Annotated in this window: 56 protein-coding genes (2 of these 56 cut by a window edge); 24 read left to right on the top strand and 32 right to left on the bottom strand. The window is 68.2% G+C overall.

Going from position 1 to position 56,860, the window contains the following annotated elements:
• Together I1A62_RS19830 and aztB are read right to left on the bottom strand one after the other, a co-directional pair.
• Positions 1–1,191, bottom strand: partial view of an ABC transporter gene (locus I1A62_RS19830; protein ID WP_219459513.1) — the 5' portion only. 66 nt of this gene lie to the left of the window's left edge; only the first 1,191 of its 1,257 coding nucleotides appear in the window; its start codon is at positions 1,189–1,191; the stop codon falls past the left edge of the window.
• A 12-nt stretch (positions 1,192–1,203) separates the two neighbouring features.
• Positions 1,204–2,058: a zinc ABC transporter permease AztB gene (gene aztB / locus I1A62_RS19825; protein WP_219459512.1), complete on the bottom strand. Its 855-nt coding sequence runs from the start codon at positions 2,056–2,058 to the stop codon at positions 1,204–1,206.
• Between the two features lie 18 nt (positions 2,059–2,076).
• On the opposite strand from aztB, the gene aztA reads away from it, so the two are divergent.
• A complete protein-coding gene (aztA, locus tag I1A62_RS19820) occupies positions 2,077–2,712 on the top strand; it encodes a zinc ABC transporter ATP-binding protein AztA (RefSeq protein ID WP_219459511.1) in 636 nt (211 codons plus the stop codon).
• On the opposite strand, the gene I1A62_RS19815 is transcribed toward aztA, so the two are convergent.
• From I1A62_RS19815 to I1A62_RS19805, 3 genes are all read right to left on the bottom strand, one after another.
• The gene (locus tag I1A62_RS19815; protein ID WP_124393879.1) at positions 2,693–3,085 is read right to left on the bottom strand and encodes a VOC family protein; all 393 of its coding nucleotides are present in this window, start codon (positions 3,083–3,085) and stop codon (positions 2,693–2,695) included. The genes aztA and I1A62_RS19815 overlap by 20 nt on opposite strands.
• Positions 3,086–3,111: 26 nt before the next feature.
• The gene (locus I1A62_RS19810) at positions 3,112–3,585 is read right to left on the bottom strand and encodes a VOC family protein (RefSeq protein ID WP_124393880.1); all 474 of its coding nucleotides are present in this window, start codon (positions 3,583–3,585) and stop codon (positions 3,112–3,114) included.
• A 90-nt stretch (positions 3,586–3,675) separates the two neighbouring features.
• The gene (locus tag I1A62_RS19805) at positions 3,676–4,953 is read right to left on the bottom strand and encodes an aromatic acid/H+ symport family MFS transporter (protein WP_072948011.1); all 1,278 of its coding nucleotides are present in this window, start codon (positions 4,951–4,953) and stop codon (positions 3,676–3,678) included.
• Positions 4,954–5,182: 229 nt separating this feature from the next.
• Here I1A62_RS19805 and I1A62_RS19800 point away from each other — a divergent pair, with 229 nt between their 5' ends.
• The 3 genes from I1A62_RS19800 to I1A62_RS19790 all read left to right on the top strand — a co-directional run bounded on the left by I1A62_RS19800 (position 5,183) and on the right by I1A62_RS19790 (position 9,273).
• The gene (locus I1A62_RS19800; protein ID WP_124393881.1) at positions 5,183–7,249 is read left to right on the top strand and encodes an acyltransferase family protein; all 2,067 of its coding nucleotides are present in this window, start codon (positions 5,183–5,185) and stop codon (positions 7,247–7,249) included.
• Between the two features lie 16 nt (positions 7,250–7,265).
• On the top strand, positions 7,266–8,003 hold the full coding sequence (locus tag I1A62_RS19795) for an IclR family transcriptional regulator (protein WP_124393882.1): 738 nt from the start codon (positions 7,266–7,268) through the stop codon (positions 8,001–8,003).
• A gap of 91 nt (positions 8,004–8,094) precedes the next feature.
• Complete coding sequence (locus I1A62_RS19790; protein ID WP_124393883.1) at positions 8,095–9,273, top strand: 4-hydroxybenzoate 3-monooxygenase; 1,179 nt, start codon at positions 8,095–8,097, stop codon at positions 9,271–9,273.
• A gap of 50 nt (positions 9,274–9,323) precedes the next feature.
• Here I1A62_RS19790 and I1A62_RS19785 read toward each other — a convergent pair whose 3' ends face one another.
• From I1A62_RS19785 to I1A62_RS19740, 10 genes are all read right to left on the bottom strand, one after another.
• Positions 9,324–9,728, bottom strand: a complete 405-nt coding sequence (locus I1A62_RS19785) for an integrase core domain-containing protein (protein WP_219459510.1) — start codon at positions 9,726–9,728, stop codon at positions 9,324–9,326.
• Positions 9,710–10,366 (bottom strand): DDE-type integrase/transposase/recombinase, encoded by a 657-nt coding sequence (locus I1A62_RS19780; RefSeq protein ID WP_219459509.1) that lies wholly within the window; start codon positions 10,364–10,366, stop codon positions 9,710–9,712. Before I1A62_RS19780 ends, I1A62_RS19785 begins: the two co-directional genes overlap by 19 nt.
• Positions 10,339–10,803: a hypothetical protein gene (locus I1A62_RS19775; RefSeq protein WP_307720204.1), complete on the bottom strand. Its 465-nt coding sequence runs from the start codon at positions 10,801–10,803 to the stop codon at positions 10,339–10,341. Before I1A62_RS19775 ends, I1A62_RS19780 begins: the two co-directional genes overlap by 28 nt.
• A gap of 78 nt (positions 10,804–10,881) precedes the next feature.
• On the bottom strand, positions 10,882–11,496 hold the full coding sequence (locus I1A62_RS19770) for a TetR family transcriptional regulator (RefSeq protein WP_124393884.1): 615 nt from the start codon (positions 11,494–11,496) through the stop codon (positions 10,882–10,884).
• A gap of 10 nt (positions 11,497–11,506) precedes the next feature.
• Positions 11,507–12,769, bottom strand: coding sequence for an NAD(P)/FAD-dependent oxidoreductase (locus tag I1A62_RS19765; RefSeq protein WP_124393885.1), 1,263 nt, complete (start codon positions 12,767–12,769; stop codon positions 11,507–11,509).
• Positions 12,766–12,951, bottom strand: a complete 186-nt coding sequence (locus I1A62_RS19760; RefSeq protein ID WP_012689462.1) for a rubredoxin — start codon at positions 12,949–12,951, stop codon at positions 12,766–12,768. The genes I1A62_RS19765 and I1A62_RS19760 overlap by 4 nt, the downstream gene beginning before the upstream one ends.
• Before the next feature lies 1 nt (position 12,952).
• Entirely contained in the window at positions 12,953–13,120 is a 168-nt protein-coding gene (locus tag I1A62_RS19755) for a rubredoxin (RefSeq protein ID WP_087558809.1), read from the bottom strand.
• Positions 13,120–14,352 (bottom strand): alkane 1-monooxygenase, encoded by a 1,233-nt coding sequence (locus I1A62_RS19750; RefSeq protein ID WP_124393886.1) that lies wholly within the window; start codon positions 14,350–14,352, stop codon positions 13,120–13,122. Before I1A62_RS19750 ends, I1A62_RS19755 begins: the two co-directional genes overlap by 1 nt.
• 268 nt (positions 14,353–14,620) lie before the next feature.
• Entirely contained in the window at positions 14,621–14,971 is a 351-nt protein-coding gene (locus tag I1A62_RS19745) for a YrdB family protein (protein ID WP_124393887.1), read from the bottom strand.
• 89 nt (positions 14,972–15,060) lie between these two features.
• A complete protein-coding gene (locus I1A62_RS19740; RefSeq protein WP_192581981.1) occupies positions 15,061–15,945 on the bottom strand; it encodes an aminoglycoside phosphotransferase family protein in 885 nt (294 codons plus the stop codon).
• Positions 15,946–16,052: 107 nt separating this feature from the next.
• Between I1A62_RS19740 and I1A62_RS19735 the strand changes: the two genes are divergently transcribed.
• Complete coding sequence (locus I1A62_RS19735) at positions 16,053–17,135, top strand: diacylglycerol kinase (protein WP_124393889.1); 1,083 nt, start codon at positions 16,053–16,055, stop codon at positions 17,133–17,135.
• A gap of 32 nt (positions 17,136–17,167) precedes the next feature.
• Here the strand turns inward: I1A62_RS19735 and I1A62_RS19730 are convergent, their stop codons facing one another.
• The 5 genes from I1A62_RS19730 to I1A62_RS19710 form a co-directional block, all read right to left on the bottom strand.
• Positions 17,168–17,866: an HAD family hydrolase gene (locus I1A62_RS19730; protein ID WP_219459508.1), complete on the bottom strand. Its 699-nt coding sequence runs from the start codon at positions 17,864–17,866 to the stop codon at positions 17,168–17,170.
• A 53-nt stretch (positions 17,867–17,919) separates the two neighbouring features.
• Entirely contained in the window at positions 17,920–18,243 is a 324-nt protein-coding gene (locus tag I1A62_RS19725) for a putative quinol monooxygenase (protein ID WP_124393891.1), read from the bottom strand.
• 117 nt (positions 18,244–18,360) lie between these two features.
• Positions 18,361–19,965, bottom strand: coding sequence for a cation acetate symporter (locus tag I1A62_RS19720; protein WP_219459507.1), 1,605 nt, complete (start codon positions 19,963–19,965; stop codon positions 18,361–18,363).
• The gene (locus I1A62_RS19715) at positions 19,962–20,309 is read right to left on the bottom strand and encodes a DUF485 domain-containing protein (protein WP_219459506.1); all 348 of its coding nucleotides are present in this window, start codon (positions 20,307–20,309) and stop codon (positions 19,962–19,964) included. The genes I1A62_RS19720 and I1A62_RS19715 overlap by 4 nt, the downstream gene beginning before the upstream one ends.
• On the bottom strand, positions 20,306–20,785 hold the full coding sequence (locus tag I1A62_RS19710) for a nuclear transport factor 2 family protein (RefSeq protein WP_219459505.1): 480 nt from the start codon (positions 20,783–20,785) through the stop codon (positions 20,306–20,308). The genes I1A62_RS19715 and I1A62_RS19710 overlap by 4 nt, the downstream gene beginning before the upstream one ends.
• 203 nt (positions 20,786–20,988) lie before the next feature.
• Between I1A62_RS19710 and I1A62_RS19705 the strand changes: the two genes are divergently transcribed.
• From I1A62_RS19705 to I1A62_RS19680, 6 genes are all read left to right on the top strand, one after another.
• A complete protein-coding gene (locus tag I1A62_RS19705) occupies positions 20,989–21,594 on the top strand; it encodes a TetR/AcrR family transcriptional regulator (RefSeq protein WP_072948050.1) in 606 nt (201 codons plus the stop codon).
• Between the two features lie 131 nt (positions 21,595–21,725).
• Positions 21,726–22,919: an acyl-CoA dehydrogenase family protein gene (locus I1A62_RS19700; RefSeq protein WP_219459504.1), complete on the top strand. Its 1,194-nt coding sequence runs from the start codon at positions 21,726–21,728 to the stop codon at positions 22,917–22,919.
• On the top strand, positions 22,916–23,707 hold the full coding sequence (locus I1A62_RS19695; protein ID WP_219459503.1) for a hypothetical protein: 792 nt from the start codon (positions 22,916–22,918) through the stop codon (positions 23,705–23,707). The genes I1A62_RS19700 and I1A62_RS19695 overlap by 4 nt, the downstream gene beginning before the upstream one ends.
• Positions 23,704–24,552, top strand: coding sequence for an alpha/beta fold hydrolase (locus I1A62_RS19690; RefSeq protein ID WP_219459502.1), 849 nt, complete (start codon positions 23,704–23,706; stop codon positions 24,550–24,552). Before I1A62_RS19695 ends, I1A62_RS19690 begins: the two co-directional genes overlap by 4 nt.
• Positions 24,549–26,255, top strand: a complete 1,707-nt coding sequence (locus I1A62_RS19685) for an AMP-binding protein (RefSeq protein ID WP_219459501.1) — start codon at positions 24,549–24,551, stop codon at positions 26,253–26,255. The genes I1A62_RS19690 and I1A62_RS19685 overlap by 4 nt, the downstream gene beginning before the upstream one ends.
• The gene (locus I1A62_RS19680) at positions 26,248–27,483 is read left to right on the top strand and encodes an acetyl-CoA C-acetyltransferase (protein WP_219459500.1); all 1,236 of its coding nucleotides are present in this window, start codon (positions 26,248–26,250) and stop codon (positions 27,481–27,483) included. Before I1A62_RS19685 ends, I1A62_RS19680 begins: the two co-directional genes overlap by 8 nt.
• 4 nt (positions 27,484–27,487) lie before the next feature.
• Here I1A62_RS19680 and I1A62_RS19675 read toward each other — a convergent pair whose 3' ends face one another.
• From I1A62_RS19675 to I1A62_RS19660, 4 genes are all read right to left on the bottom strand, one after another.
• Positions 27,488–28,282, bottom strand: a complete 795-nt coding sequence (locus I1A62_RS19675) for an alpha/beta fold hydrolase (RefSeq protein ID WP_219459499.1) — start codon at positions 28,280–28,282, stop codon at positions 27,488–27,490.
• Between the two features lie 73 nt (positions 28,283–28,355).
• Positions 28,356–29,204, bottom strand: a complete 849-nt coding sequence (gene catA, locus I1A62_RS19670) for a catechol 1,2-dioxygenase (RefSeq protein WP_219459498.1) — start codon at positions 29,202–29,204, stop codon at positions 28,356–28,358.
• A gap of 22 nt (positions 29,205–29,226) precedes the next feature.
• Entirely contained in the window at positions 29,227–30,843 is a 1,617-nt protein-coding gene (locus I1A62_RS19665) for a 4-hydroxyphenylacetate 3-hydroxylase family protein (RefSeq protein ID WP_219459497.1), read from the bottom strand.
• Positions 30,844–30,863: 20 nt separating this feature from the next.
• Complete coding sequence (locus I1A62_RS19660) at positions 30,864–31,436, bottom strand: flavin reductase family protein (RefSeq protein WP_219459496.1); 573 nt, start codon at positions 31,434–31,436, stop codon at positions 30,864–30,866.
• A gap of 239 nt (positions 31,437–31,675) precedes the next feature.
• On the opposite strand from I1A62_RS19660, the gene I1A62_RS19655 reads away from it, so the two are divergent.
• Positions 31,676–32,623, top strand: coding sequence for an AraC family transcriptional regulator (locus I1A62_RS19655; protein ID WP_219459495.1), 948 nt, complete (start codon positions 31,676–31,678; stop codon positions 32,621–32,623).
• Positions 32,624–32,655: 32 nt separating this feature from the next.
• Complete coding sequence (locus I1A62_RS19650) at positions 32,656–34,197, top strand: HNH endonuclease signature motif containing protein (RefSeq protein ID WP_219459494.1); 1,542 nt, start codon at positions 32,656–32,658, stop codon at positions 34,195–34,197.
• On the opposite strand, the gene I1A62_RS19645 is transcribed toward I1A62_RS19650, so the two are convergent.
• The 3 genes from I1A62_RS19645 to I1A62_RS19635 are packed head-to-tail and all read right to left on the bottom strand — an operon-like array spanning position 34,094 to position 36,892.
• Positions 34,094–35,305, bottom strand: a complete 1,212-nt coding sequence (locus I1A62_RS19645; RefSeq protein WP_219459493.1) for a cytochrome P450 — start codon at positions 35,303–35,305, stop codon at positions 34,094–34,096. The genes I1A62_RS19650 and I1A62_RS19645 overlap by 104 nt on opposite strands.
• A gap of 14 nt (positions 35,306–35,319) precedes the next feature.
• Positions 35,320–36,684 carry an NAD(P)/FAD-dependent oxidoreductase gene (locus I1A62_RS19640; RefSeq protein WP_219459492.1) on the bottom strand — a complete coding sequence of 455 codons (1,365 nt, stop codon included), beginning with the start codon at positions 36,682–36,684 and terminating at the stop codon, positions 35,320–35,322.
• Positions 36,674–36,892, bottom strand: a complete 219-nt coding sequence (locus I1A62_RS19635; RefSeq protein WP_219459491.1) for a ferredoxin — start codon at positions 36,890–36,892, stop codon at positions 36,674–36,676. Before I1A62_RS19635 ends, I1A62_RS19640 begins: the two co-directional genes overlap by 11 nt.
• Positions 36,893–37,251: 359 nt before the next feature.
• Here I1A62_RS19635 and I1A62_RS19630 point away from each other — a divergent pair, with 359 nt between their 5' ends.
• Complete coding sequence (locus tag I1A62_RS19630; RefSeq protein WP_072948135.1) at positions 37,252–37,524, top strand: ANTAR domain-containing protein; 273 nt, start codon at positions 37,252–37,254, stop codon at positions 37,522–37,524.
• Here the strand turns inward: I1A62_RS19630 and I1A62_RS19625 are convergent.
• A complete protein-coding gene (locus I1A62_RS19625) occupies positions 37,521–37,862 on the bottom strand; it encodes a TraR/DksA C4-type zinc finger protein (RefSeq protein ID WP_219459490.1) in 342 nt (113 codons plus the stop codon). The genes I1A62_RS19630 and I1A62_RS19625 overlap by 4 nt on opposite strands.
• Positions 37,863–37,946: 84 nt before the next feature.
• Here I1A62_RS19625 and I1A62_RS19620 point away from each other — a divergent pair, with 84 nt between their 5' ends.
• Complete coding sequence (locus I1A62_RS19620) at positions 37,947–38,708, top strand: class I SAM-dependent methyltransferase (protein ID WP_219459489.1); 762 nt, start codon at positions 37,947–37,949, stop codon at positions 38,706–38,708.
• Position 38,709: 1 nt separating this feature from the next.
• Here the strand turns inward: I1A62_RS19620 and I1A62_RS19615 are convergent, their stop codons facing one another.
• Together I1A62_RS19615 and I1A62_RS19610 are read right to left on the bottom strand one after the other, a co-directional pair.
• A complete protein-coding gene (locus I1A62_RS19615; protein ID WP_219459488.1) occupies positions 38,710–39,249 on the bottom strand; it encodes a DinB family protein in 540 nt (179 codons plus the stop codon).
• Between the two features lie 42 nt (positions 39,250–39,291).
• The gene (locus I1A62_RS19610; RefSeq protein WP_219459487.1) at positions 39,292–40,311 is read right to left on the bottom strand and encodes an Lrp/AsnC family transcriptional regulator; all 1,020 of its coding nucleotides are present in this window, start codon (positions 40,309–40,311) and stop codon (positions 39,292–39,294) included.
• 128 nt (positions 40,312–40,439) lie between these two features.
• Here I1A62_RS19610 and I1A62_RS19605 point away from each other — a divergent pair, with 128 nt between their 5' ends.
• From I1A62_RS19605 to I1A62_RS19580, 6 genes are all read left to right on the top strand, one after another.
• Positions 40,440–41,672 carry a M20 family metallopeptidase gene (locus tag I1A62_RS19605; RefSeq protein ID WP_219459486.1) on the top strand — a complete coding sequence of 411 codons (1,233 nt, stop codon included), beginning with the start codon at positions 40,440–40,442 and terminating at the stop codon, positions 41,670–41,672.
• Positions 41,669–42,997: an MFS transporter gene (locus I1A62_RS19600; protein WP_219459485.1), complete on the top strand. Its 1,329-nt coding sequence runs from the start codon at positions 41,669–41,671 to the stop codon at positions 42,995–42,997. The genes I1A62_RS19605 and I1A62_RS19600 overlap by 4 nt, the downstream gene beginning before the upstream one ends.
• Before the next feature lie 84 nt (positions 42,998–43,081).
• Entirely contained in the window at positions 43,082–44,224 is a 1,143-nt protein-coding gene (locus tag I1A62_RS19595) for a S9 family peptidase (protein ID WP_219459484.1), read from the top strand.
• A gap of 175 nt (positions 44,225–44,399) precedes the next feature.
• Positions 44,400–46,037, top strand: a complete 1,638-nt coding sequence (locus tag I1A62_RS19590) for a sigma-54-dependent Fis family transcriptional regulator (RefSeq protein ID WP_219461278.1) — start codon at positions 44,400–44,402, stop codon at positions 46,035–46,037.
• A 116-nt stretch (positions 46,038–46,153) separates the two neighbouring features.
• The gene (locus I1A62_RS19585; RefSeq protein ID WP_124393916.1) at positions 46,154–47,662 is read left to right on the top strand and encodes an aldehyde dehydrogenase family protein; all 1,509 of its coding nucleotides are present in this window, start codon (positions 46,154–46,156) and stop codon (positions 47,660–47,662) included.
• 23 nt (positions 47,663–47,685) lie between these two features.
• Positions 47,686–48,795 (top strand): NDMA-dependent alcohol dehydrogenase, encoded by a 1,110-nt coding sequence (locus I1A62_RS19580; RefSeq protein ID WP_219459483.1) that lies wholly within the window; start codon positions 47,686–47,688, stop codon positions 48,793–48,795.
• Between the two features lie 43 nt (positions 48,796–48,838).
• Here the strand turns inward: I1A62_RS19580 and I1A62_RS19575 are convergent, their stop codons facing one another.
• Entirely contained in the window at positions 48,839–49,834 is a 996-nt protein-coding gene (locus I1A62_RS19575; protein ID WP_219459482.1) for an LLM class flavin-dependent oxidoreductase, read from the bottom strand.
• 98 nt (positions 49,835–49,932) lie between these two features.
• Complete coding sequence (locus I1A62_RS19570) at positions 49,933–50,916, bottom strand: LLM class F420-dependent oxidoreductase (protein ID WP_124393918.1); 984 nt, start codon at positions 50,914–50,916, stop codon at positions 49,933–49,935.
• 198 nt (positions 50,917–51,114) lie between these two features.
• Here I1A62_RS19570 and I1A62_RS19565 point away from each other — a divergent pair, with 198 nt between their 5' ends.
• The 3 genes from I1A62_RS19565 to I1A62_RS19555 all read left to right on the top strand — a co-directional run.
• Positions 51,115–55,653 (top strand): non-ribosomal peptide synthetase, encoded by a 4,539-nt coding sequence (locus tag I1A62_RS19565; protein ID WP_219459481.1) that lies wholly within the window; start codon positions 51,115–51,117, stop codon positions 55,651–55,653.
• Positions 55,654–55,682: 29 nt separating this feature from the next.
• Positions 55,683–56,465 (top strand): RsiV family protein, encoded by a 783-nt coding sequence (locus I1A62_RS19560; RefSeq protein ID WP_219459480.1) that lies wholly within the window; start codon positions 55,683–55,685, stop codon positions 56,463–56,465.
• Positions 56,466–56,621: 156 nt separating this feature from the next.
• Positions 56,622–56,860 carry the beginning of an NAD(P)/FAD-dependent oxidoreductase gene (locus I1A62_RS19555; protein ID WP_192581983.1) on the top strand. It continues 1,384 nt past the right edge of the window, so the window shows 239 of its 1,623 coding nt (coding positions 1–239); it begins with the start codon at positions 56,622–56,624; the stop codon falls past the right edge of the window.

The raw sequence follows: 56,860 nt of genomic DNA, 5'->3' as shown, positions 1-56,860 counted from the left end.
ATTGTCCCGGAAGTCGATCTCGGCCACAGTCTTCGACGCGGGATCCGACACGTATGCGCGGGTGCCACCGACGACCATCACCGGTGGGGTCGCGGCCGCCTCGCTCGGGTCGTAGGGGTGTGCCAGGACGCGGGACGACGCGGTCTCCGCGCCGGACTGCGCGTCGTACACGCGGAAGGTGCCGTCGGCGAGGACGGCGAACACCGAGCGTCCGTCGCCCGCGAGCGCGACGTCCAGCGCCCGGTCCGGGGTCCGGACGTGCGCCCACGCGCGGGTGCGCGCATCGAAGACCAGCAGTCCGTCGTTGGTGGCGGCGGGCCCCGCGGTGGCGACGTGAAGCGGCAGTTCGGGGTGTCCGCGGAGCGCGGTGGGACGGGTGGCGGCGCCGATGCCCGCCGGGTACGCAACCTTCTCCGACGTCCAGTTGCCGTCGCCGGCGGTCGCGAGGAACAGTCCGTCCTCGCACGCGCCCAGCACATGCGTGTCGGATACGGCCGCGCCGTTCAGGTTCGGGCAGGCGGTGTCGAAGCGCTGCGGGACCGCACCGTCCGCGGTGTGGAGTTCGAGCGTGCCGGTCGCGGCCGAGTGCGAGACCACGAATCCGTCGTCGATCGGCAGGGCGACGCCGTGGTGCGGGGCGTCGGCCTGCACGACCGTGTCGACGTCGATGCTGTCCTTGCGGAGCGCGGCGAAGTCGATCACGCGGGCGGCACCCTCGCCGTCGAAGAACGTCGCGACCTTGTCGTCGCCCTCGATCACGCGCCCGGGGCCGTCGCCCTCGAGAACACCGAGTTCGACCGGGTCCTTGGTGTACGAGTGGGTGTGGTCACCGTGGTCGATGGTCCAGGTGCCGGCGTCCACGACGTGCACGGCGCCGCCGGTGCCGTCGACGGCGAACGCGTAGCGGTCCTTCACCGTCGTCACCTGTGCCGGGTTGTCGAACTCGAACGAACGGAGGGTCTCGCCGGTCGTGAGGTCGAGGACGTTCACGCGGCCGGAGTCGGCGTCCGACACGACGAGCCGGGGTTCGGGCCCCTCCACCTCGGTGGATCCGGCCTCGGCGGCGAGGTCGCTACCCGGCTGGCTCCGGCCGCCGGGGGAGGCCGCCTCCTCCGGTGGGGACGCGCAGGCGCCGACGGTCAGCGCGGCGACTGCGGCAATCGCTGCGCGGGCGAGGGTCGTGTTCGGCATTCGGGGCTCCATCTATCGAACGGCTATCGGGTTGGGTGACAAGGCAGGTCGGAGTCGTCGCGATGCCGACCGGATGACGCCGGCGACGAAGAATTGGAGGACTGCGAGCCCGGCGATCGTCGCGCCCGCGGCGGTGTCGGCGTTCCACGACACGATCAGTCCCGTGAGTGTCGCGGACCAGCCGAGTAGTACGGCAATGGCCATCGTGGCGCCGATCGACCTGCCGAACAGCGCCGCGGTGGCCGACGGCGCGACGAGCAGTCCGAACACGAGCAGGGTGCCGACGATGCGGAACGACGCCACCACCGCGAGGACCACCAGCGCGAGCAGGGCGAGGTGCGCCCACCGCGGCCGCAGCCCCAGGGTGTGGGCCTTGCGTTCGTCGAAGACGAGGGCGACGAACGGGCGGTACGCGATCACCGAGACGATCCCCGCGACCGCGGCCGCCGCGGCGAGCCAGGCCAGGTCGCCGACTGTCGCGGACAGGACGTCACCGAAGAGGAAGGCGGTGAGATCGACTGCGAACGATCGTGCGCGCGAGACGATCACGACGCCCAGCGCGAGCATGCCGACGAACAGCAGGCCGATCCCGGTGTCCTCGGACAGCCGCGAGTTCTTGGACACCCACGCGACGCCGAGGATCATGACGACCGCGCTTGCGGCCGCGCCGACGAGGAGATTGGCGCCCGCGAGATAGGCGACGGCCACGCCGGGCAGCATGCCGTGCGAGATGGCCTCGCTCATGAAGGCCATGCCCCGCAACACGACCCACGTGCCGACGAGTCCGCAGAGGACGGACACCAGCATGCCCGCGAACAGGGCGCGCTGGACGAAGGACACCGTCAGGGGGTCGAGTAGCCATTCCACTCTGCTAATCTAACGATAATGATTGTCGTAAGCGAAATCGCGGTCCGATACGGTGCGACCCCGGCGTTGAACGGTGTGAGTGTGTGTCTCACGCCGGGCACCGTCACGGCCGTGGTGGGGCACAACGGTTCGGGGAAGTCGACGCTCCTGCAGTGCCTCGCCGGCATCGCGCGTGTCACGTCGGGGCGGATCGACGGCAGGGACGGGCTGCGGACGGCGTATGTGCCGCAACGACATGCGGTGAGCGAACAGCTACCGCTGACCGTGCGTGGGGTGGTGGCGATGGGCGCCTGGCAACGGCGCGGATTGTGGCGGCGGCTCACCCCCGGCGACCGCGACACCGTCGACGCGGCACTGTCCAGGCTGGGTCTCGCGGATCTCGGCGCGCGGCCGATCGGCGCGCTCTCGGGCGGGCAGCGTCAACGCGCCCTGCTCGCGCAGGCACTCGTGCAACGCGGCGACCTGCTGCTCCTCGACGAGCCGACCACCGGACTCGACGCGCACGCCCGCGCGGTGATCGGCGACGTCGTCGGCGAAGAGGCCGCGCGGGGTGCGATCGTCGTGACGGCCACGCACGACTCCGGCGACGCGGAACGCGCCGATCAGGTGCTGACCCTGTCGGCGGGGATGCCGCTCACCCCACTTCGACGATGACGAGTTTGTTGCCGTCCGGATCGCGGAAGTAGAACATGGGCGGCACGTAGTCGCCCATCCGCAGGACCTCCGCATCCACGTCGACGCCGCTCGCCGACAGGGTGGCATGGTCGGCGTCGGCGTCCGACGTGGTGAGCCGGATGCCCGTCTCGACGCCCGCCGGGACACCGTCGCGGGTCGGCACGAGCGCGATCGACGTCGCCGAACCCGGCGGCGCGACCTCCACCCAGCGCTGGCCGGGGCTGAACTCCGCATCCATGCGACGCTCGAAACCGAGTGTGCCCACATAGAATTCGAGCGACCGATCCTGATCGGTCACGGGAACCGCGACCGTGTGCACCCCGTTGATGTGGGTCTTGCCGTCTTCGGTCATGCCGTCCACCTCCCCGTCGGCAGGCGTCACGCCTGCTCGGCTGCCTTCTCGAGTTCGGCGACGTCGAGTTTGCGCATCTTCAGCATCGCCTGCATGGCACGCTGCGCCTTCGCGTCGTCGGGGTCGCGCATGAGTTCGTACAGCCGCTCCGGGACCACCTGCCAGGACACCCCGAAACGGTCCTTGACCCAACCGCATTGGCTTTCCTCGCCGCCGTCGGTGAAGGCGTCCCAGTACCTGTCCACCTCTTCCTGGTCGGCACACAGGATCTCGAAGGAGATGGCCTCGTCGAACGTGAACTGCGGACCGCCGTTGAGCGCGATGAACGGTTGTCCGTTGATCTCGAAGGACACCGTCAGCACCTGACCCTCCGGGCCGGGGGTGTTCGGACCGTAGTGCGTGACCTCCGTGATCCGCGAGTTCGGGAACAGGGAGGTATAGAACTTCGCGGCCTCTTCGCCTCGAGTGTCGAACCAGAGACAGGGGGTGATGGGTTTCATGGCGCATTCCTCTCGCGGGTCCTCGTCGGTTCATCCTCGCCGATATAGACCGCGCCTGCGCCCGAAACTCATCGGACCGCTGTCAGGAGTTCAGTGCACCGTCCGGGTGGACGAGATGGCGATCGCTCCGAGCAGTCCGACCAGGGCGAAGGCGTAGAACCCCCACGGGACCGCGTAGCCGGCGCCGAGCAGGACGCCGCCGAGGATGGGGCCGCAGATCGCGCCCACGCGGCCGACACCCGCCGACCAGCCGAGGGCGGTCGCGCGGATCTGCGGCGGGTGGTTGGCGCTCGTGAAGGCGTAGACGAGAACCTGTGCGCTGAACACGAAGCAACCCGCGAGGAACACCAGGGCGTAGATCCCGAACGACACCTTGACGCTGAGCAGGGCGAGGAACACCGCGGCGCCCGCGAACCAGATGATGGCCGCGGTGCGCGGGCCGATCTTGTTGGCGACGCCGCCCGCGATCAGCAGTCCGACCACCGCGCCGGCGTTGAGGATCAGCAGGAACGTCAGCGACGCGCCGAGGTCGTATCCCGCCTCGCGCATGATCGTCGGCAGCCACGTGTTGAGGCCGTAGACGAGCAGAAGTCCCATGAACGAGGTGACCCAGATGGCGATGCTGTTGCGCAGGAACGGCCGTGAGAACAGGGCGCGCACCGGGTTGGCGGACGCGGCGACTGGTGCGTCGGCGGCGGGGGCCGCTTCCAGTTCCAGGCCGTACTGCTTCGCGATGGCCTCGGCCTCGGCACGCTTGCCGTGCGACAGCAGGTACGAGGGCGACTCGGGGAGGTGGCGCAGCATCAGCGGAATCAGGACCACCGCGGGCAGGGCGCCGACGACGAACATCGAACGCCAGCCGAATGGTTCGATCAGCACGATCGCCAGCGCCGCCGTCGCGACGGCACCCACGTGGTATCCGGTCATCAGCAGCGTCGACGCGGATCCGCCGCCCTGCTTCTTCGAGAATTCGTTGACGAGGGCGAGCGCGGTCGGCAGTGCGCCGCCGAGGCCGACACCGGCGAGGAAGCGGAACAGTCCGAACAGGAACGGGTTGGGCGCGACCGCGCAGAGGAGAGTGAGGATCGAGAACGCCGCCACCGCGTACAGCAGGGCGCGCCGGCGTCCGATGACGTCGGTGAGCGTGCCGATGACGAGTGCGCCGATTGTCATGCCGACCAGGCCGAACGTCGAGATGAACGTGATCGCGCCCGTCGACAGATTCCAGTCGCTGTATTCGCGGAGCGAGGGGATGACGGCACCGAGGACGACCAGGTCGAAACCGTCGAGCAGCACGGCCACCCAGCAGAGGGGCGCGACCCAGAGGGCGGTGGAGGCGCGGGCGGCGCTTCGTTGGGAAGTGGTCATGATGTCCTCGACTCGAGCGGTGTGCGCAAGGTGTTCGCGATACGAACCCCGGTTCTATAGGCGCACTCATTGTGTGGCGCGCCATAGTTGCCTGTCAAACATGGCCACTCCACATGTGGGCGGTCCGCCGACCCTGGGCGTGCGCCCAATGCCGCCACGGGTTGGTCAAGGCTTGGTAAACCCGTGTGGATAATCGACCGGGTACCGAGTCGATGAGCCAGGACGGACTGTGAGAACCAACCACCAGGTGGCTACCAGCCGTCCGCGCGGCGCCGCGTCACCGTCGCCGGCGGGCGCCTACCGGTACGACCTCGACGGACTGCGCGGCATCGCGATCGCCCTGGTCGTCGTCTATCACGTGTGGTTCGGGCGGGTGTCCGGCGGCGTCGACATCTTCCTGGTGCTCTCCGGGTTCTTCTTCACCGGCATGCTCGTGCGCCGCGTGGGTGCGAATTCCGGTCCGTCGATCTCGGCCGTCCTGCGGCGCACCGCCCGGCGACTGCTGCCCGCACTGGTGGTGGTGACGGCCGCGACGGCTGTCGTCACCGTCGTGCAGCGGCCCTTCACGCAGTGGTCCGGGATCGCCGATCAACTCCTCGCGTCGCTGCTGTACGTGCAGAACTGGCAACTGGCCCGGACGGCCTCCGACTACGCCGCCGCCGACGCCTCGGTCAGTCCGCTGCAGCATCTGTGGTCGATGTCCGTGCAGGGGCAGTTCTACGTGCTCGCGCTCGTGGTGGTCGCGGGGGTGGCCTGGACGTGCCGGCGCCGGATCGGTCTCGTGCGCCCCCTGCTCGGCGGCGTCCTCGGTGCGGGGTTCCTGGTGTCGTTCGGCTACGCCGCGGCGCTGTCGCAGGACCGCCAGTCGTGGGCGTACTTCGACACGTTTGCACGACTGTGGGAGTTGCTCGCGGGCGCACTGCTCGCGCTCGTCGTGCACCGGGTCGACCTGCCCCGCGGGTGGCGGGTGACTCTCGCGGTGTCGGGGTTCGCTGTCGTGCTCGGGTGCGGATTCCTCGTCGACGGCGCCGCGCTGTTCCCCGGACCGGCCGCCCTGATCCCGGTGGGCGCGGCGGTCGCGCTGATCCTCGCCGGAACCGGCCCGTCCGACCAGCCGGGGGTCGTGACGATGCTGGCGTCCCGGCCGTTCGTCGAACTCGGTGGCCTGGCCTATTCGCTGTACCTGTGGCACTGGCCGATCCTCATCTTCTACCTCACCTGGCGGGAGCGACCCGCGGTCGGAGCGCTCGGCGGGCTCGCGGTCATCCTCGTGTCGCTGGTGCTGGCGTGGCTCACCCAGCGGCTGATCGAAGCGCGCTTCCAGACGGGGTCGGCCCGTCCGGGTCGGGCGCTCACCGCGCTGGTCGCGCTGCTCGGCGTCGCAGTGGTCGGCTCGGCGTCCGGGTGGCACGCGTACCTCGTCCGCAATCCCGAGACGACCGCCCGGGTCGGCGAGCTGGACCCGTGGCTGTATCCCGGCGCGGCGTCGCTGACGGACGGTCTGTTCGCGCCGCGCGCCGACATGCGGCCCACCCTGCTCGAGGCGCCAGGTGACCTGCCGCAGCCGACCCTCGACGGCTGTATCTCCGATCTGAGCACCCGCGACGTCGTGACCTGCGTGTACGGCGACGTCACCGCCGATCGGACGATCGCCGTGGTGGGTAGTTCCCACGCCGAACACTGGGTGCCCGCGCTCGACCGCATCGGGCAACAGCGCGGCGTCCGCGTCGAGACGTACCTGAAGATGGGGTGTCCGCTGACCGTCGCGGACGTCCCGTTGCTCGCCGGTGAGCCGTATCCCGACTGCGGCGACTGGTCCCGCGACGTCCTCGACCGGCTGCGTGATCACCGGCCGGACTGGGTGTTCTCGACGTCCTCGAGGCCCAACGACGAGGGGGCCGGCGACGTCACCCCCGACGACTACGTGGGGCTGTGGGAGCGGCTCGCCGATTTCGGGCTCCCGTTCCTGGGCATCCGCGACACCCCGTGGCTGCACCACGACGGTGTCCCGTATTCGGCGGTCGACTGCCTGGCCGACGGCGGCGACGCCGACAGTTGCGGACTGCCCCGCGACGACGTGCTGGCCCCGGACAATCCGACGGTCGAGGCGGCCCGCGACCTGCCGTCGGTGCATCCGCTCGACCTCACCGACGCCGTCTGTGACGTGGCGATCTGCCGTGCGGTGCAGGGAAACATCCTCGTCTACCACGATTCGCACCACCTGTCGGCGACGTACGTCCGGAGCCTCGCCCCCGAACTCGACCGGCAGGTCGGCATGGCCACCCGCTGGTGGTGACCGGGATACTGACGGCATGTCCGAAGACGACCGCAGCATGCTGGGACGGGCCTTCCTGGTGCTGGGGTCGTTCACGTCGGAACGTCCGCGGCTGTCGCAGTCGGAGCTGAGCCGTCGCACCAGGCTGCCGCTGCCCACCGTGCACCGGCTGTGCCGTCAGCTGGTCGCGAACGGTGCGCTCGAACGCGTCGACGACGGGCACTACGAGATCGGGGTGCGGCTGTGGGAGCTGGGTGCGCTCGCGCCCCGCGCCCACGGACTGCGGCAGGTGGCGTTGCCGTACCTCGAGGACCTGTACGAGGCGACCCGGGAGAACGTGCAACTCGTGGTCCGGGAGGATCTCGAGGCGCTGTACATCGAACGGCTCTCGGCGCGCGGGGCCGTGACCGTCGTCGGCAGGGCAGGCGGCCGGCTGCCGCTGCACGCGTCGAGCGGCGGACTCGTGTTGTTGGCGTTCGGCGGCAAGGACCTGCTCGACGAGGTCCTCGCGGCAGGCCTCGAACGCTTCACCCCGTCGACCATCACCACCGAACATCGGCTGCGCAGCACCCTCGACGACATCCGCCGGACCGGGTGGGTCACGTGCCGCGAACACCTCAACATCGGGACACTGGCCGTGGCCGCGCCGGTGTCGCGATCGACGGGTGAGGTGGTGGCCGCGGTGTCCGTCGTGGTTCCGGCGGAGAAGGATCCCGCGCCGCTGATCCCGGCCGTGCGGGCGGCGGCGCGGGGCATTTCCCGTGGCGTCGCGTAGCTCGTCTTTCACTCAGTGAAAGTGGGGGTGTTGCGGGCCGTTTCTTCGAACGACAGTGACTGGTGTCACGAACTACGCGAGGAGTCTGCTCATGAACACACAGGTCGGGATCGTCGGCGGGGGCCCCGCAGGGCTGATGCTCTCCCATCTCCTGCACCTGAAGGGCATCGATTCCGTCGTGCTCGAAAGCCGCACCCGCGAGGATGTGGAGGGCACCATCCGGGCCGGTGTGCTCGAGCAGAACACCGTCGACCTCATGGTCGACACCGGACTCGGCGACCGCGTCAAGCGTGAAGGACTCACCCACCACGGCATCGAACTGCGCTTCGGCGGCCGCGGCCACCGCATCGACTTCGACGAACTGACGGGCGGCCGCGCCGTCACCGTCTACCCGCAGCACGAGGTCCTCAAAGACCTCATCGCCCGCCGTCTCGAGGACGACGGCGACATCCGCTTCGGCGTCTCCGACGTGCAGGTGCACGGTCACACCACCGACACCCCGAAGATCACCTACGTCGACGCCGACGGCAACGAGCAGACCCTGACGTGCGCACTCGTCGCCGGCTGCGACGGCTCGCGAACCACGACCCGCGGCCTCATCCCCGAGACCACCGTCCGCACCGACCACTTCCGGCAGTACCCGTTCGCCTGGTTCGGCATCCTCGCCGAAGCCCCGCCGTCGTCCGAAGAACTGATCTACGCCAACCACCCGCGCGGCTTCGCGCTCATCAGCACCCGCACCCCCGACGTCCAACGGCACTACCTGCAGGTCGACCCCGACGACTCCGTCGACAACTGGTCCGACGACCGCATCTGGTCCGAACTGCACGCCCGCGTCGACGGCGAAGGCGCAGAAATCAAGGACGGCAAGATCTTCCAGAAGTCGATCCTCCAGTTCCGCAGCTTCGTGTGCGAACCCATGCAGCACGGCAACCTCTTCCTCGCAGGCGACGCCGCCCACACCGTGCCCCCCACCGGCGCGAAGGGCATGAACCTCGCCATCGCCGACGTCTACTTCCTGTCCGAGGCGATGTCCGAGTACTTCGCCACCCGCAGCCGCGCCGGGCTCGAGGGCTACACCGACAGCGTCCTCCCGCGCGTGTGGCGGACCCAGCACTTCTCCTGGTGGATGTCCTCGATGCTGCACCGCCTCCCCGACGACACCGGCTTCGGCCACAAGCGGCAGGTCGCCGAACTCGACATGGTCACCCGCTCCGCCGCCGGTCGCACCCTCATCGCGGAAAATTATGTAGGCACTCCTTTGCGCTGACTTTGCGCTGCCGCGCCCGTGAGTACTTGTTAACCGCCCGACGGTAGTTGTCAACCTGTCTGAGACAGGTTCTGGTTGATGTTGATGCCTGTCGGTTGTGGCGGGTGTGGTGCCAGGGGTCGGCCGCGGAACCGTTCGGGGTGTTCGGCCCAGATCTGGTCCAGCCGGTGCTGTCGGCGGCGGTGTTCCTCGGTGTCGAGGCCGAGGAACACCGATGCGGGGGTGTGCCGGCCCAGGGCACTGTGCCGGTGTTCGAGCGCGTAGCGGGTCATGAACGTCTCGGTCCATCGCCGCGCGTGGTCGATGTCGTCGAACCGAAGCGGGCACGACAAGTCGTACTTGATGGTCTTGAACAGCGACTCGGAGAACGGGTTGTCATCGCTGACCCTCGGTCGTGAGTAGGTCCGGCACGCGCCCGCCTCGTCGAGGGCGGCGATCAGGGCATGTGAGCGCATCGACGGACCATTGTCGGCATGCACCACCTCGGCACCCCGAACGCCTCGAACGCCTCGGCGAACATCTGCACCGCCAACTCGGGAACCTCGGCGTACTCGATCCGCCAGGCCACCGGGAACCGCGAGAACACGTCCATCACCAGGTACAGCAGATACCTGTCCTGCTTGCGGGGACCGTGCAACATCGTGATGTCCCACGACCACAACTGCCCGGCCCGACCGGCCCGGGCGACCGGTGCCCGGCGGGCCGCGGCCGTGGCCCGCCGGGTGCGGCGACGGTCCCCGGTCAAGTTCTGCGCACGCGCCACCCGGTAGAACGTCGACTCCGAACACGCGACGAACCCGGCGTCGAAAGAACGCCAATACACCTGCACCACAGACAGATCCGTGTTCTCCTCGGCCAGGATCAACTCGACGATCCGGGCGCGCTCGTCGTCGGACAACGCGGCGGGCTGCCGCCGCTGAACGTGCGGGACCGGCTCGGTGACCGGAACGTAGTGCCGGTAACCGCGGGTGCGCCGGTAGTAACTCGACCGCGGCACACCGAGCAGGGCGCACGCCGCGGTGACCGGCATCGCCGCGTCCCGGACCAACACCCCGACGGTGTCGATCAGGACAGCTTCTCTCGCTCGAGCCACTGCGCGTACTCGTTCGCGCTCATCAACGCCGGTGGGATCGCAGATGGGTCCTCGTTCGAGCGCTTGGTGATCCCCTGCAAGAGCTCGAACGCTTTTCCCAGGATCTCCTGGGCGGTCTCCGCCTGTTCCACCTGGGCCTTGAGCCGTGTGTTCTCCCGGCGCAGCCGCGCCAGCTCGGCCCGATCCCGACTGTCCATCCAATTCCTCGACTTCTCTGCCGCGGCGACCATCGCCTGCGTGTATTGTCCGCTCTCCCGCGCGCGAAGCCACGCAGTGACGTGGTTCTTGCTCAGGTTCAACTCACGCAGCAGGCGCGTCTTGGCGCCGTGCTCGGTGCACTCGTCCCACCGGCGCAGCACCTCGATCCGGAACGCGATCGGAAACGAACGCCTACCCGTCGGACCACGCCCGATCGGAAAGCTGTCGATGTCGGTCACAGGGAACTCCGCTCCCCACGCTGACTGCCAGGTGTCTCACGACCATGCTGACAGCCAGCGCCCGACGTTAACAAGTACTCACGGGTGGCGGAGCCGCAAGAAGGGGGCGAAGAGCCGGGCCGTGTTCGCCGATGCCGTCGCGGTGTCTTCCGGCGGGTTGGCGATGAAACTCAACGCAAGCCGGACGATGGCGTGCGCGAGGATGTTCGCATCTTCGGCGGAGGCGTTCACCCACGACCGCTGCAACGTCTCGGCGAGCCGCTCGGCCGCGGGCCGGATGATGATGTCGCTGTCCGTGGTGATCAGGCGCAGCAGATCCTCGGGCGCCTGCCCCTGGTGCAGCGACCTCACCAGGGGATCGGCGCCGCTGAGCGCGAAGAACGTCGCATAGCCTTGCCGCAGAGCGGTTGTCACGTCGTCGGGGTTGTCGTACAACGCGGACTCGATGACGGTGACGAGGCTGTCGGTCAGCCGAAGGGCGTACCCCTCCGCCAGGCCGCGCCGCGAGCGGAACTCCTTGTAGATCGTCTGCCTGCTCATGCCGGCGGCGACGGCGACGTCGGTCATGGTGATCGTCGGCCACGGACGTTCGAGGAGCAGTTCCCGCAGCGCATCGAGGGTCGTCTCCCGCATCAGCGACGTCGCGGCGAGCCGGTACCGGCGCTGACGTTCGGCGCGGTCGTGTGCGGACATGAGGTCGATGCTAGCGGGCGGGGGTTGCCAGGCCTTCCCTCTCGCCGGCGAGCACGTCCGCGAGGGCGACCGACTCGTCAGCCAACGCGACGCGGTCGACGGTGCCTCCCCGGGCGATCATCGTGCGCACGGTCCGGAGGTCTTTCGGACGGCCGACGGCGATGGCCCCGACCGGCGTGTCCTCGCGCACCGCGACCGCCGTGAAATCGCGGTCCGCGATCGAACCGCGGACCACGTAGTCGACGTCGGCACGGGTTTCGCCGGCGAACTGCACGGTGTGGCCGTACTGCGTGGACCACCCCCACGGAACGTCCGTGAACGGTGTGGGTTTGCCGAGGATGGAGTGCGCGGCGGCAATCCCTTGTGCCTGAGCGCCGTTCCAATGTTCGGAGCGATACCGCTCGTCGCCGCGCGCCCCGGGAACGTTGGCGGCGTCGCCGGCGGCGAAGACGCCGGCGGCCGACGTCCGGAACAGCCCGTCGACGGTGATGCCGTTGTGGACCCGCAGTCCCGCCGCGACGGCCAGCGACACCTCGGGGACGGTGCCGACCGACACGAGGACGGTCCCCGCACTCCAGGTGCGACCATCGGCCGCGGTGGCCACGGCGGATCCATCGTCGCCCACGTCCAGCGAGGCGAGCGTGACGTTCGTGCAGACGTTCACGTCGTTCTCGGAGTGCAGGGCGGCGATCATCGTCGAGACGTCCGGCGGCACGATGCGACTGAGGAGCGACGGGTCCCGTTCGAGAACGGTGACGTCCGCGTCCAGTGACCGCGCCGTCGCGGCGACCTCACATCCGATGAGACCTCCGCCGATCACGAGGAGGGAACCGGTGCGTCGAATCGACTCCCGAAGCGAATCCGCATCGGCCATCGACCGCAGGGTGAAGACGTCCACACCGGAGACGCCGTCGAGTCTGCGTGCCCGGCCACCCGTCGCGAGCAGCAGAGCGCTGAAATGCAGTGTCTCGCCGGACGAGAGTGTCAGCACCTGCCGTCGTGCGTCGAGTTCGACTGCCGTTGCACCGGTGATCAATTCGATGTTCTGTTCTTTCCAGAACGAGTCGGGCTTCAGCGCCGTCTTCTCCGCCGCCGTGGCACCCGACAGCAGGTCCTTCGACACCGTCGGGCGCCGGTACGGCGGCGTGGCTTCGTCGCCGATCAGGACGACGCGCCCGCGGAAACCTTCCGAGCGGAGCGTCTGCGCGGCGCTCGCCCCGGCGACGCCGGACCCGACGATGACGACCGTCGACAATTCCGTGGAAGGATTCATGCCCGGCTGACCTCGACCATGTCGAAATCGGCCTTGGCGGCCCCGCAGTCGGGGCACGACCAGTCGTCGGGAATGTCGTCCCACCGGGTGCCCGGCTCGATGCCGTCCTCCGGCCAGCCCTCGGCCTCGTCGTACTCGAATCCGCACTGGGCGCAGCGGAAAAGCTTGAAATCGGTACTCATGTCATGCCACCTTCGTTTCGAAATCGATCTTCTCGCGGACCCCGCAATCGGGGCAGCACCAGTCGTCGGGCACATCGGCCCACGGGGTGCCGGCGGGGAATCCTTCACGGGGTGCGCCGGACGCTTCGTCGTAGACGTAGTCGCAAACCGGGCACTGGTAGGCGGCCATCACCGAACTCCGCCGTCGTACTTGGCCAAAACCTTCTCGCGCTTACCGGGTTGGATGTTCACGCGGGTGATGTCGCCGTCGTAGTGGTCGAGCACCCGGTGGTCCATCACCTTGCGCCACAGCGGCGGGAAGTACGCGAGCGTGATCATGCTGGCGTATCCGCTGGGCAGGTTGGGGGCGCCGTCCATGCTGCGCAGCGTCTGGTACCGCCGCGTCGGGTTCGCGTGGTGGTCACTGTGGCGCTGCAGGTGGTACAGGAAGATGTTGGTCACGATGTGGTCGGAGTTCCAGCTGTGCGCGGGTGCGCAGCGCTCGTATCGGCCGCTGGCCGTCTTCTGACGCATCAGGCCGTAGTGCTCGAGGTAGTTGACCGTTTCGAGAAGCGAGAAACCGTAGACGGCCTGGATGATCAGGAACGGGATGACGACCGGACCGAATATCGCGATGAGCGCGCCGAACAGCACCACCGACATGAGCCACGCGTTGAGAACGTCGTTGTGAATGCTCCACGTGCTCTTGCCGAGTCGGTGCATCCGGGTCTTCTCGAGCTCCCACGACGACTTCAGGCTTCCCCACACGCTGCGGGGCAGGAACGCCCAGAAGCTTTCTCCGAAACGTGAACTCGCCGGGTCCTCGGGTGTCGCGACCCGGACGTGGTGGCCGCGGTTGTGCTCGATGTAGAAATGGCCGTAGAAGGTCTGCGCGAGAGTGATCTTGGCCAGCCAGCGTTCGAGGTCGGTCTTCTTGTGGCCCATCTCGTGGGCGGTGTTGATGCCGATGCCGCCCATGACGGCGACGCTGAACGCGACACCGATCTTCGACCACAGCCCGAGGCCGCCGTCGATGCCGAGCCAGGACAGACTGTCCGCCGACCAGAGGTAGCACGCGAACACCAGGCTCGCCAGCTGGAACGGGATGAACACGTACGTGCAGTACCGGTAGTACCTGTCGTTCTCGAGCTGTTCCATCACTTCCTCGGGCGGGTTCTGGCCGTCGGGTCCGAAGAACCTGTCGAGGACCGGGAGCACGATGAACAGCAACAGCGCGCCGATCCACCACCACACCGGAGCCGCCGCCGACCATCCGAGTTGGTTGAAGGCCCACACGAGCCCTGCGGCGAGGAACAGCGCGGTCGGGGGTATCAACCCCATCAGCCACAGGTAGCGCTTGCGGTCGCGCCAAGCGTCCGGGGGTGCTTCCTCTGTCGTCCTGCCGATATCCGACGTCGTCACGGTCCGAACCTCCTCGTCCAGTAGCTGTCGCGGTATGAACCAGCTCACTCTCATTTGGACAGTACACGGACTTTGATCCAGACGCTATACAAAACTGACTATTTGTAAATCCCGACAGGGGCAGCGCTCTAACACCGGGGTCACCCCGGCCGATAGAAAGTGCGACACCGTTTCGTCATGTGGAGGAGGCAATCGATGTTCCGCGACCCCGGACTGCCTGACTGGCTCGAATTCGTTCTCGGCCTGCTCGGGTACCGCTGGTAGTCCTCTACTCCGGCGTGCGTGAGCGCGCCGCGAACGTCAGCGTCGACACGACGGCGAAGGCCAGCCCCCACCATTGGTGACCTGCGAATGCGACGAGCACGCCGGTCGCCGCGAACAGCACGGTCTGGGCGACCAGTCGCGCGGGGTTGGATAGTCGTCGGGTCGATTTCGGGGCCATCGCGACGCCCCAGATCACGGCCGCTGCCAGCGGGAGGAGCACCGCGAGTGCAACCTGCACGACCGTCGAGTTCGCGAGCGACCACCCCGCGACGGCGAGTAGGACCAGCATCGCGATCTCACAGGCGAACGCCACGACGTCGAGAGCGCCCACTCGTTGCGCGCCGGCTTCGCTCATCGGCCCAGCTTAGATGCGTGCGGTGGAAGCGAGGCTGGTGCAGGCCGGGGCCCGTGAGTACTTGTTAACCACGGGCGGTTAACAAGTACTCACGGGCGAAGCATGGCGGCGACGTGGCAGAGCCGGGGCTCGTCGATCGAACCCTCCACGCAGCGTGCGAACAGCCACAGGCGTAGCCGCTCGCAGTCGAGGTCGAGCAGGCCGGCCATCCGGTTCGAGAATCCGACAGGGTCGGCTGCGAGGCGGTCGACATGGTCGAGCATGTGCTGCAGCACGTCGTACGTCGGATCCCCCACATACGGTTTGGGATCGATCATCAGCCACGGCTCACGAGCGGCGGACAGCACGTTGTCGGGGTGAAGGTCCGTGCACAGCAGCCGCGACTGCGTTGCCGTCCGCGGTAGTTCGCGGAACAGTTCCATGCCGGTTCGCGCGAGGCCCGGATCCAGGCGTGGTGCGCGGGCGAGCTTCTCCTCGAACTCGTCGGCCCACACGTCGCACATGCCGGCAAGCGGGCGGAACGGGTTGTCGGCGGCTGGTTCGATCCACAGCCTGCGCAGCAACCCGGCAATCACGACGTCCTGTGCCTCGGGCGGCCGGACGTCGGACAGCGGGGTGCCGGGTTCGCAGGATTCGAGGAGCAAGGCCGTGGTGTGGTCGAGCACGCGGTGGTCGAGCAGTCGGACGGCGCCGCCACCGTTCCATGCCGCGAGTCCGTCCGCCTCGTGCAGTGCCTCGTCGTGTCGCCAGCCGATCTTCAGCACCACGCGTTCGCCGGCGATTGTGCGTGCGGGCGCCGTCCAGGACGTCACGCCGCCGGGTTGGAACGGGCGACCGACGTCCAGTGACCACTCCCGACTCACCGTTTCGACGACGGCAGGGAGGTCGGCCAGCCACGTTCGGCGCGGCGCGTCGGGGGAGTCGAACTCGGCCATCTCTCGCACGAGGTTCGTCGGCAGTTCCAGATCTGGCACACCCGCATTGTGCCTCGCGAACTGTTCTGCAATCGCGCACCGGCGCAAACTAGAACCTGTTACATTCGCGGGAGGGGTACTACTTCTGAAACTCGGAGAGAGAACTCATGAGCTACCGCGTCGTCGAATGGTCCACCGGTACAGTCGGGCGTCACGCCATCGCAGGCATCGACGCCCGCGACGACCTCGAACTGGTCGGCGTGTGGGTGTCCAACCCCGAGAAGGTCGGGAAGGACGCCGGGGAACTGGCGGGCCTCGGAAGAGAACTCGGCGTCAAGGCGACCGAAGACAGGGCGGCACTTCTCGCACTGAAACCGGACTGCATCGTGCACACCGCGATGACGGACGACCGCATCTTCGACGCCATCGAGGACCTGATCTCCTTCCTCGAGGCCGGCATCAACGTCGTGTCTTCGGGACCCGTTCTGTTGCAGTACCCGATCGGGGTGGCCCCGGACGAACTCCTCGACCGCATCCGCAGCGCCGGCGAACAGGGAGGTGCGAGTCTCCACGTGAACGGCATCGACCCCGGGTTCGCGAACGACGTTCTCCCGCTGGCCATGACGAGCCTGTCGCAGCGGATCGACGAGGTGCGCTGCTCCGAAATCGCCGACTATTCCACCTACTACCAGCCGGTGGTGATGAGCGAGATCTTCGGCTTCGGCAAACCCGTCGAGGAGACGCCGATGCTGTTCCATCCGGGCGTGTTGTCGCTGGCATGGGGGAGCGTCGTCCGCCAGATCGCCGCCGGACTGGACCTCACCCTCGACGAACCGCTGGTCGAGAAGTTCGAACGGATCCCCGCCGAGGAAGACCTGGACATTCTGTCGTGCCACATCGCGAAGGGGACGGTGGCGGCGGTGCGGTTCGAAGTCGTCGGCACCGTCGACGGAGTGCCGCGCGTGGTCCTCGAGCACGTCACCCGCACCCACCCCGACCAGCAACCGGACTGGCCGAAACCCGCCCGCGGCGACGGGTGCTACCGCATCGACATCACGGGCGAGCCCGTGATGTCCGTCGAGTTCAACCACCACGGCGAGCACGGCGACCACAACGTGTCGGGGATGATCGTCACCGCGATGCGGCTGGTGAATTCGGTGCCCGCAGTGGTCGAGGCGAAGCCCGGGCTGGTGACCGCACTCGACCTGCCGCTTGTCACCGGTCGCGGTTTGTGCGCTCCGCACCTGTGAGTACTTGTTAACCGCCGGCGGTTAACAAGTACTCACAGGCCGAAGGCACTCAATGCATCTCGGAGACCGTCCGGGCGCTCGGCGAGGGGAACGGGTTCAACGAGCGCGAACGTGCAACCCACGTTCCGGGCGGCGCCGTCGGCTTCCTCGCTGTCGCCGATCATCAGGGTGCGTCCGGGCTCGGAACCGAGTGCGGCGAGGGCGTGCTCGAAGATCTTCGGGTCCGGTTTGATCGCCCCCACCTCGAACGACAGCACGAACGCGTCGACGAGATGCGCGACGCCCAGGTCTACGAACGCGGGCCGGATGTCGAACGCGATGTTGCTCAGTACCGCGACCTTGATTCCACGGTCTTTCAGCGACGCGAGCACGTCCGCGGTGTCGGGATACGGGCTCCAGCAGCCCGGGTCGATCAGCCGCTCGTACAGTCCGACCGCCTGGTCCTCGCGCGCGACCCCGGATTTGCGCAGCACGTCGAGGTACGCCTGCCGGTGGAACCGTGGGTCGAGGTCGCGGTTGGTCCACGCGTGGTGTTCGGCGGCGTCCATCTCGACGGTCTGACCGACGGGCGCCGTCATGCGCCGCATCAACTCGGCCTGCTGGTGGAGGTCGAACGGTTCACCGTCGTGGTCGGTGAGGCCGGCCATCCAGCTGTCGTTCTCCTCCAGCCGGAACAGGGTGCCGGAGAAGTCGAAGATCACTGCGTCGAATTCGGTGAGATCGGAAGCCACGTTGTCCAGGCTAACGCGCGCTGCGCGCGGCTTCAGGGTGAAGCCGCGCGCAGTCAGTCGACGTCGAGCTCACCCATCAGGGACCATTCGGTGCCGTCGATCTTGGTGTTGATGATCCGCGGAGTCTGGGCGAGGGCGGGCTTCAGTTCGCGCAGCGCGTCCTGGAAATGCTCACTCTGCACGTGGGCGACGGCGGCGTCGTCGTCGCGGAACGCTTCGACGAGGACGTACAGGTTCGGATCGTCCACCGCCCGCGACCAGTAGAACCACAGGTTGCCCGGTTCGTTGCGGGTCGCCTCCGTGAACGGCTGCACCAGGTCGAGCCAGCCGTCCGCGTGGTCCGGTTTGACGGTGAAGTTGACGACGATGAAGATCACGGCTGCCTCACTTCTCGAGTTGACGCATTCCGCGAAGATCCTACGCGCGCGTCGCCGCGAGGGGCTGCGAGCCGATGCCCCCGCCGTGTCGGCGAGGGCATCGGGCGAGCGTGAAATCTAGTGCGTTTCGGCGAGTTCTGCGCCGATGCCGGTTTCGGCACGGACCAGCATTTCGGCGAACTTCTCGTCCCGGTCCGCCGACCGTCCGTGACGGCGTTCGCCGGCGAGCGAGCCGATCACGGCCGCGGCCAACCCGAGCGGCATCGTGATGATCACCGGCAGCTGAATGGTCAGCGGCGCCGGTCCACTGCCCAGCCAGAGCGCCTCGGTGAACATCAGGCTGACGACGGTGGATGTCAGTCCCACCGAGATTCCCCAGATGGCGCCGGTGCTGTTGAATCGCCGCCAGCCCAGGCTGAGCAGCAGGCTGGGCAGGTGCGCACTGCCTGCGACCATGAAGGCCATACCCATGAAGTAGGTGATATTTGTAGTGTCGCCGATTGCCATCGTCAGTCCGATCGCGGCGACGCTGAACGCGACCGCCGCGTACCGGGCGACCTTGGCCTCGCGGGCGTCCGCCGTCTCCGTGTTCGCGTCGGCGGACTTCCGGCGGGTGAGCGTGGGCCACACGTCGTGGGCGAACGTTCCCGCGGCCGAGATCACGACGCCCGCGACGACGGCGACGATGCTCGCGAATGCGACGGCGGCCACCATGGCCAGCGCGATCGAACCACCGATGGTGCCGACGCCTCCGCCGAGTTCCGTGACCAGCGTGGGCGCCGCGAGATTGCCGCCGGCGCCGACACGATCCGCCCCGTCGGGACCGAGCAGAGCGGCGGTGCCGAAGCCCATGACGATGACGATCAGATAGAAGATGCTGCACAACGCGACGGTCCAGCCCAGCGACTTCCGGGCCGTCGCGGCCTCGGGGACGGTGAAGAAGCGAATCAGGATGTGCGCCATGCCGGCCGTTCCGAGCGCGAACGCCAGGGAGTACGAGATCAGGTTGATCGCGCCGGTCTGCCCGAAGATCAGACCCGGCGAGAGGATCGCGTCACCGGCGGCGGCGTTCGACGTGGCCGCCCCGAGCATGCCGGGGAGGCTGAAACCGAACTTCGCCAGGATTCCCAGGCACACCACGACCGCCAGGATCGACAGGATGGACGACTTGATCACCTGAACCCACGTGGTCGCGAGCATGCCGCCGACGAAGACGTAGATGCCCATCAGCGAACCGGCCACCACGACGGACAGGCCGAACGGGATCCCCGACACCGACTCGAGAAGGACGCCCGCCGCCACGAGCTGGGCGAGCAGCACGAACGTGCCGGTGACGATGGTACTGAGCGCAACCACCACCCGGACCCGTCGTGCACCGGTCCGGAACACCAGAACGTCAGCGAGAGTGAACTTTCCGACGTTGCGCATCTTCTCGGCGAGGAGGAAGAGGACGGGGAGGAAGGAGACCACCGACGTGCAGAGAATGACGGCACCGTCGACGCCCTTGTAGAAGATCAATCCCGTCGTCCCGAGGAAACTGCCCGCGGAAATGAATTCACCGGCGATCGCGAAACCGTTCTGCCACCCGGTGATCGAGCGGCCCGCGGCGAAGAACCCGGTGGCGCTGCGACTTCGGCGCGACGCGGCAAACGTCACCCACAACGTGAGGGAGATGACGGCGGCACAGATGCCGATGGCGAGGAAATCGGCGTCGCCGGTCATGAGGCATGCTCCTGATCACGTTGTGCGATGGCCAGGACGGCGGCATCGGCGGCGGGTTGGATGTACGTGCGGGACAGCCGGAAGTACGCGTACACCAGCACCCAGGTGCCGGCGAACTGGGAGAACACCACCCACAGCGACAGCGGAATGCCGAATGCCGTGTTGTCGCCCAGGAACTCGGGGAAGTAGGCGAATCCGACGAGGAAGCCGGCGAACATTACGATCGCGATCAGGCCGAGTGCGGTGGTGACGGCACGCCGCCGACGCCGCAGTTCGACGAACTCCGGCAGCGCGAGGATCGGCGACCATGCTCTCGACGCCGTGGCGGGCGACTCGGTTGTCATGCGTTCACCGCCGCGCGCCGCGCCGAATCCAGGGCGAACCGGTTCTCGTCCCAGCCCTCGGCCAGCGGCCCGAAGTAGTGGAAACGCACCTGCTTGACGCGATACAACCAGCGACCGTCGATCTTGACGGCCTCGTCGGTGTAACGGCCGGCGGCGATCGAGGCGGTGCCGTCGGTCACGCACGGCTGCCACAGGAACGAGCGGACGGTGGCGCGGTCGCCGTCGAGGTCGATCTCCAGGTTGGTGATGAAGTGCCAGAACGCGGTGAGCCCACCGGGGGCGAGTCCGGCGAAGAACTCCCGCATCTCGCTTTTGCCCTTCGGGTTGGACAGCCCGTCGAACTCGCCGTCGTCGGTGAACAGGTCCATCAGGGCGTCCCAGTTGCCGTCGTCGAGATGGCGGCAGTACTGCGCATCGAGGTATCGGATGGCCTCCAGGTCTTCCAGACGGCCAATTCGTTCTTCGAGGGTGCTCAAGGCGGCATACCTCCACGGTGCGATGTGCGGAATGTGCGAAGCGGTCATTAACGACCGTTCATGTGATAGGGACCATAATCGACGTTGTGTCGCGGGTCAAGGCCGAGCGTCGCTCACGCGATTCCCTCCCACTGAGGGTTGCTGAACTGCGATTTCCGGCCGGATCGTTGCTCACCCAGCGCGGTGCCTCTACCCTCCGAGGGATGAACACTCGGTCAAGCAGTGCGGTGATTCCCCACGTCAGGCAGCGGATTCTGGACGCAGCGCTGGAGGAGTTCTACACCGCCGGCTTCCACGCCGCGACCATGCGCACCATCGCCAAACGCGCCGGGTGCAGCGCCGCGAACGTCTACAACCACTTCGACAACAAGGACGAACTCCTCGTCGAGATCCTGCGCGCGGCCAGCGACGAGCAGTTCACCGCCACCCGGAATGCCCTGCGCAAGGCGGGTGCCGCACCCGCTGAGCAGTGGACGGCCGCGGTGGTCGCGCATTCGCTGTACACCGCACGCAACCAGCGTGCGTGCCTGGTGGCCAACACCGAACTGCGATATCTCGACGAGGTCGATCGCAAACGGGTGGTGGGCTCGCGCGACGCCCAGGAGCACCTGTTCGTCACCATCGCCGAGGCGGGGGTAGCGGGCGGTGACTTCGACGTCCCGCACGTCCACCAGGCAGTGACCGCCGTGCTGACCATGTGTGCAGGCATCGCGCTCTGGTACCGGCCGGACGGCCCCCTGTCCGCGCAGGCGGTAGCGGATTCGTACGGCGTCTACGCGCTCAATCTGGTGGGGTACCGCCCCGCCTGATTCGGGCGGTTCGGCATTGACGGTGCGCTCCCGGGCGTGCTCTACTGGGTGAACAAGCGTTAATGTGATCCGAGTGCGGAACCGTGAGTTCCCCGTTTCACGCGCCCCGTAGTTCGAGTGGAGGAGTATCCATGACGCATCGGCCGTCGCAGCCGCGGACAGATTCACCGCGGTATCTCACCGAGGACCGCCTGGCGATCCGGGACCTGGCTCGCGAGTTCGCAATGACGCAGGTGCTGCCGGTCGCGAACGAGTTGGATCCGGTGCAGGGCACCATCCCGGACACGTTGAAGAAGGCGATGGCCGAGGTCGGGTTCTTCGGGATCATGATCCCCGAGGAGCACGGCGGTCTCGGCCTCGGCGTGTTCGAATACTGCCTGGTCGCGGAGGAGTTGTCGCGGGCGTGGATGAGCGTGTCCGGACTGCTGGCCCGCGGCAACGGGATGGGCGGCGGGTTCACCGCCGAGCAGGAGGCGGCGCTGCTGCCGAAGGTCGCGCGCGGTGAGTATCTGGGGGCGTACGCGTTGTCGGAGGCCGAGGCCGGATCCGATGTCGCGAACATCTCCTGCCGCGCGACCCGCGACGGCGACGACTGGGTGATCAGCGGCACGAAGATGTGGTGCACCTACGCCGACGAGGCCGACTACCTGGTGCTGTTCGCGCGCACCGACCCGAACAAGGATCCCGCGAAACCGCACCGCGGGATCAGCGCGTTCCTGATCGACAAGCAGCGCGGAGGCTTCCCCGAAGGGATCAGCGGGACGAAGATCCGCAAGATCGGGTACTTCGGGTGGAACACGTGGGAGCTCTCGTTCGACAATGTCCGAGTGCCCGCGTCCGCGATGCTCGGCGAGGAGGGCAAGGGTTTCTACCTGGCGGTCTCCGGTCTCGAGGTCGGGCGGGCGCACACCGCGGCCCGGGCGATCGGTCTGGCTCGGGGTGCGTTGGAGGATTCGATCGCGTATCTGCACACCCGGCGGCAGTTCGGGCACGAGTTGGCGGATTTTCAGCATCTGCGGTTCAAGATCGCGACGATGGCCGCCGATATCGAGGCGGCGCGGCAGTTGATGTATGCGGTGGCCACCGATATCGACACCGGTCGGCGGTGCTCGCTGGAGGCGTCGATGTGCAAGCTGGTGGCCACGGAGATGGCCGAGCGGGTGACCAGTGAGGCGGTGCAGATCCACGGTGGTGCCGGGTACACCACCGACTTCCAGGTGGAGCGGCACTGGCGCGACGCCCGGCTCACGAAGATCTTCGAAGGCACCAGCGAGATCCAGATGCGCATCATCTCCGACGAACTGCTGGGGAGGGCGGGCGAATGAGTACATCCACGATCGGCGATCGCACGGTGAGCGATGCCCGGCGAGTCTCCGAACTCGAACTGTCCCTGCCGGAATCGTCGTTGACGGGAATCGCCGTGGCAGGGCTGCTCGCCCCACGACCGGCGGTCGGAGCCACACGTACCGGGCTGCAATGGAATTCGCAGTCCGCGGTGACGGATGACGATGTCGTCTGCGTCGAATCCGTCGTCACCCGGGTCGAACAGTCAGCGGACGGAGCAGTTCTCGACCGCCACGTGCGGCTCGTCGATGACGGCGGGTCGGTCCGCGAGCAGGGTATCGAGACGTGGCGCCTGCCCGACCCCGCCGGAATTCGATACGACCCGGCGGTGGACTTCTGTACCCCCGCCTGGGGAGAGGTTCTCCGCGAATCGCTCTCCGCCGACCCTGCCTTCGCGTCCTCGCTGGCGACGTGGGACGGCACGGTGGGCCTGCGCTGTACCGACGCCTCGGGCGGGTCCCGCGAGGTGCACCTGCGGATCTACCGCGGCCGGATCATCGACGTCGCGCGCCGCGTCCCCGGTGGGGCCACGTTCACGCTCGTCATCCCGGCCGTGACGTGGGTCGACCTGATGGTCGCCGAACACAACGACTTCATGCGCCGCGCGATCAGCGGTGAATTCTCCTCCAGCGGCGACGGGTACGAGTACCTGCGACTCACCAAGCCGCTCGACATCGTCATCGCCCATGCCCGCACCGCCGCACGTGAGTGGCAAAGCGTGTCGGGGCACACTTTGCCACTCACGTGCGGAAGGGAGGCCCGGTCGTGATCGAGGCCCAGTACCTGGACATCGACGGCGCGCTCGGCTTCGTCGAAATCGTCACCCCCGACAATCGTCGGGACATCGAAACACCCACCGTCCTGTGCCTGCACACCGCGGGGCAGAGCGGAGTCCAGTGGCGCCACGCCGCGTCCGCACTGGCCGACCGCGGCTACCGGGTGATCGTCCCCGACCTTCCGGGCCACGGGCGTTCCGAGCCCGCGCTCGACGGCCCGATCACCAGCATCGTGTTGTTCGCGGACTGGGTCGGGAAGGTCCTCGACGCCCTCGCCGTCGAACGGCCGTTCGTCATGGGATGTTCCATCGGGGGCAAGCTGACACTCGAACTCGCGACCCGCCCGACGCGGCCGCTGGCCGGGGCGATCGCGATGGAGGCCGAGGCCGGTCCCGGCCGCGTCAACGTCGGCGGATTGCGCCGCGAACTCGAGGACGTCGCCGGACCCAGCCGCGCCGACCGCACGTACCTGGGCACGCTGGCGTCCGTCGGGCGGTCCGTGCCCGAAACTCAGGCCCGCCTGATCGCGACGATGCACAAACGCGAGGACCCGGAGATCTCGTCCTCGGACCTCATCGCCTGGGGAACACACGACGTGCGGGACCGTCTCGCCGACATCACCTGCCCCATCAGGCTCGTCGCCGGCGCGCAGGATCCGTGGATCCAGGCCGGACTCGTCGAGCAGGCGGCAGCGAGAATCGAGGACGCCCGTCCGGGATCGACGACGTTCACCCTGCTCGACGACATCGGCCACTACCCGATGGAGGAGATCGACGATTTCGCGTCGGTGGCGGACGGCTGGCTCACCGAACTGCGCACCGCGGCGGTGCTCTCGTGACGGCGCACGACACGGCCACGCGCCGTGACACACTCGCCGCGCTGCTCGACGAACTCGTGACCGCCGACCCGAAGGCCGCCGCCACGATCGACGTCGTCGACGGCGAACCGATCGTCTCGGGCCGCGCCGACCTCCGCGACCGCGTCGAGGCACTGAAGTCGGAACTCGCAACAGTCGGTGTGCGCCGCGGCCAGTGCGTGGCCGTGCTGCTGCCGAACTGGTCCGATGCACTCGTCTGGCAGCTCGCCTCGTCGGCCGTCGGCGCACACGTCATCGGCGTCAACACCCGGTACAACACACACGAGATCGCGCACATCCTCATCTCCGCGCGACCCGCGGTCGTGGCCGTGGCCGACCACTTCCACGGCCTCGACCTGTTCGGGCGACTCGACGAGGCGCAGCAGTCCGTCGACCTCCCGGCCCCGGCGGTCGCGGTGGTGCGCGGCCCGGCGGCCGCGGGCGAGGCGCCCGATCCGGCGCGATTCGACCTCGGCGGCGGCGCCTGGACCGCGGGCAGCGCGGACACCGGCGGTGTTCGGGTGCCGGAGACACCTGACATGGCCACCACGACCGCCGCGGGCGAGCGGGCGGACCCCGGCGACCCGCTCGCGGTCGCGTTCACCACGTCCGGATCCACCGGCGTTCCGAAACTCGCCGCCCATCGGGAATCCGCGGTGGTCCGTCACGCCCGAGCCGACGCCGTCGTCCTCGACGTCGAGCCCGGCGACGTCACCCTCTGCGTGCTGCCGGTGTCGGGGGTGTTCGGATTCAGCACCGCCCTGGCGACTCTCGCCGGCGGCGGCGCCCTGCTGATGGAACCCGTCTTCGAGGCCGCGTCCACGCTGGGCCGCATGCAGTCGCTGAACGTGACCCACGTGGTCGGCGGCGACGACCTCTTCACCCGTCTCCTCGACACGTGGCACGGGGGCGACCGCGCCGACCTGTCGTCGTTGAAGCGGCTCGGGATCGCCGACTTCCTCGGCCGTTCGCATGAGGTGGCCGCATGGGTCCGGGACGAATTCGCCGCCGTCACCACGGGTGTCTTCGGGTCCTCCGAGGTGTTCGCCCTGATGCTGCTGTGGGATGTCACCGATCCGGAAGCCGTGCGCTGGAACGGCGGCGGGCGTCCGGTGGAACCCGCCATCGAGATCCGGATCGCCGACCCACTGGACGATTCCGTTCTCCCCGACGGCGAGCAAGGCGAGCTCCAGGTGCGCGGACCGAACGTCGTCGACGCGTACCTCGGCAATCCGGATGCGGCCGCGCGAGCATTCACGTCGGACGGGTGGTTCCGCAGCGGCGACCTCGCCGTCGCGACCGGCGACGGCGGCTACACGTACGTGTGCCGGATGGGCGACGTGCTCCGGTTGCGCGGATTCCTGGTGGATCCCGCCGAGATCGAGCACCGGATCGCCGAACACGACGGCGTCCACCTCACGAAGGTCGTGGGCATCACCGGGACCGGCGGATACACCGAGGCGGTGGCGTTCGTCGTCCCGGCCGAGAACGCCGACGTCGATGCCGCCGTGCTCAAGTCGTGGTGCGCAGAGTCGTTGGCGGCGTTCAAGGTTCCCGCCGCCGTGCACATGATCGAGGAAATGCCGACCACCGTGGGCGGTAACGGAGCCAAGATCCGAGCGGTCGAACTGCGCGAATGGGCGCAGCGCTGGACCGATCACGAAAGGGATTTCCGCAGTGCCTGAAAACTCGAACACGAAGGCGACCGATGTCGTCGTCTGTGAGCCCCTCCGCACCCCCGTCGGCCGGTACGGCGGCCAGTTCATGGACGTTCCCGCCGCCGACCTGGGCGCCCGTGTGGTGTCCGAACTGCTCGATCGCACCGGCGTGGATCCGGGCAGCATCGACGACGTGATCTTCGGTCAGTGCTACCCGAACGGCGAGGCACCCGCCATCGGCCGCGTCATGGCCCTCGATGCGGGGATGCCGGTGACGGTTCCCGGTCAACAACTCGACCGTCGCTGCGGATCGGGTCTGCAGGCCGTGCTCGACGCGGCGATGCGGGTGCAGACGGGGGTCGCCGAACTGGTGATCGCCGGCGGCGTGGAGTCGATGAGCCGCGCCGAGTACTACACCGAATCGATGCGGTGGGGAGCCAAGGGCGCCCCGGCCGCGCTCCACGACCGGCTCGCCCGCGGTCGCGTCACCGCAGGTGGCCGCAACTACCCGGTGCCGGGCGGCATGCTGGAGACGGCGGAGAACCTGCGCCGCAGGTACGGCATCAGCCGCGGGGAACAGGACGAACTCGCGGTGAGTTCCCATCAGCGGGCGGTCGCAGCCATCGACTCGGGAAAGTTCGCCGAGGAGATCGTGCCGGTGGAAGTTCCTGTCCGCAAGGGTGATCCGCGGGTCGTCGACCGGGATGAGCATCCCCGGGCCGACACGACGATCGAGTCGCTCGCTCGGCTGCGACCCATCATGGGCAGCACCGACCCCGACGCGACCGTCACCGCAGGCAACGCCAGCGGACAGAACGACGGTGCGGCGGCGTGCCTCGTCACCACCCGGGCACAGGCGGAACGGTTGGGACTCCGGCCGCTCGCCCGCCTGGTCACCTGGGCGGTGGCCGGTGTGGAGCCGTCCGAGATGGGAATCGGACCGGTGCCGTCCACCGAACGGGCCCTGAAACGCGCCGGGCTGACGCTCGCCGACATCGACCTCATCGAATTGAACGAGGCCTTCGCGGCGCAGGCGCTGGCCGTCACCCGCGAATGGAATTTCGGTGCACAGGATTTCGACCGCACCAATGTCAACGGTTCGGGAATCTCGCTCGGGCATCCCGTCGGCGCTACAGGAGTGCGGATCCTCACCACACTCCTGCGCGAGATGGACCGTCGCGGAGTCCGTTACGGACTCGAGACGATGTGCATCGGCGGCGGCCAGGGGCTGACCGCGATCTTCGAGAGGGTCTGACCCCTCAGCTGTCGAGACCCCGGATCCAGTCGGTGAGCGCCCGCACAACCTGTGCGGGCGCTTCCGGCATCAGTGCATGGCTGGCGTTCGGGACGACGCTCACGGTGACCAATTCGCCGAACCGGTCCCGCAATTCGTTCGCCGTCTCGCGCGGCCGGAACGGGTCGAGAGCGGACTGCAGATCGAGAATCGGCTGGTGCGCGACCGCCCACCATTCGTCCTTGGGTGTGGCGGCCGACGCGGCGAGCTGCCGCTTCGACACCTCCGGATACCAGCCGGTGAGCCATTCCGCCGGGCTGTTGCCCGGCGCGAAGAATCCGGTCTGCAGGTAGCCGATCCGCTCCGCGTCGGGCAGCGAGGAATCCGAGCACTTCACCGCCAGCGCGGTCAGCGCGGCCGGGTAGTTGCGGGCGCCCGCGGCGGCGACGACGACGCCGCGCACCAGGTCCGGCCGGTCGGCGGCGAGCATTCGTGCGACGTAGTGCCCGAAGGCGTGACCGACGACGACGGCCGCGGCGTTGCCCTGTGCCTCGATCACCGCTCCGACGTCGGCGGCCAGGTCGTGCAGCGTGATGTCCTCCAGTGAACCCACGCTGCGGCCGATGCCGCGCGGCTGCGGACGGGAGACCCGGAACCCGTTGTGCGCGAGCCCACTCGCGACGTCGTCGTAGTCGTACGACTCGCGGCCGAGCGAGGGTAGCAGGATCACCGAGGGGCCGCTGCCCTCGACGACGACCTCGATCACGGCCGACGCGGTGTGCACGAATTCCGTCGTCCGCGATTCGGATGTGTTCGCCATGATGATTCCTCCACAACGTCGAGACCCCGGGCGACGCGATCTCTCGCGTCGCCCGGGGGTATGGGGCCGTGGCTCAGTCCGCGGCGGGATCGAGCGCGAAGTCGTAGGTGACGACCTTACGCCCGGTGTCGTCGAGCTGCGGATCGAGGAGCAGTTCGGGTTTCGTCGCGCCGGCGACGTCGTCGTCGATCCAGTCGCCGCCCGCGAAATACAGCTGCGTGATGATCGGCTGCTTGCCCGGGGACGTCACCCGCAGGTGCAGGTGCGCCGGACGCCACGGGTGCCAGCCGGCGGACTCGATGAACTGACCGGTGGGGCCGTCGGTCGGGATCTGATACGGCGCAGGCTCGATGGTGGTGATCTCGTACCGACCCTCCGCGTCGGTGACGATCGTTCCGCGCAGGTTCCATTCGGGCAGGTGGGGAGCGAACTGCGAGTAATAGCCCTCGTCGTCGGCATGCCACAGCTCGATGATGGCGCCGCCGAGCCCGGTGCCGTCCAGGTCGGTGACCTGGCCCCGGAGAACGAGCGCGGTGTGTGCCCGGTCCTCGTCGCGCATCGGAAGGGTGCACCGCGCGGGGAGATCCGGCGCACCGGGCACGTAGTACGGTCCCTCGATGCTCCCCTTGGTGCCCTGGAAGTTCCGGGAGTTCACCTCCTCGATCTCGTGCTCGACGAACACGTCGAGGAGTAGCGGCCACTCGCCGCCCTCGCCGACGTCGATGAGCCATTGCTTGAGGACCCGGTACTCCGGGTAGGTGACGGCGTGCTTCCGGATCAGCGCGCCCAACCCGGCGAGCGCCTCGGTGGCGATGGCGGACAGGCGTTCCGGTGACGTGTCGGCGGTGAATCTGGCGCCCTTGAACTTGTCGGTGGCGGCGTTTCCGGAGCCGACCGCGGTGGGGCTTTCGATGGTGGTCATGATTCTCCTGGGTCTCGAGGGGCTAGCTGCGGCCGAAGTAGGAGACGTCGTCGTTGCCGATGAGGTCGGGCACCGTCCAGCCGTCCAGGTCGTACTCGGCCAGGCACTGCTCGGCGAGACCCTTCATCGAACTGACCGTTCCCCGGTTCTCCGCGAACATCAGCAGTTCCGCCTTCACACCCTCGTGGTTGCCGGCGTAGTTGCGCTCGTACAGCTCGTGGCGGCCACCGAACTCGCTGCCCACCGAATCCCACAGGGCCTTCATGATCTTCACCCGCTCGACGGCGGGCATGCCCTCGGAGCCGCGGACGTACTTGTCCAGGTACGGCCGGACCTCGGGGCTCTTGAAGTCCGCCGACGACGACGGCAGGTAGATCAGGCCGGACGCGACGTCCTGCTCGATGATCTCCTTGATCCGCGGGTACCCCTGCTGCATGAACATCCGGTAGGTGAGGCCGTATTCGAGCTTGGGGATGACGGTGTCCCCCACCCACGGCTCGGGGTCGCGGATCATCGATTCGGTCAGCGACCAAAACAGGTTTCGCCAGCCGATCACTTCACCGACACGGGTCTGCACGCCGCGGAAACCGCCCGCTCCGGTGGCGTCGAGTGCCTTCATGAGCAGGCCGGCGATGAAATCGAGCTTCACGGCCAGCCGCGTGCACCCCTGCAGGGTGAAGCGCGGCAGAAATCCCGACTGCGGGAAGAAGGCATTGATCTTCTCCACGTCGCCGTACATGAAGACGTTCTCCCACGGCACCAGCACCTTGTCGAAGACGAAGATGGTGTCGTTCTCGTCCATCCGCGACGACAGCGGGTAGTCGAACGGGCTGCCCATCACCGCGGCCTGCTGGGTGTAGGACGTGCGGCAGATCAGCTTCACACCCGGGGCGTCCATCGGGACGGTGCAGATGAGGGCGAATTGCTTCTTCTTGATCGGCAGCCCGTAGTGCGCGATGAAATTGTAGTTGGTGATCGCCGAACCGGTGGCCACCACCTTGGCGCCGGAGACGATCAGGCCGGCGTCGGTTTCCTTTTCCACCTTCATGAACACGTCGCCGACCTCGTCCGGGGGAAGCTGCCGGTCTACCGGGGGGTTGATGATCGCGTGGTTCCAGTACAGGACCTTTTCCTGCGATTCCTTGTACCAGCGTTCGGCGTTGGCCTGGAACGGTGAGTACAGCTCCTTGTTCGCATGCAGGGTGCCGAGGAACGACGCCTTGTAGTCGGGGCTGCGGCCCATCCAGCCGTATGTCATCCGTGCCCAGGTGGCGATCGCGTCGCGGTCCTTCAGCAGGTCGTCCGACGTCTTGGACGCCCGGAAGAAGGGCATCGTCACACCACCGTTGCCGGTGTCGGTGGGTGTTGTCAGGGTCTCGACGTGCTCGCCGGTGTGCATCGCGTCGTAGAGGCGGGCGGTCATCCGGATCGGGTTGCGGAACGCCGGATGCGTCGTGACGTCCTTCACCCGTTCCCCGTGCAAGTAGATCTCGCGGTCGTCGCGCAGCGACTCGATGTACTCGTCACCGGTCATCGGGCGCGATGCGAAGTTCGCGGTGCGGTTCGCCTCACAGTCGGCAGCGACATTGACCTTGCTGCGGTCGACGGCGTTCTCGGGGGCGGCTTCGGTGGTGGTCATGGTGTTTCCTTCCGTCAGGATTACGAGGCAGCCTGGGCGAGCCGCAAGTGGAGGGGCGTGAAGGACGCGGCGGCGTCGAACCATCCGCTGTGGGGGTCGTCGAGGCAGCCGTTCCACGCCGTGGTGCTCGACACGGCACCGAGATCGTGGAATGTGCTCCGGTAGAACAACAGTGGGTCCTTGACCGGGTCGACGGACGCATCGACGATCTCGCCGATGAAGATGACGTGGTCGCCGCCGTCGTAGGACGCCCAGGGCGAACACGTCAGCGTGGCCGCGTTGCCGGACAGGGCGGGAGCGATGCCGGACTGGTCCCACACCGGCTCCGTCCGTTGTGGTTTGCCCGCGAAGTGCATGGCGGTGTCGAGCTGATCGGCGGCCAGAATGTTCACCGCGAACGGCGCGTCACTCAGGTAGCTGCACGCCTTCGACTTCCGGGTCAACGTCACCTGGCACAGCCGAGGTTCGATCGAGATCGCGGTGAACGCGGTGACGGTGGCCCCGTGCGGCTCGCCGTCGGAGTTGGCGCACGTGATCACGGTGACGCCACTGGCGAACTGGCCGAAAATGTTACGCAGAGTGCGCTGGTCCATTTCTCCTGACCGCCTTTCTGCACGATTCGTGCGATAACCCCTGCGATTGGGGACCTGCACAACGTATGACGGGTGTCACAGTCCGTCGATCCTCATTGCGAAGGCGTGATCCGGAACGCGAAACGGGTTAGCCGGACGTGGGCCGCTAGCCCTTGCAGTGACGTGAGTCACAGGTGATGCTAGGGTCGGGAGTTGCTCGAACGCCGCCGAAGCGCGAGGTGAGAGGTCTGGACGTACGTATGCGAGGACAGCTGGAGGGCCCCGGTTTCACCGACTGGGACGAGGTTCACGAGGTGGTCGCGGACGCGTACTTCCCCCACGAACTGCGTCCGCTGTCGCGTGACAACGCCGCGCGGTCGTCGCTGGAATCGTCCGACGTGGGGGCGTCGCGGCTCGCCCGGATCGGATTCGGGGCAGCCGTGGCCATCGAGTCCGACCATCCCGGCGCATACGGCATCAACATCCCCCTGACCGGTCGCATCGTGTCCGTCACCGGCGGCACGGAAGTGACGTCGACGCCGGGACTGGCCACGATCTGTCCGCCCGATACCCGGACCGTGATCACCAACTGGAGCAGTTCCTGCGAGATCATCGGCTTCAAGGTGGACCGGGACTACCTGCAGCGGGAGATGGACCGCGTGCTCGCCAGGCCGGGTCAGGTGTTGCCGCGGCAACTCGACCTGCGCGCGGGCGCCGGAGCGGAGTGGCTCAGACTCGTCCGTTCCATCGCCGACCAGGCATTACACGACAGCGTCCTCCTGCGCAGTGAGATGGTGTCGCAGCAATTGTGTGGTGCCCTGACCACCGCTCTCGTGCTCACGGCGATGCCGGACGGCGACACCGGCTCGTCGGGAATCCGCCCCCGCATCGTCAAGCGGGTCATCGACGCGATCCATGAGGATCCGGCACGCCCCTGGACGGCGGGCGAGATGGCAGAACTCGTCGGCGTGAGCGTCCGGCGCATGCAGCAGGGGTTCCGCGAATACGTGGGCATGACGCCGATGGAGTTCCTCGTCGACGTGCGCCTCGAACGTGTGCACGCCGATCTGACCGGAAGTGCCTCCTGTGCAACTGTTTCCGAAGTCGCCACCCGCTGGGGGATCATGCACACCGGCAGATTCGCCGCCGCCTACCGCCGCAAGTACGGTGTGACGCCGTCCGGGTCGCTGCGAGATCGCGGCCTCTGAAAGTTGTCGGACCCCCGCGATAGTATTCGCACATGATTTCGACTGGGGGGTCGGTGGGGAGCCGGGTGACGGAGCATCTGTCGGTGCTCGCTGCCGCGGTCGACGGGCTCCTCGATAGCGGGCTGACGGAATTGTCGGACGGTGAGGTCGTCGAGGTGATGCGCGGGGTGGAACGGTCGCTTCGCCGAGCGGATGCGTTGTCGCACCGGCTGATCGTCGAGAGTGTCGAGCGGTCGGTCCCGGCGAGCCTGGGGTACAACTCACCGAAGAAGATGCTGATCGACGTGCTCCGGGTCTCGGCCGCAGACGCGTCCGCCCGGGTCGCCGCCGCCCGTGAACTGGGGGTGTGGCACACCCTGGCGGGCGATCCGATGCCACCCGTCTTACCGGAAAGCGCTGCGGCACAGAGTGACGGCGACATCGGAGCGGATCATGTGCGGGCGATCGCGAAAGTGATGCGCAAGATTCCCCACGCCGTGGACAACGATGCGGTAGCCGACGCCGAGGCGGTGCTGGCCCGTCTCGCCCGCCAGGGCACCCCGGAGGATGTGGAGGCGGCCGGGCACCGGTTACTGGCCTATCTGAACCCGGACGGGAACCTCGGCGACGACCGCGACCGGAAGCGCAGGCGCGGCATTTCGATCGGCCGCCAGGACACCGAACTGATGTCGCGGATCTCCGGTGAACTCGACCCGGTCGCACGGGCGATGCTCGATCCGATTCTCGCGAAATGGGCGCGGCCGGGGATGAACAATCCGGACGATCCCGGATCACCGACCGGTGACGGAGAAGACCCGTCGATCGAGCGAGACATGTTGGCGGCAGCTGCCGCTCGCGATACCCGCACCGCCGCGCAGCGCAACCACGACGCGTTCAGTGCAGTGTTCCGGGCGCTGCTCGAGTCGGGAGTGCTGGGCAGACACCGCGGTCTCCCGGCCACGATGATCGTCACGATGACGCTCGAGCAACTGGAGAAGGCGGTCGGTGGTCTCGCCACCACGGCCACAGGTGGGCTACTCCCGATCGCGGACGCACTCGCCCTGGCCGAGGACGCGCACCCGGTGCTGGCACTATTCGACCACGCCGGTCGTCCGCTGCACCTCGGCCGACGTCGCCGCCTGGCCAGTGCCGATCAGCGACTCGCCCTGATCGCGGCGGACGGTGGCTGCACTCGGCCGGGATGTGCAGCGCCGCCGAGTCTGTGCGCCGTGCACCATGTCACCGACTGGCACAAGGGTGGACGCACAGACGTCGACGGCCTGGCCCTGGTCTGCGACGCATGCCACGCCCAGGTCAACGACAGCGCGGCCGGGTGGACGACGCGGTCCGCGCCCGACCGTTCCGATTTCCCGGGTCGGACCGAATGGATCCCGCCGCCGCACATCGACCGCACCCGGAGACCGCGCATCAACCACCGGCACCACCCCGGTGAGTTGATCGAGCATGCGCGGAGGAGCCGGTCAGCTCCTGTCACCCACAGTCCACCAACAGGTGTCGCGGACCGCGCAGCACCGGGTTGGGCCGGTAGGGCGGCGGATCCTCCACGAGGCGCGGATTCGGGAGGCGGCGAATGAGTTCGGTGAGCGCCATCTGCCCTTCGAGGCGGGCGAGGGGAGCGCCGAAGCAACTGTGGATGCCGCTGCCCAGACCCACGTGCTGGTTGTCCTCGCGGTCGGGGACGAACCGGTCGGCGTCGACGAAGCGTTCGGGATCACGATTGGCCGAGGCCAACGCCAGGACGAGCGGCGACCCCTTCGGGACGGTGACACCGTCGATCTCGATGTCGACGATCGGCGTTCGCTGGCCCAGCAGGTGCACGGGCGGTTCGAAGCGGAGCAATTCCTCCACAGCCTGCGGCATCAACTCCGGTTCCGCGCGAAGCCGTTCGAGCACGTCGGGATTGCGCAGCAGGGTCAGCATGCCGTTGGTGATGAGATTGACGGTCGTCTCGTGCCCGGCGATGAACAGCAGGATGGAGTTGGTGACCAACTCGACGGTGTTCAATTGGCCGTCGGGCCCCGAATCGTTGGCCAACCCCGACAGCATGTCGTCACCGGGGTTGCGGCGACGGTCCTCGATGAGACCGGCCATGAACATGGCCATCTCCATCTGGGCCTGCTGCGCCGCCTTCACCTGCTGGTTGTCGGCGCTGGTGCGCCGCGGGTCGATGGCCGCCACCAATGCGTCGGCCCAGGCGTGGAACCGGGGTTCCTCCTCGTGAGGCACGCCGAGCAGACGGCAGATGACGGAGACGGGGAAGGGGTACGCGAAGTCGTCGACGATGTCGATGCGGCCCTTGCCGTCGAGTCCGTCGACGAGGTTCGTGACGAGTTCTGCGAGTTCGCCACGCATGGAGTCGATCCGGTCGGGGCTGTGCGGTGGGCCGAACTGTCGCGTCGTCAGTCGGCGCAACCGATCGTGCTCGGGCGGATCGAGTTTGAGGAACGACTCCGGCCCGTCGCCGGCGCGATCTGCTCCGGGGAGCCCCGGCCCCCGGTTGTGCAGGTCGGAGCTGATCCTCGGATCGTGCAGAAGCGCCATCACGTCGTAGTACCGGCCGACGAGGAAGGAACCGTTGTCCTGCGGCGCCACCCGCGTCTCACGAAGTTCCTCGTACAGCGGATACGGATTCGGCCGGTTCGCCTGGTCGGTGATCCGCTCGAACAACTGAGCACGCGACATGGACACTCTCCCTGTTACTTCGGTAGCGAGACGAACTCGACACGACGTTCGGTGGGCAGATGACCGGTCACCGCGACGGTCGGGCCGTGGCTGAGTACGGCCGGGTCCGGCAACTCCGACGGCCGCACCTCGAACGGGTCCGCTCGGTCCATGACGTCGAAGTCCGGTGGGAACTCCGCCGCCGACTCGATCAGCCCCCGATAGAAGTCGAGCCACTTCCCCTGATTGAACGCCACCGCCGCAGTGACGCGACCACGGAAGCCGTACGCCGCCACGAATCGCCGGTCGGCGACCGAACCCTGGGTGATCACCACCTGATCGGAATAGGTGGGGATGCCGACGGACTTGATGTTGACGCCGAACTGGCTGGACCAGAACGCGGGAATCTCCAGGTGCGGTCGCCGGCGGAGGCCGTCGTGGATCATGTTGTGTGCCGCCACCTCGGCCTGACCGATCGCGTTGCCCCAGTGCTCCAGCGCCAGCAACTGGTAGTCGTAGAGCGGATGTGGTTGCCGCGCAACGTCACCGGCGACGAACACGTTGTCGGTGACGATACCGTTGATGTCGAACGCCCGGCAGCCGGCGTCGCACGTGACTCCCCGGGGCCCGGCGGCCAGACCGGACCCTGCCAGCCAGTCGGTGTTGCGGATGCTGCCCTGCGCGACGATCGCGACGTCGACGTCGAGTGCGGTCCCGTCCGAGAGGTGCGCGCGGCAGAGTCGTCCGTCGCTGTCGCCGTCGAGTCCGGTCACCGTGACCCCGGTGCGCAGGTCGACGCCGTGGTCGCGTTGCATGTCGGCGGCGACCGCCGCCACCACCCCGCCGAGCGCACCGACCAGCGGTGCCGGGCCGCGCTCGGTGACCGTCACGGACAGCCCGCGCTCCCGGCATACCGACGCGATCTCCGAGCCGGTGAACCCGGCGCCGATCACCAGGACGTGGCGCGGGCCGGCAGACAGCCGCTCGTTCAGTCGGCGGGAGTCGTCGCAGGTGCGGACGGTGAAGACGCCGTCGAGTGCCGCCTCGGACGAGTTCGACCACGGCCGGGCGCGCACGCCGGTCGCGATAAGCACCTTGTCGAACTCGACGGTGTCGCCGTCGCTGAGCACCACCCGGTTGTTCTCCAGGTCGAGGGTGGTGGCCCGCACGCCGAGCAGCCACTTCGCGTCGAGGTCGGAACGGTAGGGGAGCGCAGCGTGTTCGGGCGGCATGATCCCGAGGAGCACGGCCTTCGACAGCGGCGGCCGGTCGTACGGTTCGTAGGGTTCGTCGCCGATCAGGGTCAGCGAACCGTCGAAGCCCTGCCCCCGAAGCGCCTCCGCGGCGCGCACCCCGGCGAGCGACGCGCCGACGATCACGATCCGCACGTCACTCCCCATCGTGGTGGGCGGGGAGGTCCGTGGTGATGGCATGCACCGGGCAGGCCGCGGCGGCCTGCGACACGTGCTCGCGTTCGCCGTCGGCGGGGCCCGCGTCGTAGAGGAGGGCCTCTTCTCCGTGCAGAGTGAAGACGTCGGGTGCGAGGAACACGCACTGCGCGTAACCCTGGCACCGATTGAGGTCGACGACGAGTTTCACGTCAATCATCCCGATTCTGAACAGTTCTGGTCACACGGGTCCACAGGGACTGCGCGGCGCACGGCCGTCCGATCGCGTCGGGTGGAGAATTCCGCCCGGGAAACAGTATTGCGGAATGGCCGGTCTGTTCGGTTTCGATCCGCTGTTCTGGAGCCGTTCAGAAATGTGATTCCGCGCGCGACCTACTCACCGGTAGAACTTCGCGGTAGTAACGAGAGTTACAAGTACCTCGCCGCAGTTCGGATCCTCCTGTCGAGAAACAACTTTCGGACACGGTCTCGATTCGGCAACACGAACGTCCGGATCGTGATGTGATGTGGTCACACCAGACCGGCAACGCCCAGTGGCGACACCTCAGAGGCGGAATATTGACGATCGAAGCTCACCGCGACACCCGCGCGACACGGCACCTGTCCGCATTGGACGCTGCAATTCAGATCCTGACCACCGCGCGCGGCAGCTCGTACAGCGCGGACCAGGCCTTCGACGAACTCCTCGACTCCTCCATGCGGCATCAGGTCGACGTCGGCGATCTGGCCGAAGCCCTCGCTGATCTCGCCGACGGCATCCGTCCCGAGGCCGACGACCATCGCCGGGCCCGCGACGTGGCCGCGCGCGAGTGGGGAGCCTTCCTGCCCTAACCGGCGCAGTCGATGCACGTCTGGGCGGCCGGGAGCGCGTCGAGCCGAACCTCGGCGATCGGCCGGCCGCACCGGATGCAGACGCCGTACGTCCCGTCGTCGAGCCGCTGCTGCGCCGCCGTCAGATCCTCGACCTCGCGCCGGGCGTCGGCCAGTAGCGCCGACACCTGGGCCCGTTCGAACGCGATCGTCGAGCCCTCCGGATCGTGTTCGTCGTCGTCCGTGGTGAATTCCGATCCCTCCACGATTGCGGTGAAACGACCGGTCAGCGACGCGATGCGGCGTTCGGCGTCGGCGCGCTCCTCGGCGATTCGGGTGTGGTGTTCCGGGACGGTCATGTGTGGATCAACATCGGTGACTGCCCGGTGCTTCCCCCGGTAATCCGCTCGATCGAGTCGGATCTTTCTGTCAGGCTTCCCGGCATGGCACGCACATTCGAGGATCTGGTGGCCGAGGCGGAATCCGTGTCGGTGGACGGCTGGGATTTCTCCTGGCTCGACGGCCGGGCCACCGAACAGCGGCCGTCGTGGGCGTATCAGCGCCTGATGGGTGACCGGCTCGCGCGCGCGAACGCCGCTCTGGACATCCAGACCGGGGGAGGGGAGGTCCTTGCCGGCGCAGCAACGATGCCTCGCGTGATGGTGGCGACGGAATCGTGGCCGCCGAACGTCGCGAAGGCCACGGCGCTGCTGCATCCGCTCGGCGCGGTTGTCGTGGCCGACTCGGACGAGCCGCCGCTGCCGTTCGCCGACGGCGCGTTCGACCTGGTGACCAGCAGGCACCCCGCCACGGTGTGGTGGGACGAGATCGCCCGCGTCCTGCAACCCGGCGGCGCGTACCTCTCCCAGCACGTCGGCCACGCGAGCGTCTTCGAACTCGTCGAATACTTCCTGGGGCCGCAACCCGAGAACGTGCGCCGCGGCCGCCACTACGAGGACGAGAGCGCGGATGCCGAAGCCGCGGGCCTCGACGTCGTCGACCTCCGTTTCGAATCTCTGCGGATCGAGTTCTTCGACATCGGTGCCGTCGTTTACTTCCTTCGCAAGGTGATCTGGATGGTGCCCGGCTTCACCGTCGCGCAGTACCGGGACCGACTGCGGGAACTCCACGACCGGATCGAGGCGGACGGGCCGTTCGTGGCCCACTCGACCCGCTTCCTCATCGACGCCTGCAAACGCGGCTGAGTCAGCTCGTCGCCATCGACTTGTCCAGGGATTCCCGGATGATGTCGGCGTGCCCGGCGTGCTGGGCGGTCTCGCCGATGATGTGGAGCAGGACCCGGCGCGCGGACCAGCGTGATCCCGGTTCGAACCACGGCGCCTTCGGCAGCGGATGCGAGATGTCGAGGTCGGGCAGCGCGGCCACGATCTCGTCGGTCCGGTGCGCCACCGTCGCGTACCGCTCGAGGACGCCGGCCAGGGTTTCGTCGTCGCGGAGTGTGAATTCCTTCTCGCGGTTGCCGGTGCCCGTCCCGTCTACGGGACCACCGCGGACGGCGTCGGTGCCGCGGACGATGAAATCGGCCCACACCCGTTCAGTGTCCGACACGTGTTTGATCAGTCCGCCCAGGCACAGCACGCTTGCCGTCGGGCGCCGGGCCGCCTGCTCGTCGGTGAGGTCGCGGACGGTGTGGCGGAGCAGGTACCGGTGCTTGGCCAGCGACTCCAGTAGGTCGGCACGCTCGCCGGTCGTCGACGTTTTCGCGGTAGAGGTCACGGGGATCACCTGCTCCAGCCGGTCCGATGATGGCGCATTCGACCGTAGCGGTCAGCCGCCGTGCGCGGTGACATAACCGGTCGCGCGGCCGTGGGTGTCGAGTTCCCACCCCATCCGCTTCCGGGACCGGAGCGTCACCGACGAGTCGATGATCTCCAGGCTGGGGGCGCGGGTCTCCAGCCACTCCTGCACCCGCAGCAGGTCGGGCAGCGAGGACACCCACATGCTGACGAGGAAGTTCGCGGGTCCGGTCATCGACATGCACAAGCGCAGTTCGGGGCGGGTGCTGACGACCTCCACGACATCGCGGTGTGCGCGCACCGGCAGGCGGCACCACCACGTGACGGTGATGGGCCACCGCGTGGCGTTCTGGGCGACGTCGCAGCGCAGCACCACCGCGCGGGAGCGCAGCAACCCGGCGAGTTGCCTGCGCACCGAGGACGCGGGCCGGTCGATCACCGCGGCGATCTCGCGCGCGGACGCCCGGCCGTTCCGGGTGAGTTCGCGGACGAGTGCGCGGGCGACCTCGTCCGTCAGGCTCTCCGGCCTGCTGGATCCGGACTGCGGAGGGGTGTTTTCCAGTGCGGCGATCGCGGCGGACTGCGCCGTGTCCAGGGAATCGAGGCGCCACCGGCTGCCCTCCGCGTGGAGTGCGGTGCACGTGTGCGTCCGGGTCGAATTGACGCTCGGGTGACGCGGCAACTCCTCGAGCACCAGGTCCGACAACTCGTGCAACGACCCCGTCTGCACGGTCAGGATGAGGTCCCGGCCACGCGCCGCATGCTCGATCGACGACACCCGCGGGTCCCGGGTGAGCGCCTCGACCAGCGCCTTCGTGCCTGCGAGGTCGCACGTCACCTCGATCATGGCGGTGAACGCCCCCGCACCCGTCATCGGCGCGGGATAGGCGGTGATCCAGGCCAGCCCACGTTCGGTGACCGATTCCCACCGCCGCGCGAGGGTCGCGGACGTCGTGCGCAGGATCGGGGCCAGCTCGGCCCACGTCGCCCGGGGGCGGATCTGCAGGGCGTGAATGAGCGAAAGTTCGGATTCGGTCAGCATCTCGCTCATAAAGCTCTTCCTGATTCGGTGGGAATGATCGTTTTCGACGTTCTCGGCGGTCCGTCGTTCCGTGGCTCACAGCATATGACCACCGACGCATTCGGTCCCGAACGTGACCACCGACATAAGGGAGAGCAATGGATCTCTTGGACGACGCCCGCGCTCTACAGGGCGACCTCGTGCAGTTGCGGCGCGTACTGCACCGCGAACCCGAGGTCGGTCTGGACCTGCCGCGCACGCAGGAAACGGTCCTCGCGGCGCTGGACGGACTGCCGCTCGAGATCTCGACGGGAACCCGCACGACGTCCGTGACCGCGGTGCTCCGCGGCGGCCGCCGCTCGGCAACCGCCGCGCAGACGGTGCTGCTGCGCGCCGACATGGACGGACTGCCGGTCACCGAAGAGACCGGACTCGACTTCGCGGCACAGAACGGTGCCATGCACGGATGCGGGCACGACCTGCACACCGCGGCGCTCGTCGGCGCCGCGCAACTGCTGAGCCGGCACCGCGACCGGTTGGCGGGCGACGTCGTCCTGATGTTCCAGCCCGGCGAGGAAGGGTGGGACGGCGCCAAGGTGATGGTCGACGAGGGTGTCCTCGACGCGTCCGGTCGCCGCGCGGACACCGCGTACGGCATGCACGTCTTCTCCTGCCAGAAGCCGCAGGGCCGCTTCTTTTCCAAGGCGGGCACCCTGCTCGCCGCGTCGTACAAGCTGACCGTCACGGTGCGCGGGGCGGGCGGCCACGGATCGTCCCCGTCGACCGCCCGGGATCCGATCACCGCGATGGCGGAGATGATCACGTCGCTGCAAACCATGGTCACCCGGACGTTCGACGTGTTCGATCCCGTCGTCGTGACGGTCGCGAACGTGCGGGCCGGGTCGCGGCACAACATCATTCCCGACGATGCGCGGTTCGAGGCGACGGTCCGGTGCTATTCGCCCGCGACGTACGAGAAGGTGCCAGGGGCGCTGCGCCGCGTGCTCGAGGGGGTGGCGTCCGCGCAACACGTCGACGTCGAGGTCGACGTGGCCCCCGAGTTCCCGATGACGATCAACGACGTGGACGAGGTCGCGTTCGGCGCCGAAGTCGTCAGCGACCTCATGGGCGAGGACCGCTACGAGGCGGTCACGCATCCGATGGCCGGGTCCGAGGATTTCTCCTACGTCCTGCAGGAAGTGCCCGGCGCATTCATCGGACTGGGCGCGTGCATGCCCGGCGCCGATCCCGCTGCGGCTCCCATGAACCATTCGCCGCGGGCGCAATTCGACGACGCGGTGCTCGCCGACGCCGCCACCATCTACGCCGGGCTGGCCGTTCGACGGCTGGACAAGGCCACAAATGCCGCGGCCGGAGGTGACGCGCGATGACCGGGATCGCCACCGAGAGCGGGACCGTGAACGCAGGCCAACCCACCGTCCGTCAGCGGTCCGAGCGCTGGGAGAAGGCCCGCGCGATCGTCGGCGTCGGCACGGGCAACGGGATCGAGTACTTCGATTGGACCGTCTACGCCACGTTCGCCGCGTTCTTCGCCCCGCAGTTCTTCCACACCGGGTCCGCCGTCTCCGACCTGCTCGCGTCGTTCGGCGTCTTCGCCGTCGGATTCGTTGCCAGGCCGTTCGGAGGTCTGCTGTTCGGCTGGCTGTCGGACCGCCGGGGACGCAAGCTGTCCATGACGCTCGCCGTCGGCCTCGCCGCGATCGGCAGCCTGGTCATCGGCCTGACCCCGACCCATCAGACGATCGGTGTCGCGGCGGCGGTGGTGCTCGTCGTGGCGCGGCTCGCGCAGGGTGTCGCCCACGGCGGCGAATTGCCGTCCGCGCAGACCTACATCGTGGAATTCGCGCCGACGGCGCGGCGCGGACTCTGGTCCAGCCTCATCTACATCTCCAACACCACCGGAGTCGTCGTGGGCACGCTGCTCGGCGCCCTGCTCACCACGACGCTGAATTCGGAGCAGATGGCCGACTGGGGTTGGCGGGTGCCGTTCCTGCTGGGCGGCGTCCTCGGCCTGTTCGTGCTGTGGATGCGCTCCCGGATGAGCGAGACCGAGGTCTACGAGGAGTCGGGTGACGACACCGCGACGCAGTCGATGTGGCAACTGTTCGTGGCGCACCGGCGGCAGGTGTTCCAGATCCTGTTCTTCACGGTCGGCGGCACCGTCGTCTACTACGTGTGGGCGGTGTCGGCGCCGGCGTACGCGATCACGGTCCGGGGTATCGATCCGTCCGGCGCACTGTGGGCGGGAGTCGGCGCGAACCTCGTACTGATTGCGTCGCTGCCCTTCTGGGGCGCGGTGTCGGACCGGATCGGACGCAAACCGGTGCTGTACATCGGCAACCTCGGCATCGCGGCCCTGCTGTTCCCGCTCAACGCCATGATCGGGCACAGCGCGCTCACCCTGTTCTTCGCGATGGCGATCGCCCTGTTCGTGATGGGCGCGCTCCTGGCAGTCATGCCGGCGATGATGGCCGAACTCTTCCCGACCGGGCTGCGCGCCGCCGGTGTCGGGGTGCCGTACTCGATCGGGGTGGCGGCGTTCGGCGGGACGGCGGCGTACGTCCAGACGTTCTTCGCCGACCGTGGGTCGCCGGAACTGTTCGAGTGGTACGCCCTCGCGCTCATCGCGGTCTCGACCGTCGCGCTGGTCACGATCCCGGAAACCAGGGGACGGGATCTGGCTGCCCAGCAGTAGCCCAGGTGAGCGGCAAAGAGTGCTCCGGCACGCTTTGCCGCTCACGTGTGGGATCTTGAACCGGTGACGACACACTCGGTACGTATGGCGCGAGCCGCGGCAACCGTCGCGATCACCTCCCTGACGGTCGCCGGCACCTGCCTCGCCTCCCCGGCCGCGTTCGCCGACGAGGCCGACCGCACGCCGGGGAGCATCGTGGACGTCGAGCCGCTGCCTGCCGATCTCTGGATCCCCGGCACCGCCGATGCGCAGCGGATCACCTACTGGTCGATCGGGTCCGACGGGAACCCCGCACTCAGCAGCGGCGCCGTGTACGTGCCGCCGGGGGAGGCGCCCGACCGGGGCTGGCCGGTGGTGGCGTGGGCGCACGGCACGTCCGGGCTCGCGGACGACTGCGCACCGTCGCTCGTCGGCCCCGCACTTCCCGAGCGGGACTATCCGTATCTCGGCCGGTGGCTCGAGCAGGGATACGCCGTCGTCTCCACCGATTACGTCGGCCTCGGCACACCCGGTGTGATGCCGTATCTCGACGGAAAGGTCGAGGCGCACAGCGTCGTCGACTCGGTGAAGGCCGCCCGCGCCGTCGACGGGTCGCTGTCGAACAGGTGGGTGGTGGTCGGACAGTCGCAGGGTGGTGGGGCCGCGATCACCACCGCCCGCTACGCCACCGAGTTCGGCGGCGAGACGCTGGACTACCGCGGGGCCGTGGGAACGGGTGTTCCCGCGAACATCGAACTGACACTGCTGCCGCTCGGCCCGGGGGTGCCGCCCACGGCGATCCCTGCCGGCCTCACGTCGTACCTGTTCTACATCCTCGCGGGACTGCGGTCGGCGCACCCCGAAATCGACCTCGACTCGTATCTCACACCCCTCGGCGCGCACTACGTGGACGCTGCGGAACAGCTGTGCGTCAACGAACTTCACGACGCCGCGGAAGGTGTGGTGGTCGGCGACCTGTTCAGCAGGCCGTTGAACCAGATCCCGAACTTCCACGGCCTGCTCGTGGACTACATGGGCGTCCCGACGAGCGGATACGACCGTCCCCTGTTCATCGGGCAGGGGCTCACCGACATCGACGTGCCGGCACCGTCGGCGTTCTCGCTGGTCGCCGCGCTCACCGCGAACGGTGAGCCGGTCACGTTCACGACCTATCCCACCGACCACAGCGGCACGCTCGTCGATTCGCAGGCCGACACCATCCCGTTCGTGCGGGGCCTGTTCGACTGACCGAACGGGGCACTGTCCAGAATCCGGACAGTTGCTCGCCGCGTCCGCGGGCACTATGGCGTGGGTCACACGGTGTGGGTACGTTCGGATGTGAGTCGTGCACCGGTGCACGACCGGATCCGCGCGCGGCAAGGAGTCGAGGTTGGAGTTTGGCGGCACGACCGGGCACGCGGCGATGCGGCCGGAGATCGCATTGTCCTGGAAGCGTTCGGCGCTCAGCGGGCTGGAACCGACGTCGACGCCGAGCGACGATCCCTGCCCCGACCTGGACAAGTCCAGCCGGCTGCTGCAGGCGGCCCGGCCCGTCCTCGACGAGATGGAGCAGCAGATCCAGGGCACCGGTTTCTGCGTCCTGCTCGCCGACCGTGACTGCCGCATCGTGGCCCGGCTCTTCGACGGCCGCAAACTCGAGCGCCTGATCGACGGTGCCGGGGCGGTGCTGGGGTCGAGGTTCGGCGAGGACTGCGTCGGGACCACCGCGCTGGGGACGCCGCTGGAGGTCCGGCGGGGGGTCGTGATCCACGGCGAGGAGCACTACCTCGAGCGGTTCAAGGACCTCAGCTGTTACGGACACCCGATCGTGCATCCGGTGACGCGCCGCGTCGAGGGCATCCTCGACATGACGGGCGTCGCGTCGCGGGCCAACCCGCTGTTCGCCCCGTTCCTGGCCCGCGCGGCCGGCGACATCGAACGACGGTTGCTCGAGGGGTCCCGGGTGTCGCAGCAGCGGCTCGTGGACGCGTTCCAGCGGGTGTCGCCGCAGAACCAGATGGCGGTCACCGCGATCGGCGAGGACATTCTCCTCAGCAACCGGGTCGCGCTGGATCTGCTCCAGGTGTCCGATCACGCGACGCTGCGGGGGCTTGCCGCGGACCTGCGCCCGGAGCAGTCGAAGACGGTGCGGATCCAATTGTCCTCGGGCGAACCGGCATTGGTCCGGGCCGACCACGTGGCGGGCACCGACGGCGGCGCGGTGTTCGTCGTCCGCCCGGACCGCCGGACGAGTACCCCCATCCGGCGCGGGAAGTCGCCGTCGAGTTCGGTCGTCGAACGCAGCAGGTCGGAGTTGTCGCGGCTGCGCGAGACGCGGGATCCGGTGGTGATCAGCGGCGAACCGGGAACGGGCAGAACCACGGCGGTCCGCGATCTGGCCGGCGACAAGTCGCTCGTATGTATGGACGCTGCCGCGATCGCCCTCGACGGCGCCGAGGCCTGGATCGACCGGCTGCTCGCCCTGGCGGCCGGACCATCCGCGGTCCTGGCGATCGAAGAGGTGCAGTTGCTGCCCGAATCGATGCTGCCGCTGGTCGTGAAGATACTGGCGGCCGATGCGGGTCCCCGGATCGTGCTGACCAGTTCCCCGCTCGGTGACTTGCCGCCGGGCGTGGCGGGTCTCGCCGGCCGGTGCCCCGGGCAGGTGGTGTTGCCGCCGCTGCGGCAGCGCACGCGCGAGTTCGCGGACATCGCGCGGGCGGTCCTCGACTCCGTCGAACCGGGCCTCCGGCTCTCGGCGAGCGCACTCGACGCTCTCATCGCGCGCGACTGGCCGGGCAACATCGCGGAACTGTCCGTCGTGCTGCAGGCGGCCGCGCGCGGGCGCACCAGTGCGCACCTCGCCGTCGCGGATCTGCCGGACCAGTATCGGACGCCGCCGCGGGTGTCGCGGCTGGCGGGCCGCGAGCGCGCCGAACGCCAGGCCATCGTCGACGCACTGCAGGAAAGTGGCGGCAACAAGGTGCACGCCGCGGCCGCGCTGGGCATCAGCCGCAGCACGCTGTACGTCCGGATGCGGGCCCTCGAAATCACCGTCTAGCTGCAGTTTCATCCACCGATCCGCGACCGTCCGGAGGTGTCCGAAGTCAGGACAGTTAGTGATATGGCAACCAGTGCACTATGAGCCACGTCACATTCACAACTTCGGAGGTTTTGATGACAGCGACGATCGAACCCAGCCAAGCGGAACTCTTGCCGTCGGTACGGAACTTTCTGTCCGGCACCAAGCGATTCCTCGTCGGCGGGCAGTGGGTGGAATCGGCCGGCGGCGAAACGTTCGAGACCATCGACCCCGCCACCGGGCAGGTGCTGACCACCGTCGCACGCGGTGGCGCCGAGGACGTCGACCGCGCAGTCCGGGCCGCGCGTACGGCATTCGACGAGGGCCCGTGGTCCACCATGAAGCCCAACGAGCGCGAACGGCTGATCTGGCGGGTCGGCGACATCCTCTCCGAACGCGCCGAGGAATTCGGTCAGCTCGAGGCGCTGGACAACGGCAAGTCGGCGGGCATCGCCGCGGCGGTCGACGTCGCCTGGTCGGCCGACATCTTCCGCTACTTCGCGGGCTGGGCCACCAAGATCGAGGGCAGCACGGTCAACGTGAGCATGCCGTTCGTCCCTGGCGGCCAGTTCCACGCGTACACGCTGCGTGAGCCCGTCGGCGTCTGCGGTCTGATCGTTCCCTGGAACTTCCCGCTGCTGATGGCCGCGTTCAAGCTGGCCCCCGCACTCGCGGCGGGCAACACGGTGATCCTCAAGCCCGCGGAGCAGACCCCGCTCACCGCGCTCCTGCTCGGCGAGGTGTTCGAGGAGGCCGGCTTCCCGCCCGGCGTCGTCAACATCGTCACCGGCTACGGCGACGCCGGGGCCGCACTGTCCGCGCACGACGACGTCGACAAGATCGCGTTCACCGGATCCACCGAGGTCGGTAAGAAGATCGTCGACGCCGCCCGCGGCAACCTGAAGAAGGTGTCGCTCGAACTCGGCGGCAAGAGCGCGAACGTCGTGTTCGCGGACGCGGACTTCGACGCCGCCGTCACCGGATCGCTCAACGCCTGGCTGTTCAACCACGGCCAGTGCTGCGTCGCAGGTACCCGGATGTTCGTCGAGGACAGCATCTTCGACGACTTCACCGCCGCGGTCGCCGAGGCCGCGAGCCAGGTCAAGATCGGCCCCGGACTCGACCCCACCACCCAGCTCGGACCGCTCGTGTCGCAGGAACAGTTCGACAAGGTCACCGGTTACCTGGCCGCCGGACTCGCGGACGGCGCCCGCGCCCTCACCGGCGGAAAGCGCTGGGGCGACACCGGCTTCTACGTCGAGCCGACGGTGTTCGTCGACGTGAAGCCCGAATTCAGCATCGTCGAGGAAGAGATCTTCGGCCCGGTCGTCGCCGCGCTGCCGTTCAACGCGGAAGAGGGCGTCGCGAAGGCGGCGAACAGCAGCATCTACGGCCTCGCAGCCGGAATCTGGACCAAGGACCTGTCCAAGGCGCACCTCACGGCCCGCCAGCTCAAGGCCGGTTCGGTGTGGATCAACCAGTACAACGGGTTCGACACCGCCATGCCGTTCGGTGGATACAAGCAGTCCGGGTGGGGGCGTGAACTCGGGGCCACCGCCATCGACCTCTACACCCAGACCAAGGCCGTCAACATCGCACTCTGACCGTCACTCAACGAGGAGAAGACATGAAGACCAAAGCAGCCGTCCTGCTCGAAGCCGGCAAGCCGTTCGAGATCATGGAACTCGAACTGGACGGTCCGGGTCCTGGCGAAGCGCTCATCAAGTACGTCGCGGCAGGTCTGTGCCACTCGGACCTGCACCTCACCGACGGCGATCTGCCGCCGCGGTACCCCATCGTCGGCGGGCACGAGGGGTCCGGCATCATCGAGGAAGTCGGGCCCGGTGTCACCAAGGTGAAGCCCGGCGACCACGTGGTCTGCAGCTTCATCCCGAACTGCGGCACGTGTCGCTACTGCGCCACCGGCCGCCAGAACCTGTGCGACATGGGTGCCACCATTCTCGAGGGTTCGATGCCCGACGGCTCGTTCCGGTTCCACTCGGGCAAGGACGATTTCGGCGCCATGTGCATGCTCGGCACGTTTTCGGAGCGGGCCACCATCTCGCAGCACTCGGTGGTGAAGGTGGACGACTGGCTCCCGCTGGAGACGGCCGTCCTCGTCGGCTGCGGTGTGCCGTCCGGTTGGGGCACCGCGGTGTACGCCGGCGGCGTGCGCGCCGGTGACACCGTCGTCATCTACGGCATCGGCGGACTCGGCATCAACGCCGTGCAGGGTGCCGTCAGCGCCGGTGCCAAGTACGTCGTGGTGGTGGACCCGGTGGCGATGAAGCGGGAGGCCGCCCTGAAGTTCGGCGCCACCCACGCGTTCGCCGACGCCGCCGAGGCCGCCGCGAAGGTCAACGAACTGACCTGGGGACAGGGCGCCGACCAGGCGCTGATCCTGGTCGGGACCGTCGATGAAGAGGTGGTGCAGAACGCGACCGCCGTCATCGGCAAGGGCGGCACCGTCGTCATCACCGGCCTCGCCGACCCGGCCAAGCTCACCGTGCACGTGTCGGGCACCGACCTCACCCTGAACCAGAAGACGATCAAGGGCACGCTGTTCGGTTCGGCCAACCCGCAGTACGACATCGTCCGCCTGCTGCGGCTGTACGACGCGGGCCAGCTCAAGCTCGACGAGCTGATCACCACGAAGTACACGCTCGAGCAGGTGAACGAGGGATACCAGGATCTGCGGGACGGAAAGAACATCCGCGGCGTGATCGTCCACGCGTAGGCGGCTTCGCCACCCGTGCGCGGCAAACGAGTCCAGAGACTCGTTACCCGCGCACGGGTGCGGAGTGCCACACGTCGGCGAGCAGGTCGTACGTCTTCAGCCAGGACTCGGTGTTCTCGGCGTGGGACGCGACGATCAGTTCGTCGGCCTGTGCGTGCTCGGCGAACTCGTCGAGGTACGTCTTGACCTCGGTGGGTGTGCCGACCGCCGAGTACCGCACCATCTGCGCGACCTGCTGACCCGCCGGGGACGTCATGATGAGGTCGACCTCTTCGGGGGTGAACTTCTGACCGCGTCCGACCATCTGCACCACCCGTCGCCGCAGCGAGGCCTCGAACTGCCGGTGCGCGTCCTCGGTGGTGTCGGCGGCGATGGCGTTGACGCCGGCGATCACGTACGGCTCGGACAGCTCCTCGGACGGTTCGAACCGCTCCCGGTACAGCGTGACGGCGTCGACGAGCGAGTCGGGGGAGAAGTGGGACGCGTTGGCGTAGGGCAGGCCGAATTTCGCGGCGAGCTGCGCGCCGAACAGCGACGATCCGAGGATGTACAGGGGAACGCCGGTGCCCTTGCCGGGGATCGCGTCGACGCCGGGGACCCGTGACACGCCTTTGAGGTACGCCTGGAGTTCCAGGACGTCCTGCGGGAACCGGTCCGCGGACGCCGCGTCGCGGCGCAACGCGTACATCGTCTTCTGGTCGCTGCCGGGCGCGCGCCCGAGTCCGAGGTCGATGCGACCGGGGTGCAGGGTCGCGAGGGTGCCGAACTGCTCGGCGATCGTCAGCGGCGCGTGGTTGGGCAGCATGATGCCACCGGCACCGAGCCGGATGTTCCGGGTGTGCGCGGCGACGTGCGCGATGAGGACACTCGTCGCCGAGGAGCCGATGGACGGCATGTTGTGGTGCTCGGCGTACCAGATGCGGCGGTACCCGCGGGTCTCCGCGAGCTGAGCCAGTTTCACGCTCGCGTCGAAACTGTCCCGCGCCGTGTCGCCCTCGCGGATGTAGGCCAGATCCAGAATCGACAGAACAGCACTCACGGGCTTCTTCACCTTTCGTCACCGAGGTGCGAGAGGTTAGCCTCGCGCACTACCTCCGGGTACAACCGCGGAGGTAGTGCGCGTATTCCTGGCCGGTGTCAGGCCTCGACGAGTGGTCGCAACGTGCGGCCGGTGAGTTCGACGATGCCGGGTTCGTGCCCGTTGGCGACGAGATTGAGGACGACGCCGTCGATTCCCGGATCGAGGACCCGGGTCTTCAGCTGCTCGGCCACCTCGTCGGGGGCGCCGCAGAACTGCCGGTCGGTCGCGGCGGCGCGTTCTTCGTCCGACGCCTTCGACAGGTCGACGCCCCGCGCGAGCAGGAAGTCGTGCTGGAGTTGCCGGGCGCGGTCGCCGTCCTCGTCGATGATGACGAAGGCCAGGTAGCTGGTTTCCAGCGTGGACCGGTCGCGGCCGATCTCCGAACACCGCGCGTCGAGGGCCTCGAGTTTGCGCGGCAACTCGCTCGCGTTGCAGATGATGTTCAGGTGATCGGCGAACCGGGCGGCGAGACCGAACGTCTTCTTCTCCCCGCCACCACCGAGCATGATCGGCAGGTCGTCGCGGATCCGCGGTTCGTTGATCGCGTTCTCGACGTGATACCACTTGCCGTCGAACGTGGGGCGCTGACCGTGCAGCATCGGCGCGATGATCTGCAGCGCCTCGTCGAGCCGTTCGAACCGGTCGGTGAACGTACCGAACTCGTAGCCGTACTGCTGGTGCTCGAGTTCGAACCACCCGGCCCCGATCCCGAGGACGGCGCGTCCGCCGCTGGCGACGTCGAGGGTGGTCACCGACTTGGCGAGCATCGGCGGGTTGCGGTACGTGTTGCCGGTGACGAGGGCGGACAGCTGAATGTTCTCGGTGGCCGTGGCGAGGGCGCCGAGGGCGGTGTACGCCTCGAGCATCGGTTCGTCGGGCTCACCGAGGCCCGGCAGCTGGTAGAAGTGATCCATGACGAATGCGGTGTCGAAGCCCGCGGATTCGGCCTCACGGGCCTGTGCGATCACGGTCGGGAACAGGTCCGCGACGGGGGTGGAGTAACTGAAATTCGGCATCTGATATCCAAGGCGAATAGTCACCCGATCGACGCTACTCGGATGACGGCCGGGGCACCTCTTTTATTTCGGGGGTGGGAAGTGACCACCCTGGGGTCCCTGTTGCGACGCCTTGGGGTGATGCACCCTGACGGTAGTGCCGTATCCGTCGCCGATCCGCCATCCGCGACAACCTGCGCGGTGGGGAGGCGGACCAGGCAGAGCACAGCCCGAGGGGGCCAGATGAACACGTATCTCGATACGCAGCAAACCGGCGGCACGGCATGCGCCTGCCCGGAACGGCCCACGCCTCTTCGGCGGCACGTAGCCGTCCTGGAACGTCCGCTCGCGCATCCGACGCGTTCGACCGTCGGCGCCTTTCCGCTGACCGCGGCGCAGCGGTCCATCTGGTTCGCGCAACAGCTGACGCCGGAGGTCCCGTACGTCATTGCCCACTACGTCGAGCTGAACGGGCCGGTCGAACTGGGTGCCCTCCACGACGCCACCCGTCGCGCGAACCGCGAATTCGGCTGGGGATCGGTGCGCCTGGTGGACATCGACGGACAGCCGCATCAGGTCGTGGATCCGACCGCCGACGATCGGGTACCCGTCACCGACCTGCGCGGCGAGGACGATCCCGTCGACGCCGCCCACCGCTGGATGCGGAACGACCGGACCGCGCGCACCGACATGTACGACGGTCCGCTCCTGGTCTCGCACATTCTCCGGCTGGGAGACGATCGCTACTACTGGTATTCCCGCGCCCACCACATCGTGTCGGACGGGTACGCCGCGATGATGCTGATGAGCCGCACGGCCGAACTGTACGTCGCCGCCGTCGAGGGCAGGGAACCCCCGGATTGCCGGATCGAGGGACCGGAACGTCTCGTGCGGGAAGACGAGGCCTACCGCGCCTCCACCCGGTTCGTCCGCGACCGTGACTATTGGCGTGAACAGGGCAGCGGCCCGGCGTCGGTCCTCAGCCTGAGCGGCCGCGCGGCGCGACCGGAAGTCGACGCCCGGACGGCGACCGGGCACACCCCGGCGAGCGGCAGCACAAGGAATCCGACGGCCGTGACCGTCGCCGCCTTCGCGTCCTATCTCGCCAGGATGACCGGTGCCGACGACGTGGTCCTGTCCCTGCCCGTGTCGGCGCGGACAACGGCCTGCCTGAGGCATTCCGGCGGCTCGGTGTCCAACGTGATCCCGTTGCGGCTGAACGGAATCGGCTCCGCAACCGTGAGCCGTGCGGTCGACACCGCGGAGGCGTGTTTGGCGGCGGCACTGCGCCGGCAACGCTACCGCCGCGAGGACATCGGCCGCGACCTCGCCTCGGGTGGGGTCGAACTCCTGCATTTCGGGCCGGTGGTCAACGTCATGATGTTCTCGAAAGAGATCACGCTGGGCGCCGTGCAGGGGACGGTCCGGGTACTCACCACCGGTCCCGTCGCGGACCTCGCCGTCAACATCTATCCCGGGTCCGAAGGAGTCGCCGCCCGTATCGATTTCGAGGGAAACCCGGCACTGTACGACGCCGCCGAACTGACCGGGCACCACGCGCGTTTCCTCACGTTCCTCCAAAGCTTCACCGCAGCGGTCGAGTCGGACGCACGGGTTGCGGACCTCGACGTCTTCTTCGCGGGCGAACGTGCGGAATTCGCTCCCGCGCGTGGTCTTCCGGATACGGACCCCGTCACCCTCGACCGTCTGCTGACGCGAACCGTCGCGAACGACCGGGCGGCGATTGCGATCACCGACCGGGGACGCGCACTGTCCTACGGCGACCTGGACCGACTCGCCACCCGGTTGGCCCGCCTTCTGGCAGTTCGGGGCATCGGACCCGAGGACGTCGTCGCGGTCTCCATCCCACGGTCGATCGAGTCGGTGCTGGCGCTGTGGGCGGTCGCGAAGGCCGGCGCGGCCTATGTCCCGATCGACCCCTCACACCCGAGCGCTCGCATCGCGTACACCCTCGGCGATTGCGGCGCGACGGTCGGGCTGACCGTCCGCTCGGAGCGTGCCCGGCTGCCCGGCGACATCGCGTGGCTGACCGCCGATGTCGACGAACTCGACAATCTCTGTCGGGGAGATTCTTCCGACGTCCCGGCCGTCGTGGAACGCACCCGCCCGTTGCTCGTGGACCATCCCGCGTACCTCATCTACACGTCCGGCTCCACCGGAACACCGAAGGGGGTCGTCGTCACCCATCGCGGTCTCGCCAACCTGGCCCAGGAAATCCGGGACAAGTATGCGGTGTCGGCGCGCTCGCGGATCCTGCACTTCGCCTCACCGAGTTTCGACACGGCGCTGGTCGAAGTACTCGCGGCCTGTATCGGCGGCGCGACGCTCGTCGTGACCCCGCCCGGCGTGTTCGGCGGTGACGAGCTGTCACGACTCCTGCGCGACGAACACGTCACCCACCTCCTGACGACGCCGTCCGCGCTGGCCGCGATCGACCCCGGCGCGACGAACGAACTGGAGTTGGTGCTGGTCGGAGGGGAAGCGTGCCCGCAGGAGCTGGTGCGGCGGTGGGCAGGCAGACAGGACATGCGCAACGCGTACGGTCCGACGGAGACGACGTGCAGCGTCACCCTCACCGATCCGATCTCACCGGACGAGCGAATGACGATCGGCTCCCTGATGCGCGGCGTGGACGCGGTGGTTCTGGATCACCGCCTGCGTCCGCTTCCTCCGGGCGCCGTCGGTGAGCTCTACCTCGGCACCCCGGCACTCGCGCGTGGCTATCACCGGCGCCACGGCCTGACCGCCGCACGGTTCGTCGCCGACCCGTTCGGCCGCCGAGGATCCCGGATGTTCCGCACCGGGGACGTCGTCCGGTGGACGGCGACGGGGACGCTCGAGTTCCTGGACAGGGCGGACGACCAGATCAAGATCCGCGGATTCCGTGTCGAGCTCGGCGAGATCGACGCCGCGCTGACCGCGCAACCGGGCGTCGCGTTCGCGGCGACGGTGCTGCACCGGAACTCGGCCGGAAACCCGAACCTGGTGTCCTACATCATGGCCGAGCCGGGCGCCGCGATCGATCGTGAAATGCTGACAGCGCAGCTGGCACGATTCCTGCCCGACTACATGGTTCCGAAATCGATCATGCTGCTGCAGTCGATCCCGTTGACACCGACGGGGAAGCTCGACCGGGCTGCGCTCCCGCTGCCGGAGTTCGGCTCGGACTCGGTGCCTCATCGCGACCCGTCGACGCCGGCCGAGCGTCGGGTCGCGCGAGTGTTCGCCCAGGTTCTCGGTGTCGACGCGGTCGGTGCCGACGATTCGTTCTTCGACCTCAGCGGCGACTCGCTGTCGGCGATCCGGGTGGTCGCGCGGATCAACGCCGAGCTCGGCACCAGCATGGGCGTGCGCGACCTCTTCGACGCGCCGACGGTCGCCGCACTGGCACTGAGGGTCGCGGAGGCCTGCGCAGAGTCGCCGGCCATCCGCCCGCAGCGCGGGCCGAAGCTGGGTGCCACACCGTTGCCCGCTCTCGTGCCGCTGTCCCCGTCGCAATTCTTCATCGACCGCACCGTCGTGGAACCCGCTCTCCACAACATCCCCTTCACCGTGCGCGTGCGCGGCGAATTCGACGCCGAGGCCCTGCGCTCGGCGATGGCGGACGTCCTCGGCAGGCACCGGTCACTGAGGACCGTGTTCCCCGACTCGCCGTCGGGGCCGTACCAGCACGTGCTCGACGTGGCCGACGCGATGCCCGACCTGCGCCCGGTGGTGACGAGCCCTGCGGAAGCGGAGGCCCGGACGTCGGACCTGCTGTCCGCGGGATTCGACGTGCGGCGGGACCCGCCGCTGCGCGCCCGGCTGTTCCGGCTCGGCGATCGCGACCACCTGCTCGCGTGCGTCGTCCACCACATCGCCGCGGACGGCTGGTCGCTCGCGCCGCTGGCACGGGATCTCGCGGACGCCTACGCTGCCCGGTCCGCAGGCGGGGCGCCCGACTGGGAGCCGCCGGCCGCGACGTACGCGGACTACACCGTGTGGCGGCGGGCGCTGCTGGGCGACGAGGACGACCCGGCGAGTGTCGCGTCGAAGCAGATCGCCCACTGGGCGAACGAACTGTCGGGGCTGCGCGGGGAGCTTGCGCTGCCTACCGACCGCCCGCGGCCGGAGCGGTGGACGTACCGGGCGGGGCGACTTCCGTTTTCGCTCGACGAGCATGCACATCGAGGCCTGCTGGCCACCGCGCATGAGCACCACGCCAGCCTGTTCACAGCGCTCAGGTCGGCGGTGGCGATCCTGCTCGCCCGCCTCAGCGGAGATCCCGACATCGCGATCGGCACCCCGATCGCGGGTCGGGGAGACCCGGCGCTCGACGACGTGGTGGGCATGTTCGTCAACACGCTGGTTCTGCGGACCCGGGTCGACCCGAGCATGACGCTGTGCGACATCGTCGAAGGATCCCGCGGCGTGGAACTTCGCGCCCTGGCGAATGCCGATGTGCAGTTCGAACGACTCGTTCAGGTACTCGACCCGCCCCGGTCGCCGTCCCTGCACCCGCTGTTCCAGGTTGCGCTGTCGCTGAACAACTTCGCTCCCGCCGCCCTGAACGTGGCCGGGCTCGACTTCGAGGTCACTCCGCGTCCGCTCGACATCGCCAAGTGCGATCTGCACTTCCACTTCACCGAACGTCACGACGTCGATGGGAGGCCCGCCGGAATCGACGCCGAACTGGTGTATTCCGCCGACCTCTACGACGCATCCACCGCACAGGGTTTCGTCGACACGCTGCACACCGTCGTCGACCCGATCGGTAGGTGAGCGGGCATCGGACGTGGTAGATATGCCTGATGAGAGGCTTCCGGAGATCGATTCTGGTGTCACTGGTCGGCGGCGCCGTGCTCCTCGCGCCCGCCGCCTGCTCCGACCGGTCCGGCACGGCGGTGACCGAGCCGTCGACCGTGTCCGACGCGGGACCGTCCACGACCGACCCGGCGACCGGACCAGTGACCACGGCTGGTGCGCCGTACACGGAGTCCGAACTGCAGGTCACCGGTTCCACCGGACGCGTCCGCTACGACGTGCTCATCCCGCAGATCGAGGGCGGCGACCAGGCGGTCACCGCCGAGTTCAACGAATCGATGCGCGCCGCGCTCCAGGACCAGATCGACGGCTCGGGAACCGACGCGTTCACGCTGAGCAGCCAGGAACACAGCGTGGCGCACATCGGTGAACACGTGATCAGCGGGCTGCTCGTGACGTCCTGGAACGCCGATCCGCCCGGGGCGCATCCCACGCCGATCGTCGCGACGGTGGTGGTGAACTCCGACACGGCTGCACCGATCACGCTCGGCGACCTGTTCCCCGACCTGCCTGCCGGGCTGCAGGCGCTGTCGGACAGTTCCGCGCGCCTCCTCCCCGAGACGGTCGCCGGACCGGACTTCGATCGGTCGGGCATCGAGCCGACCGAGGCGAACTTCGCCAACTGGCTGGCCACCCCGGCGGGCATGGAGATCCACTTCAACGACTACCAGGTGGGACCGCACGCCATCGGACTCGTCACCGTCACCGTGCCGTGGGACGACCTCGCGGACGTGATCGACCCCGAACTGGCCCCCGTCGTGTCGAGTTAGCCGCTGCCCGACCGCTCACCGGGAACGAACCTGTAGCTGCCCGGGTGCTCCGACCTACCGTCCCAGACAGGCCTTTGCTGCCGGAATGTGTCTGTCGAATGGGAGAGGAGCGCGCCCGTGAGTGCACGCACCGAAGTTGATGCTCGGGCGAATCGGATCGGCGACGTGGACGCGGTCGTCGTCGGCGCGGGATTCGCGGGTCTGTACGCCGTCCACAAACTGCGGGGCCTGGGTCTGACGGTCCAGGGTGTGGAGGCGGCGGACGGCGTCGGCGGAACGTGGTACTGGAACCGCTATCCCGGCGCCCGGTGCGACGTGGAAAGCGTCGACTACTCGTACTCGTTCTCGCGGGAACTCGAGCAGGAGTGGGACTGGAGCGAGAAGTACGCCACCCA

Source organism: Rhodococcus sp. USK10 (genome assembly GCF_019378875.1).
In the GTDB taxonomy this organism is placed as follows: Bacteria; Actinomycetota; Actinomycetes; order Mycobacteriales; family Mycobacteriaceae; genus Rhodococcus_F; species Rhodococcus_F pseudokoreensis.
This window is presented reverse-complemented; position numbering and strand designations above follow the sequence as displayed.

Coding starts and splice junctions, on each gene's coding strand:
- aztA (WP_219459511.1), top strand. CDS start 2,077: ATGATTGTCGTAAGCGAAATCGCGGTCCGATACGGTGCGACCCCGGCG.
- I1A62_RS19815 (WP_124393879.1), bottom strand. CDS start 3,085: ATGACCGAAGACGGCAAGACCCACATCAACGGGGTGCACACGGTCGCG.
- I1A62_RS19810 (WP_124393880.1), bottom strand. CDS start 3,585: ATGAAACCCATCACCCCCTGTCTCTGGTTCGACACTCGAGGCGAAGAG.
- I1A62_RS19805 (WP_072948011.1), bottom strand. CDS start 4,953: ATGACCACTTCCCAACGAAGCGCCGCCCGCGCCTCCACCGCCCTCTGG.
- I1A62_RS19795 (WP_124393882.1), top strand. CDS start 7,266: ATGTCCGAAGACGACCGCAGCATGCTGGGACGGGCCTTCCTGGTGCTG.
- I1A62_RS19790 (WP_124393883.1), top strand. CDS start 8,095: ATGAACACACAGGTCGGGATCGTCGGCGGGGGCCCCGCAGGGCTGATG.
- I1A62_RS19785 (WP_219459510.1), bottom strand. CDS start 9,728: ATGCGCTCACATGCCCTGATCGCCGCCCTCGACGAGGCGGGCGCGTGC.
- I1A62_RS19770 (WP_124393884.1), bottom strand. CDS start 11,496: ATGTCCGCACACGACCGCGCCGAACGTCAGCGCCGGTACCGGCTCGCC.
- I1A62_RS19765 (WP_124393885.1), bottom strand. CDS start 12,769: ATGAATCCTTCCACGGAATTGTCGACGGTCGTCATCGTCGGGTCCGGC.
- I1A62_RS19760 (WP_012689462.1), bottom strand. CDS start 12,951: ATGAGTACCGATTTCAAGCTTTTCCGCTGCGCCCAGTGCGGATTCGAG.
- I1A62_RS19755 (WP_087558809.1), bottom strand. CDS start 13,120: ATGGCCGCCTACCAGTGCCCGGTTTGCGACTACGTCTACGACGAAGCG.
- I1A62_RS19745 (WP_124393887.1), bottom strand. CDS start 14,971: ATGAGCGAAGCCGGCGCGCAACGAGTGGGCGCTCTCGACGTCGTGGCG.
- I1A62_RS19735 (WP_124393889.1), top strand. CDS start 16,053: ATGAGCTACCGCGTCGTCGAATGGTCCACCGGTACAGTCGGGCGTCAC.
- I1A62_RS19720 (WP_219459507.1), bottom strand. CDS start 19,965: ATGACCGGCGACGCCGATTTCCTCGCCATCGGCATCTGTGCCGCCGTC.
- I1A62_RS19715 (WP_219459506.1), bottom strand. CDS start 20,309: ATGACAACCGAGTCGCCCGCCACGGCGTCGAGAGCATGGTCGCCGATC.
- I1A62_RS19705 (WP_072948050.1), top strand. CDS start 20,989: ATGAACACTCGGTCAAGCAGTGCGGTGATTCCCCACGTCAGGCAGCGG.
- I1A62_RS19700 (WP_219459504.1), top strand. CDS start 21,726: ATGACGCATCGGCCGTCGCAGCCGCGGACAGATTCACCGCGGTATCTC.
- I1A62_RS19695 (WP_219459503.1), top strand. CDS start 22,916: ATGAGTACATCCACGATCGGCGATCGCACGGTGAGCGATGCCCGGCGA.
- I1A62_RS19675 (WP_219459499.1), bottom strand. CDS start 28,282: ATGGCGAACACATCCGAATCGCGGACGACGGAATTCGTGCACACCGCG.
- catA (WP_219459498.1), bottom strand. CDS start 29,204: ATGACCACCATCGAAAGCCCCACCGCGGTCGGCTCCGGAAACGCCGCC.
- I1A62_RS19665 (WP_219459497.1), bottom strand. CDS start 30,843: ATGACCACCACCGAAGCCGCCCCCGAGAACGCCGTCGACCGCAGCAAG.
- I1A62_RS19660 (WP_219459496.1), bottom strand. CDS start 31,436: ATGGACCAGCGCACTCTGCGTAACATTTTCGGCCAGTTCGCCAGTGGC.
- I1A62_RS19655 (WP_219459495.1), top strand. CDS start 31,676: ATGCGAGGACAGCTGGAGGGCCCCGGTTTCACCGACTGGGACGAGGTT.
- I1A62_RS19650 (WP_219459494.1), top strand. CDS start 32,656: ATGATTTCGACTGGGGGGTCGGTGGGGAGCCGGGTGACGGAGCATCTG.
- I1A62_RS19645 (WP_219459493.1), bottom strand. CDS start 35,305: ATGTCGCGTGCTCAGTTGTTCGAGCGGATCACCGACCAGGCGAACCGG.
- I1A62_RS19640 (WP_219459492.1), bottom strand. CDS start 36,684: ATGGGGAGTGACGTGCGGATCGTGATCGTCGGCGCGTCGCTCGCCGGG.
- I1A62_RS19635 (WP_219459491.1), bottom strand. CDS start 36,892: ATGATTGACGTGAAACTCGTCGTCGACCTCAATCGGTGCCAGGGTTAC.
- I1A62_RS19625 (WP_219459490.1), bottom strand. CDS start 37,862: ATGACCGTCCCGGAACACCACACCCGAATCGCCGAGGAGCGCGCCGAC.
- I1A62_RS19620 (WP_219459489.1), top strand. CDS start 37,947: ATGGCACGCACATTCGAGGATCTGGTGGCCGAGGCGGAATCCGTGTCG.
- I1A62_RS19610 (WP_219459487.1), bottom strand. CDS start 40,311: ATGAGCGAGATGCTGACCGAATCCGAACTTTCGCTCATTCACGCCCTG.
- I1A62_RS19605 (WP_219459486.1), top strand. CDS start 40,440: ATGGATCTCTTGGACGACGCCCGCGCTCTACAGGGCGACCTCGTGCAG.
- I1A62_RS19600 (WP_219459485.1), top strand. CDS start 41,669: ATGACCGGGATCGCCACCGAGAGCGGGACCGTGAACGCAGGCCAACCC.
- I1A62_RS19595 (WP_219459484.1), top strand. CDS start 43,082: ATGGCGCGAGCCGCGGCAACCGTCGCGATCACCTCCCTGACGGTCGCC.
- I1A62_RS19590 (WP_219461278.1), top strand. CDS start 44,400: ATGCGGCCGGAGATCGCATTGTCCTGGAAGCGTTCGGCGCTCAGCGGG.
- I1A62_RS19585 (WP_124393916.1), top strand. CDS start 46,154: ATGACAGCGACGATCGAACCCAGCCAAGCGGAACTCTTGCCGTCGGTA.
- I1A62_RS19580 (WP_219459483.1), top strand. CDS start 47,686: ATGAAGACCAAAGCAGCCGTCCTGCTCGAAGCCGGCAAGCCGTTCGAG.
- I1A62_RS19565 (WP_219459481.1), top strand. CDS start 51,115: ATGAACACGTATCTCGATACGCAGCAAACCGGCGGCACGGCATGCGCC.
- I1A62_RS19560 (WP_219459480.1), top strand. CDS start 55,683: ATGAGAGGCTTCCGGAGATCGATTCTGGTGTCACTGGTCGGCGGCGCC.